The sequence below is a fragment of the Thiothrix eikelboomii genome (genome assembly GCF_900167255.1).
Taxonomy (GTDB): Bacteria; Pseudomonadota; Gammaproteobacteria; order Thiotrichales; family Thiotrichaceae; genus Thiolinea; species Thiolinea eikelboomii.
Genome location: NZ_FUYB01000013.1, coordinates 1 through 57,671 on the forward strand (window position 1 = coordinate 1; position 57,671 = coordinate 57,671).

The 57,671-nt window shown below is 45.4% G+C and carries 52 protein-coding genes (1 of these 52 running past the window's edge); 26 read left to right on the forward strand and 26 right to left on the reverse strand.

The window, feature by feature from the left end; genetic code table 11:
• From B5D50_RS12545 to B5D50_RS12580, 8 genes are all read left to right on the forward strand, one after another.
• On the forward strand, window positions 1-414 hold a 414-nt coding region (locus B5D50_RS12545; RefSeq protein ID WP_143594355.1), incomplete at its 5' end, for an RNA-guided endonuclease InsQ/TnpB family protein.
• A gap of 141 nt (window positions 415-555) precedes the next feature.
• Window positions 556-1,578 (forward strand): GlxA family transcriptional regulator, encoded by a 1,023-nt coding sequence (locus B5D50_RS12550; RefSeq protein WP_078922985.1) that lies wholly within the window; start codon window positions 556-558, stop codon window positions 1,576-1,578.
• Window positions 1,568-2,725 carry an MFS transporter gene (locus B5D50_RS12555; RefSeq protein WP_078922986.1) on the forward strand — a complete coding sequence of 386 codons (1,158 nt, stop codon included), beginning with the start codon at window positions 1,568-1,570 and terminating at the stop codon, window positions 2,723-2,725. Before B5D50_RS12550 ends, B5D50_RS12555 begins: the two co-directional genes overlap by 11 nt.
• A 219-nt stretch (window positions 2,726-2,944) precedes the next feature.
• Window positions 2,945-3,598 (forward strand): TetR/AcrR family transcriptional regulator, encoded by a 654-nt coding sequence (locus tag B5D50_RS12560; protein ID WP_078922987.1) that lies wholly within the window; start codon window positions 2,945-2,947, stop codon window positions 3,596-3,598.
• The gene (locus B5D50_RS12565) at window positions 3,595-5,109 is read left to right on the forward strand and encodes an efflux RND transporter periplasmic adaptor subunit (RefSeq protein WP_078922988.1); all 1,515 of its coding nucleotides are present in this window, start codon (window positions 3,595-3,597) and stop codon (window positions 5,107-5,109) included. Before B5D50_RS12560 ends, B5D50_RS12565 begins: the two co-directional genes overlap by 4 nt.
• Before the next feature lie 14 nt (window positions 5,110-5,123).
• Complete coding sequence (locus tag B5D50_RS12570) at window positions 5,124-8,294, forward strand: efflux RND transporter permease subunit (protein ID WP_078922989.1); 3,171 nt, start codon at window positions 5,124-5,126, stop codon at window positions 8,292-8,294.
• Between the two features lie 68 nt (window positions 8,295-8,362).
• Window positions 8,363-8,884, forward strand: a complete 522-nt coding sequence (locus B5D50_RS12575) for an SCP2 sterol-binding domain-containing protein (protein ID WP_234975874.1) — start codon at window positions 8,363-8,365, stop codon at window positions 8,882-8,884.
• 111 nt (window positions 8,885-8,995) lie between these two features.
• Window positions 8,996-10,585, forward strand: coding sequence for a peptide chain release factor 3 (locus B5D50_RS12580; protein ID WP_078922990.1), 1,590 nt, complete (start codon window positions 8,996-8,998; stop codon window positions 10,583-10,585).
• 212 nt (window positions 10,586-10,797) lie between these two features.
• Here B5D50_RS12580 and B5D50_RS12585 read toward each other — a convergent pair whose 3' ends face one another.
• Window positions 10,798-13,683: an SUMF1/EgtB/PvdO family nonheme iron enzyme gene (locus tag B5D50_RS12585; RefSeq protein ID WP_078922991.1), complete on the reverse strand. Its 2,886-nt coding sequence runs from the start codon at window positions 13,681-13,683 to the stop codon at window positions 10,798-10,800.
• A gap of 190 nt (window positions 13,684-13,873) precedes the next feature.
• On the opposite strand from B5D50_RS12585, the gene B5D50_RS12590 reads away from it, so the two are divergent.
• The gene (locus B5D50_RS12590; RefSeq protein WP_159448634.1) at window positions 13,874-14,857 is read left to right on the forward strand and encodes an SH3 domain-containing protein; all 984 of its coding nucleotides are present in this window, start codon (window positions 13,874-13,876) and stop codon (window positions 14,855-14,857) included.
• 75 nt (window positions 14,858-14,932) lie between these two features.
• On the opposite strand, the gene sodC is transcribed toward B5D50_RS12590, so the two are convergent.
• The 3 genes from sodC to B5D50_RS12605 all read right to left on the reverse strand — a co-directional run bounded on the left by sodC (window position 14,933) and on the right by B5D50_RS12605 (window position 18,003).
• The gene (sodC, locus tag B5D50_RS12595; RefSeq protein WP_078922993.1) at window positions 14,933-15,457 is read right to left on the reverse strand and encodes a superoxide dismutase family protein; all 525 of its coding nucleotides are present in this window, start codon (window positions 15,455-15,457) and stop codon (window positions 14,933-14,935) included.
• Between the two features lie 105 nt (window positions 15,458-15,562).
• Window positions 15,563-17,272, reverse strand: a complete 1,710-nt coding sequence (locus tag B5D50_RS12600; protein ID WP_078922994.1) for an NADPH-dependent assimilatory sulfite reductase hemoprotein subunit — start codon at window positions 17,270-17,272, stop codon at window positions 15,563-15,565.
• Entirely contained in the window at window positions 17,272-18,003 is a 732-nt protein-coding gene (locus tag B5D50_RS12605) for a phosphoadenylyl-sulfate reductase (protein ID WP_078922995.1), read from the reverse strand. Before B5D50_RS12605 ends, B5D50_RS12600 begins: the two co-directional genes overlap by 1 nt.
• Window positions 18,004-18,140: 137 nt before the next feature.
• Here B5D50_RS12605 and B5D50_RS12610 point away from each other — a divergent pair, with 137 nt between their 5' ends.
• Window positions 18,141-18,872 carry a helix-turn-helix domain-containing protein gene (locus B5D50_RS12610; RefSeq protein WP_078922996.1) on the forward strand — a complete coding sequence of 244 codons (732 nt, stop codon included), beginning with the start codon at window positions 18,141-18,143 and terminating at the stop codon, window positions 18,870-18,872.
• 54 nt (window positions 18,873-18,926) lie between these two features.
• On the opposite strand, the gene B5D50_RS12615 is transcribed toward B5D50_RS12610, so the two are convergent.
• A complete protein-coding gene (locus B5D50_RS12615; RefSeq protein WP_078922997.1) occupies window positions 18,927-19,595 on the reverse strand; it encodes a glutathione S-transferase family protein in 669 nt (222 codons plus the stop codon).
• A gap of 108 nt (window positions 19,596-19,703) precedes the next feature.
• On the opposite strand from B5D50_RS12615, the gene B5D50_RS12620 reads away from it, so the two are divergent.
• A complete protein-coding gene (locus B5D50_RS12620) occupies window positions 19,704-20,246 on the forward strand; it encodes a DUF924 family protein (RefSeq protein ID WP_078922998.1) in 543 nt (180 codons plus the stop codon).
• 23 nt (window positions 20,247-20,269) lie between these two features.
• Here B5D50_RS12620 and B5D50_RS12625 read toward each other — a convergent pair whose 3' ends face one another.
• The 3 genes from B5D50_RS12625 to B5D50_RS12635 form a co-directional block, all read right to left on the reverse strand.
• Window positions 20,270-20,791, reverse strand: coding sequence for a disulfide bond formation protein B (locus B5D50_RS12625; protein WP_078922999.1), 522 nt, complete (start codon window positions 20,789-20,791; stop codon window positions 20,270-20,272).
• A gap of 87 nt (window positions 20,792-20,878) precedes the next feature.
• The gene (locus B5D50_RS12630; protein ID WP_078923000.1) at window positions 20,879-21,574 is read right to left on the reverse strand and encodes a response regulator; all 696 of its coding nucleotides are present in this window, start codon (window positions 21,572-21,574) and stop codon (window positions 20,879-20,881) included.
• Between the two features lie 2 nt (window positions 21,575-21,576).
• A complete protein-coding gene (locus B5D50_RS12635; protein WP_078923001.1) occupies window positions 21,577-23,019 on the reverse strand; it encodes an ATP-binding protein in 1,443 nt (480 codons plus the stop codon).
• A gap of 172 nt (window positions 23,020-23,191) precedes the next feature.
• Here B5D50_RS12635 and B5D50_RS12640 point away from each other — a divergent pair, with 172 nt between their 5' ends.
• Window positions 23,192-23,752 (forward strand): HPP family protein, encoded by a 561-nt coding sequence (locus tag B5D50_RS12640; RefSeq protein ID WP_078923002.1) that lies wholly within the window; start codon window positions 23,192-23,194, stop codon window positions 23,750-23,752.
• 52 nt (window positions 23,753-23,804) lie between these two features.
• On the opposite strand, the gene B5D50_RS12645 is transcribed toward B5D50_RS12640, so the two are convergent.
• The gene (locus B5D50_RS12645; RefSeq protein WP_078923003.1) at window positions 23,805-24,233 is read right to left on the reverse strand and encodes a PIN domain-containing protein; all 429 of its coding nucleotides are present in this window, start codon (window positions 24,231-24,233) and stop codon (window positions 23,805-23,807) included.
• Window positions 24,223-24,453, reverse strand: a complete 231-nt coding sequence (locus B5D50_RS12650; protein WP_078923004.1) for a hypothetical protein — start codon at window positions 24,451-24,453, stop codon at window positions 24,223-24,225. The genes B5D50_RS12645 and B5D50_RS12650 overlap by 11 nt, the downstream gene beginning before the upstream one ends.
• A gap of 213 nt (window positions 24,454-24,666) precedes the next feature.
• Between B5D50_RS12650 and lexA the strand changes: the two genes are divergently transcribed.
• The 7 genes from lexA to B5D50_RS12685 all read left to right on the forward strand — a co-directional run bounded on the left by lexA (window position 24,667) and on the right by B5D50_RS12685 (window position 32,123).
• On the forward strand, window positions 24,667-25,281 hold the full coding sequence (gene lexA, locus B5D50_RS12655; protein WP_078923005.1) for a transcriptional repressor LexA: 615 nt from the start codon (window positions 24,667-24,669) through the stop codon (window positions 25,279-25,281).
• Between the two features lie 117 nt (window positions 25,282-25,398).
• Window positions 25,399-25,767: a hypothetical protein gene (locus B5D50_RS12660; protein WP_078923006.1), complete on the forward strand. Its 369-nt coding sequence runs from the start codon at window positions 25,399-25,401 to the stop codon at window positions 25,765-25,767.
• 80 nt (window positions 25,768-25,847) lie between these two features.
• Window positions 25,848-27,254: a hypothetical protein gene (locus B5D50_RS12665; protein WP_078923007.1), complete on the forward strand. Its 1,407-nt coding sequence runs from the start codon at window positions 25,848-25,850 to the stop codon at window positions 27,252-27,254.
• A 157-nt stretch (window positions 27,255-27,411) separates the two neighbouring features.
• Window positions 27,412-29,235, forward strand: coding sequence for a FimV/HubP family polar landmark protein (locus B5D50_RS12670; RefSeq protein ID WP_078923008.1), 1,824 nt, complete (start codon window positions 27,412-27,414; stop codon window positions 29,233-29,235).
• A gap of 15 nt (window positions 29,236-29,250) precedes the next feature.
• Window positions 29,251-29,886 (forward strand): esterase/lipase family protein, encoded by a 636-nt coding sequence (locus B5D50_RS12675; protein ID WP_078923009.1) that lies wholly within the window; start codon window positions 29,251-29,253, stop codon window positions 29,884-29,886.
• A gap of 445 nt (window positions 29,887-30,331) precedes the next feature.
• On the forward strand, window positions 30,332-31,327 hold the full coding sequence (locus B5D50_RS12680; RefSeq protein ID WP_078923010.1) for an adenosine kinase: 996 nt from the start codon (window positions 30,332-30,334) through the stop codon (window positions 31,325-31,327).
• 232 nt (window positions 31,328-31,559) lie between these two features.
• Complete coding sequence (locus B5D50_RS12685; protein WP_078923011.1) at window positions 31,560-32,123, forward strand: hypothetical protein; 564 nt, start codon at window positions 31,560-31,562, stop codon at window positions 32,121-32,123.
• Window positions 32,124-32,132: 9 nt separating this feature from the next.
• Here the strand turns inward: B5D50_RS12685 and B5D50_RS12690 are convergent, their stop codons facing one another.
• From B5D50_RS12690 to creD, 6 genes are all read right to left on the reverse strand, one after another.
• Window positions 32,133-33,020, reverse strand: coding sequence for an AEC family transporter (locus B5D50_RS12690; RefSeq protein WP_078923012.1), 888 nt, complete (start codon window positions 33,018-33,020; stop codon window positions 32,133-32,135).
• 7 nt (window positions 33,021-33,027) lie between these two features.
• Window positions 33,028-33,786, reverse strand: coding sequence for a sialate O-acetylesterase (locus B5D50_RS12695; RefSeq protein WP_078923013.1), 759 nt, complete (start codon window positions 33,784-33,786; stop codon window positions 33,028-33,030).
• 106 nt (window positions 33,787-33,892) lie between these two features.
• The gene (locus tag B5D50_RS12700; protein WP_078923014.1) at window positions 33,893-34,252 is read right to left on the reverse strand and encodes a VOC family protein; all 360 of its coding nucleotides are present in this window, start codon (window positions 34,250-34,252) and stop codon (window positions 33,893-33,895) included.
• 128 nt (window positions 34,253-34,380) lie between these two features.
• Entirely contained in the window at window positions 34,381-35,199 is an 819-nt protein-coding gene (locus B5D50_RS12705) for a hypothetical protein (protein WP_143594356.1), read from the reverse strand.
• Between the two features lie 84 nt (window positions 35,200-35,283).
• Window positions 35,284-37,122, reverse strand: a complete 1,839-nt coding sequence (locus B5D50_RS12710; protein WP_078923016.1) for a DNA cytosine methyltransferase — start codon at window positions 37,120-37,122, stop codon at window positions 35,284-35,286.
• Between the two features lie 257 nt (window positions 37,123-37,379).
• On the reverse strand, window positions 37,380-38,786 hold the full coding sequence (gene creD / locus B5D50_RS12715) for a cell envelope integrity protein CreD (protein WP_078923017.1): 1,407 nt from the start codon (window positions 38,784-38,786) through the stop codon (window positions 37,380-37,382).
• Between the two features lie 197 nt (window positions 38,787-38,983).
• Between creD and B5D50_RS12720 the strand changes: the two genes are divergently transcribed.
• From B5D50_RS12720 to B5D50_RS12735, 4 genes are all read left to right on the forward strand, one after another.
• The gene (locus B5D50_RS12720) at window positions 38,984-40,387 is read left to right on the forward strand and encodes an OmpP1/FadL family transporter (RefSeq protein WP_078923018.1); all 1,404 of its coding nucleotides are present in this window, start codon (window positions 38,984-38,986) and stop codon (window positions 40,385-40,387) included.
• Between the two features lie 11 nt (window positions 40,388-40,398).
• Window positions 40,399-42,411, forward strand: a complete 2,013-nt coding sequence (locus B5D50_RS12725; RefSeq protein WP_078923019.1) for an Ig-like domain-containing protein — start codon at window positions 40,399-40,401, stop codon at window positions 42,409-42,411.
• A gap of 167 nt (window positions 42,412-42,578) precedes the next feature.
• A complete protein-coding gene (ruvB, locus tag B5D50_RS12730; protein WP_078923020.1) occupies window positions 42,579-43,625 on the forward strand; it encodes a Holliday junction branch migration DNA helicase RuvB in 1,047 nt (348 codons plus the stop codon).
• A 14-nt stretch (window positions 43,626-43,639) separates the two neighbouring features.
• Complete coding sequence (locus B5D50_RS12735) at window positions 43,640-44,551, forward strand: CPBP family intramembrane glutamic endopeptidase (RefSeq protein WP_078923021.1); 912 nt, start codon at window positions 43,640-43,642, stop codon at window positions 44,549-44,551.
• Window positions 44,552-44,605: 54 nt separating this feature from the next.
• Here B5D50_RS12735 and B5D50_RS12740 read toward each other — a convergent pair whose 3' ends face one another.
• Complete coding sequence (locus B5D50_RS12740) at window positions 44,606-45,046, reverse strand: NfeD family protein (RefSeq protein ID WP_234975875.1); 441 nt, start codon at window positions 45,044-45,046, stop codon at window positions 44,606-44,608.
• The gene (locus tag B5D50_RS12745) at window positions 45,043-45,921 is read right to left on the reverse strand and encodes an SPFH domain-containing protein (protein WP_078923022.1); all 879 of its coding nucleotides are present in this window, start codon (window positions 45,919-45,921) and stop codon (window positions 45,043-45,045) included. The genes B5D50_RS12740 and B5D50_RS12745 overlap by 4 nt, the downstream gene beginning before the upstream one ends.
• Before the next feature lie 202 nt (window positions 45,922-46,123).
• On the opposite strand from B5D50_RS12745, the gene B5D50_RS12750 reads away from it, so the two are divergent.
• On the forward strand, window positions 46,124-47,275 hold the full coding sequence (locus B5D50_RS12750; RefSeq protein ID WP_078923023.1) for a GGDEF domain-containing protein: 1,152 nt from the start codon (window positions 46,124-46,126) through the stop codon (window positions 47,273-47,275).
• A 63-nt stretch (window positions 47,276-47,338) separates the two neighbouring features.
• On the opposite strand, the gene rimO is transcribed toward B5D50_RS12750, so the two are convergent.
• Complete coding sequence (rimO, locus tag B5D50_RS12755; RefSeq protein WP_078923024.1) at window positions 47,339-48,655, reverse strand: 30S ribosomal protein S12 methylthiotransferase RimO; 1,317 nt, start codon at window positions 48,653-48,655, stop codon at window positions 47,339-47,341.
• Window positions 48,656-49,102: 447 nt separating this feature from the next.
• Between rimO and B5D50_RS12760 the strand changes: the two genes are divergently transcribed.
• Window positions 49,103-50,017, forward strand: a complete 915-nt coding sequence (locus tag B5D50_RS12760) for a phosphoribulokinase (protein WP_078923025.1) — start codon at window positions 49,103-49,105, stop codon at window positions 50,015-50,017.
• Between the two features lie 8 nt (window positions 50,018-50,025).
• Here the strand turns inward: B5D50_RS12760 and B5D50_RS12765 are convergent, their stop codons facing one another.
• Window positions 50,026-50,544: an HIT domain-containing protein gene (locus B5D50_RS12765; protein ID WP_327193288.1), complete on the reverse strand. Its 519-nt coding sequence runs from the start codon at window positions 50,542-50,544 to the stop codon at window positions 50,026-50,028.
• Between the two features lie 144 nt (window positions 50,545-50,688).
• Between B5D50_RS12765 and B5D50_RS12770 the strand changes: the two genes are divergently transcribed.
• Window positions 50,689-51,261: a hypothetical protein gene (locus B5D50_RS12770; RefSeq protein WP_078923027.1), complete on the forward strand. Its 573-nt coding sequence runs from the start codon at window positions 50,689-50,691 to the stop codon at window positions 51,259-51,261.
• Between the two features lie 43 nt (window positions 51,262-51,304).
• On the opposite strand, the gene B5D50_RS12775 is transcribed toward B5D50_RS12770, so the two are convergent.
• From B5D50_RS12775 to B5D50_RS12800, 6 genes are all read right to left on the reverse strand, one after another.
• Window positions 51,305-52,339 carry a CDP-6-deoxy-delta-3,4-glucoseen reductase gene (locus B5D50_RS12775; protein ID WP_078923028.1) on the reverse strand — a complete coding sequence of 345 codons (1,035 nt, stop codon included), beginning with the start codon at window positions 52,337-52,339 and terminating at the stop codon, window positions 51,305-51,307.
• 127 nt (window positions 52,340-52,466) lie between these two features.
• Window positions 52,467-53,750: a TRAP transporter large permease gene (locus tag B5D50_RS12780; protein WP_078923029.1), complete on the reverse strand. Its 1,284-nt coding sequence runs from the start codon at window positions 53,748-53,750 to the stop codon at window positions 52,467-52,469.
• Complete coding sequence (locus B5D50_RS12785; protein WP_078923030.1) at window positions 53,747-54,367, reverse strand: TRAP transporter small permease; 621 nt, start codon at window positions 54,365-54,367, stop codon at window positions 53,747-53,749. The genes B5D50_RS12780 and B5D50_RS12785 overlap by 4 nt, the downstream gene beginning before the upstream one ends.
• A gap of 90 nt (window positions 54,368-54,457) precedes the next feature.
• On the reverse strand, window positions 54,458-55,465 hold the full coding sequence (locus B5D50_RS12790; RefSeq protein WP_078923031.1) for a TRAP transporter substrate-binding protein: 1,008 nt from the start codon (window positions 55,463-55,465) through the stop codon (window positions 54,458-54,460).
• A 341-nt stretch (window positions 55,466-55,806) separates the two neighbouring features.
• The gene (locus B5D50_RS12795; RefSeq protein WP_078923032.1) at window positions 55,807-57,330 is read right to left on the reverse strand and encodes a sulfatase-like hydrolase/transferase; all 1,524 of its coding nucleotides are present in this window, start codon (window positions 57,328-57,330) and stop codon (window positions 55,807-55,809) included.
• Window positions 57,331-57,400: 70 nt separating this feature from the next.
• On the reverse strand, window positions 57,401-57,671 hold the final stretch of the coding sequence (locus tag B5D50_RS12800) for a DUF1501 domain-containing protein (RefSeq protein WP_078923033.1). 869 nt of this gene lie beyond the right edge of the window; only the last 271 of its 1,140 coding nucleotides appear in the window; the start codon falls outside the window, past its right edge; its stop codon occupies window positions 57,401-57,403.

The window sequence follows — 57,671 nt, forward strand, 5'->3', positions numbered from 1 at the left end:
ATTCACGCCCAGATCAAAAACCGTAGACTGAACCATCTTCATCAATTCAGCACGCGATTAGTCAAAGAAAATGCACTCATCGTGGTAGGCAATGTCAGTAGTTCTAAGCTAGCCAAAACCAAAATGGCTAAATCTGTATTAGATGCGGGTTGGTACACCCTCAAAACACAGCTTGATTATAAATCGAAAGCGATGCAAGCCGTGTTTCTCGAAGTCAATGAATCGTACACCACCCAAACTTGCTCGTATTGTGGCTGCATAAGCTCCAATAGTCCGAAAGGTAGAGCGGGACTTGGAATAAGAGAATGGACTTGCCCTGAGTGTGGGGCTATGCATGATAGAGATGTCAATGCAGCAAAGAACATTCTCGCGGCAGGACATTGCCGCCTCGCTGGAGGAATCCCCGCTCTTTAGGGTGGGGAGGATGTCAATAATCAAATGATGGTAGTCATTATTGTCAGCGACACTTTGTCCGATTAAATAGATTTTCTGTCCTATCCGCCATTCACAGATCCGTATAATCCCCATTATTCAATAACTGATGATGCGGCACAGATGACTCAACCCCTGCTTGAAATCACCTTACTTGCTTACGATGAGGCAAATGCAGTCGATGTATTCGGTCCATTGCAAGTATTTGCTTCCGTAAATGAGCTGTTAGAGGCACAATTTAATCATCTAGCTAAGCCGCGTTATCGCACTCGCCTGATTTCCTTGCAAGCCATACCGGAAGTAAAGTTAGCCACCCAAACTCAGGTGCTATGCGATGGTGTTTTGGCAGATTTAGCGGCTTCAATTCCTGATACCTTAATCATAGTGGGTGGTACACCTGCTATCAGTCTTGCTCAAGACTCAAACCTTATTCAGTCTTTGCAAAAACTGCTGCCATCGGTACGGCGTGTCGCTTCAGTATGTAGCGGCGCATTTATTTTAGCAGCAACAGGTGTGTTAAATGGACACAGAGCCACCACCCATTGGAATCGTTATGCCGAGTTTCGTGCACGTTTTCCTGAGGTGCAGCTTGATATTGATGCGCTGTTTACCCACGACGGCAAATATTATTGTTCGGCGGGGGTTACGACAGGGATTGATCTGAGTTTGCAATTGGTTCAAGACGATTGTGGGCAGCGTCTAGCACTAGAAACAGCACGGCAGATGGTGGCGTTTTATCATCGACCGGGTGGGCAGAATCAGTTTAACTCGCCGATAACAGGATCGTGTGAGCTGCAACATCCAGCCTTGCGCAAGGCGCAAAACTATATTCATCAGCATTTAGATCAAACTTTAGAGGTGACCGCTTTAGCGGATTTAGCGGCGATGAGTGTGCGAAACTTTTCGCGTCAATTTACCGCTGAAACTGGCTTAGCCCCTTCACGTTATATTGCGCAAGTCCGGCTCAATCAAGCACGTTGGCTACTCGAAACTAGCGAGCTTGCCATTCCAAAGATTGCGCAGCGCTGCGGCTTCCAGTCCAGCGACATCCTACGCCGCAAATTCCTACAAGTTTTAAAGGTTGCGCCCGCTGATTACCGCAAACGTTTTTCTGTCTACACCAAGGAGTTAGCCGATGAATCCTAAAATCGTGATTTTAATGCTCGCACAAGCTTGCTATTGGTTTGCGGTGTTAGTGGGGATTAGCTTGTCGACCGTGATTGGTTTACAGCTTGCGCCGATTGAAAGCTTAGCGACTTTGCCCTATGCGCTGATTAGTGTGGGAGCTTTGGGGGCAACTTATCTATTGTCGATATTGATGCAACGTTCTGGGCGGCGTTTAGGTTTTCAAGTCGGTGCATTAGCGGGCGCGGTGGCAGCAGGCTTAGCCATGCTCGCCTTGTCGATGCAGAGCTTCTTGCTATTCTGCGCAGCCAGTGTATTGATGGGGATTTATCAGGCTTCTTCTGTGTATTATCGTCTCGCTGCACTGGATGAAATGCCACCGCAACAATCGGGAGTGGCGATAGCTTGGGTCTTGAGTGGGAGTTTATTAGCCGCTATTTTCGGGCCAAGTTTGGCGCAGTTTGCGAATCAATGGGTGACTGAGCCAAAATATTTAGGTGCTTATGCTTTAGTGGCGATGTTTAGCCTGCTCGCTTTCGTGCTGATCAGCGGTTTGAGCACTAAGTCTAAGCTCTCGACACCCGTGGCTAACCAAACTCCCCAAACCAGCTTTTTAAAGTTTCCCATTTATTGGCTAGGGGTCGGCAATACTGCCTTTGGGCAAGGCGTGATGATGTTGATGATGTTAGTCGCACCTTTAGCTATGCACCAACACCATTACTCGGTTGAATCCGGCATGTCGGTGATCGGTTGGCATTTGGTTGGCATGTTTCTACCCTCATTTATCAGTGGCAAACTCGTGGATAAGCTCGGTGTCTACTCAGTGTTATTAGCCGGTTTAGGTGTTTTCGCTTTCAGTGCGGTCACTTCATTGTTGGGTACTAGTGAACTCCACTACCATATCAGCCTCTTTCTCCTCGGGATGGGCTGGAATTTGATGTATGTCGCTGGAACGAATCAATACAATCGAGCTTATTCTGCTACTGAAAAAGGCCGCGCCCAAGGGATGGCGGAATTGATAATTGCACTTGCTGCGATTATCGGGGTGGTCGGTGGTGGTGTGCTGATTCAAAGCTTTAACTGGCAGCAGTTAAATACGGGCTTATTAGTGGTTTTAGCCTTAATGGGGGGGCTGAATGTTTGGATGCAAACCAAACAAGCTCGGTAAAACTCATCATCTTAAGTGGTGGCCTCCGAGTCAAAGTCTGCATTATCTAGCTCACCAAACGGTTAGCTAGTGCTTCAGGATCTGATCAGAGGCCTGTTGTTAAAGCATGTTTTAATGCGATTAGCCTTGCTAAACAATCAAGCTTGCATAGACAACTGACCAGCAGTCATTTATGCTCTTGCGGTAACTCCTTTTTGTTATCAAGCACAAGAGATTGTTATGCCTGCACGCGCTATTCACCCTGAAGATAAACTTCGCAAGCGCGAATCTATTTTGGATGCCGCTCAGTATTTATGGGTGACGCAGACTAATCGTTTAAGCAGTATGGATGCCCTCGCGCAAACGAGTGGGGTTGCTAAGGGTACTTTATATTTATATTTCCGCAGTAAAGAGGAAGTATTACTCGCCTTGCATGAGCGTGATATGGCGCAATTTTTTGAGCGGATGATGGCGCGAACGCAGCAAGCCGAGCCGATGCAAGCAGAAGATTTAGCCAAGTTAGTGATTGATGCTATTAATTCTTCACCAACTTTTTTACCCTTATCCTCGGTGTGCATGGGGCTGATGGAGCGGCATATTCCACAAGAGACCGCGATAGCCTTCAAAGAAGGGATTCATCAGCGCTTGAATGCTGCTTTGCAAGCCGTCAATCATCATTTTCCAACCCTAACCCTACTGAATATGTTGCAAGCCTATGCCTTGATCTTGGGCTTATGGCAATTACTGCAACAAAACTCGCTCGATCAAGACCTTAAGCTACCAAGTACCTACTGTGGCTATCTGATCAACGAAGAGAACTTCCTGCAAGTCCTCCATGATTCGCTACTGACTCTCTTCAAAGGTTTATTAGTATCGCCGGAGTTTACTGAATGAGATTAGTCGTCCCTGTCCTACTTATCTTGACCTTAGCGAGTTTATTGAATGCTTGCCAACAAGAAGCCGCTGAGCCTGAACCGATTCGCCCTGCTCAAATTTGGGAAGTTAAACAACAAATGGCAGAGCACCTAGATACTTATTCGGGCGAAATTCAACCAAGGCAATTAGTGGATCTTGCCTTTAGAGTTCCCGGTAAATTGCTAGGGCGGCATGTTGAGGTCGGCGATCTTGTTACTGAAGATCAAGATTTGGCACGCTTAGATGATCAAGATTCTAAATTATCAGTCAGTCAATCAGAGTCGAGCTTGCAAGCTAGCCAAATGAATTTATTAGCCGCCCGTGATAATCAAACCGCGACTCAAGGGGCCTTAACTTCAGTGCAAAATAATCTATTAGCTGCACAAGGTAGTTTAACCAGTGCAAGGGCAAATTTATCGGCAACGCGGGCGGGTTTAGAATCGGCACAAGCAGCAGTAGATTCAGCCAAAGCCACGGCAGCTTCTGCCAAAGCCGCCGTCGGGGTGGCTAAAGCAGAAATGCAAAATGCCCAAGTCGAATACCAGCGTACTGCCCAATTAGTTCAACAAGGCTTTGCAAGCCATACTTTATTAGATCGGGATAATCAACGCTTGCAAACTGCACAAGCTAATCTTAAATCTATTCAAGCCAATGCTGAAGCCGCTCAAGCACAAGTCCAAGCCGCCGTTGCTAAAGTTAAAACCACGCAAGCGCAAGTTCAAGCAGCTCAGGGTGAGGTCGAATCAGCCAGTGCCAATGTGGGTGCTTTACAAGGCCAAGTAAAAACCACGCAAGCGCAAATACAAGCTGCTCAAGCACAAGTGGGCATGGCTGAGGCGCAGGTGGGTAATACGCGCTCGCAAGTGGATTTAGTCAAAAATCAATCGGGCTACACCGTGTTAAAAAGTACCGTCGCAGGTGTTGTGACCCAAACGCATGCTGAAGTCGGGCAAGTGGTTGCCGCTGGTCAGCCTATTTTGAGTGTGGCACGGGCGGGTGAGTTTGAAGTGCATATCCGGGTCGGGGAGCAAGCGATTCAAAACCTTCAGTTGGGTACTCCAGCCGAGGTGAGCTTATGGGTCGGTAGCCGTGAGGCTTTAGCGGCTAAAGTACGGGAAATTGCTCCTGTTGCGGACGAAAATCGTACTTGGCTGGTGAAAGTCGCATTAGTTCAGCCCGAAAATCCCGAACTTAAACTCGGCATGACCGCGACGGTTGCCTTCCATCAAGCCCTCGAACAAGCAGTCGTTTGGTTACCCGCCAGTGCACTGTATCAACAAGCTCAAAAGCCTGCCGTTTGGGTCTTAGCCGCGAATAATACGGTGAGTCTTAAAGAGGTTCAGGTGGCCGGTTATTTGGATGAAGGCATGCTAGTCCAAGGTATTGAAACGGGCGTGAAAGTCATTGCGGCAGGGGTGAGTCGCTTACATACAGGCCAACAGGTCAATCCAGTTCCTTATAATGGGCAAATGCCAGCAGTTGTTAACTAGCGGTTGTTAACTCAATGAAAAAAAATTTATCACTGTGGGCGCTCACGCACCAGAATTTAGTCTTGTATTTTTTCGTTTTAACCCTCTTCTTGGGAGTCTTTGGCTATTACAAATTAGGGCAAGCCGAGGATCCACCGTTCACGTTTAAAGTCATGTTAGTGCAAGTGCAGTGGCCGGGCGCTTCTACTCAAGAAATGGGTGAGCAGGTGGTGGATCGCTTAGAAAAAGTGATTATGGAATCACCCTATATTGATTCAGTGCGCAGTTTTTATTTTCCGGGGGCAGCTAATTTACTAGTCATAGCCCGTGATGACACTGCACCTAAAAATATGCCGGATATGTTTTATCAAATCCGTAAGCGGATTAATGATGTCAGTTATACCCTGCCACAGGGCGTGCGTGGCCCTTTCTTTAATGATGATTTCGGTGAAACTTACGGGAATATTTATGCACTCACAGGCGAGGGCTATAGCTTGGCGCAATTACGAGAGGCCGCTGACCCGATTCGTAAAGAGCTGTTGCGTTTACCCAGTGTTGCCAAAGTTTTAATGATCGGAGAGCAATCCGAGCGAGTGTATATTGAATTAAGCAATACTAAAGCTGCGAATTTAGGGATGAGTTTGCAGCAATTACAAACCACGTTATCGCAGCAGAATTTACTGATTGCTGGGGGTGAATATCATACCCAACAAGACAATATTTTGATTTATCCGACTGGACGTTTTCAGACTATTGAGGATATTGCTAATACCCCCTTAAAAGTTGGCAATCAAACCGTCAAGCTTGCTGAGGTCGCTGAGATTCGACAGGGCTATCAAGATCCACCCGCTGACACTTTCCGTTATCAAGGTCAGCCGGCCTTAGGGATTGGTGTCTCGATGCGTGCAGGTGGGGATATTATTCAGTTAGGTAAAGATTTAGATGCCGCGATGCAGCGCATTCAAAACCAACTACCGATTGGTATTGATTTACATACGGTCAATAATCAACCTGCTGCTGTTAAGCGGTCAGTGAGTGAGTTTTTAAATACCGTGTTTGAAGCGGTGGTGATTGTGTTAGCGGTGAGTTTTCTAAGCCTCGGCTTGCGAGCGGGAGCAGTGGTGGCTTTGTCGATTCCTTTGGTGCTGGCAGGTGTCTTCTTCTGCATGTATTTATTCGGTATTGGTTTGCATAAGATTTCCCTTGGCTCATTGATCTTGGCCTTAGGCTTGTTGGTGGATGATGCCATTATTGCGATTGAGATGATGGCTTTGAAGCTGGAGGAAGGCTTTGATCGGGTTAAAGCGGCAAGCTTTGCCTATAGCACTACGGCTTTTCCGATGCTGACAGGGACTTTGGTGACGATTGCTGGTTTTTTACCGATTGCGACAGCGGCGTCGGCAACGGGTGAGTATACGCGCTCGATCTTTCAAGTGGTGGCGATTGCGCTGGTGTTGTCATGGTTTGCGGCGGTGATTATTGTGCCTTGGCTGGGTTATCATATTCTGAAAGCAGAGTCGCATGAAAAACATGAGGTCGCCCACCCACCTAAGCAGGGGTGGTTGTCTGCCTTAGCCGCTTTAAAACACCGTTTTGCTTTGGCCTTTGGGCGCTTTTTCAAAGGTTTAATTCGTCTTTGTGTACGCTTTCCCATCACGGTTATTCTGCTAACGCTGCTCAGTTTTGCCAGCTCAGTGTTGGCGTTTAAGCTGGTACAGCAACAATTTTTCCCTGATGCCACCCGCTTAGAATTATTAGTGGATTTAAAGCTGCCGGAAGGCTCTGCGTTGGCCGCCACTGAAGTTGAGGTCAAAAAAGTGGAAGCCTATTTGCAGACTCAAATGGAATATATTGATAATTATGTGAGTTATGTGGGTACAGGTTCGCCGCGTTTTTATTTGCCACTTGACCAACAACTCCCTAACTCCAGCTTTGCGGAATTTGTGATTACCACTAAAGATATTCCAGCCCGTGAAGCCTTACGCCTTAAGTTGATTACCTTAATGGATAGCAGTGAGTTTTCGCAATTACGTGGGCGGGTATTACGTTTAGAAAATGGCCCACCCGTAGGTTATCCGGTGCAGTTTCGGGTAACGGGCGATGATGTTTGGGTCTTGCGGGATTTAGCGGAGCAAGTCGCAGACTTTATGCGGGGTAATCCGAATTTGCGCAATGTGCATTTAGACTGGAATGAATTACGTAAATCCTTAGTTTTAAAGGTCGATGAAGATAAAGCCATTGCGGCAGGTATCACGCAGGCCGCGCTTAGCCAAGCTTTATCAGGTACTTTGCAAGGCACTAGTGTCGGTGAGTTTCGCCAGTTTGACCAAACCATTCCGATTATGCTGCGTGGCACAGAGGCCGACCGCCGTAGTATCAAGACCTTGTTGTCTTTGACTATTCCAGCGGGGAATGGGCAGTTTATTCCCTTGGGGCAAATTGCCCATTTAGAAAATAGTCAAGAAGAAAGCTTAATTTGGCATCGCAATCGCACGCCGACCATTACGATTCGAGGTGATATTTATTCCAAAGTACAGGCAGCAACGGTCACGAGTGAAGTTTTGGGTCGGATGGGGAATTTCACCGAGACTTTGCCACTTGGCTATCGTTTTGAAGTGGGGGGTGCTGTGGAGGAAAGTGCCAAAGGGGCTGCTTCTATTCAAGCGGGGCTGCCTTTCTTTATTGTGGTCGTGTTAACGGTATTAATGTTGCAATTGCAAAGCTTTCAACGAGTGATTATGGTGGTGCTCACTGCCCCCTTTGGGCTAATTGGCGTAGCGGGCTTTTTACTGCTTTTCAATAAGCCGTTTGGCTTTGTCGCTATGCTTGGCACAATTGCTTTATCCGGCATGATTATGCGCAACTCGGTGATTCTCGTTGATCAAATTGATCGGAATATTGAGCAAGGCATGATTCCTCAAGAGGCTGTAGTCGAGGCTGCTGTGCGTCGTTTTCGCCCCATTATGCTGACAGCGTTGGCGGCTATTTTGGCGATGATTCCTTTATCGGAAAGTGTATTTTTTGGACCAATGGCCGTGGCGATTATGGGCGGGCTATTGGTTGCAACCTTGCTGACTTTATTATTCTTGCCAGCCGTTTATACACTTTGGTTTAAATTGACCCGAGGCAAGCAGGCATTTGAGGCCTTGCCTGTGATGGTTGATAACCCCAGTTCTCATAGCCTTCCCCTACCATTAGGGCAATAATTATTAAAAAAAGAATATGTTAGAGTGAACTGCGCTGAGCGCATTAACTTTGAGAGGAGTGAGGAATTGTGAAGAAAATCATCTTATTAGCAGGTATAGCCCTGTTGGCAAATACCGCTGCCTATGCAGGGGATTTTATGGATGCTGCTTGGGCTAAACAGGCCTGTGCTGCGTGGAATGCGGATAGTACTTTAGCAAAAGGCTTAATGGATACCGACGGCTATTCATGGGCAAAAAATAATAATGGTCGTGGTTACAAATTGATTCAAATCTACCGGACTGATTGCGGTGAAGCTAGCAAAATACAGTTAAATATTACTGTAGAGGGTGATCAAGCTAAATGCAGTTATGGTGGTAAACCCGATGGTAAAGCGATGGATTTTGCCGTGGACTACTTAATGCATGCGACGGATGAAGACTGGACTTGCATGGGGAAAGGTGAGTTTGGTTGTGGCGCGATGGGAGCGATGGTTTCGGGTAAGTTGAAATTTAAAGGTCCAAAAATGGAGGCCATGAAGGTGATGTCTCCCTTTGAAAGCTTCCTAAAGCTAACAGGTAAAGTGGCTGGCAATAAAACCGCCTGTAAGTGACTCACTGCCACGAGTTGATTTGTTTTGCACTTCACCTTGGAAGTGAAGTGCGACTATAATGCCTTTCCGCTATACTCCTCCTCTTTCAACCGCTTAGCACGACTCAAGATCATGACTGACCGCCTACAAGAAACCGCTCGCCGCCGTACTTTTGCGATTATTTCGCATCCTGATGCGGGTAAAACTACCATGACTGAAAAGGTACTCTTATTCGGGGGGGCGATTCAGTTAGCAGGGACAATTAAAGGGCGCAAAGCAGGTCGACATGCCACTTCTGACTGGATGACGATGGAAAAGGAACGGGGGATTTCGGTCACGTCTTCGGTCATGCAGTTCCCGTATCAGGGGCATATTGTCAATCTACTCGATACCCCCGGTCACGAAGACTTCTCGGAAGATACTTATCGAGTACTGACAGCGGTAGATTCGGCCTTGATGGTGATTGACGTGGCCAAAGGGGTGGAAGAGCGCACGATTAATTTGATGGAAGTCTGCCGTCTACGCGATACGCCGATTATGACCTTCATTAATAAACTCGACCGTGAAGGCAAAGAGCCGATTGAGTTATTAGATGAAGTTGAGACCGTTCTAAAAATTAAATGCGCGCCGATTACTTGGCCGATTGGCATGGGCAAGCGTTTAAAAGGCATTTATCATCTGTATCAAGACAAGGTGATTTTATATAAACCGGATACTGAACGTCGCCAAGAATACGAAGAAATTCAAGGTATTAATAATCCAGAGCTCGATGAAAAACTGGGTACTCAAGCGCAAGAGTTACGCGACGAAATCGAATTGGTACAAGGTGCGAGTCACGAATTTGATTTACAAGATTATTTAGATGGCAAACTCACGCCCGTTTATTTTGGTACGGCTTTAAATAGCTTTGGGATTCGGGAGTTATTGGATGATTTTGTGGCGCATGCCCCCGCGCCACAAGCACGCCCGACTACAACCCGCAAAGTGGATGCGGCTGAAGACAATTTCACGGGTTTTGTGTTTAAGATTCAGGCGAATATGGATCCACAACACCGTGACCGGATTGCTTTCTTGCGCGTCTGCTCAGGCAAGTTTGAAAAAGGCATGAAAGCTAAGCATGTGCGGATTGGTAAGGATGTAAAAATCCCCGATGCGCTCACTTTCATGGCCTCGGATCGTGAGCATGTCGAAGATGCTTACCCCGGCGATATTATCGGCATTCATAATCACGGTAGTATTCGTATCGGTGATACCTTCACCCAAGGCGAAAACCTGCAATTCACGGGTATCCCGAACTTCGCGCCTGAACTCTTCCGCCGTGCTCAGCTCAAAGACCCGCTGAAAATGAAGCAACTGCAGAAAGGTTTAGCGGAGCTGTGCGAAGAAGGCGCGACTCAATTATTCAAGCCACTCATGAATAATGATCTGATTTTAGGCGCAGTGGGTGTGTTGCAATTCGATGTCGTCATGCAGCGCTTGAAAGATGAATACAAAGTCGAAGCGATTTTTGAAGCGGTGAATGTGAGTACCGCGCGCTGGGTTAGCTCAGAGAATGAGAAAAAATTTGAAGAGTTTAAGACCAAAGCCGCCCAAAACTTGGCTTATGATCATGCGGGTGAATTGGTGTATATCGCGCCCACGCGAGTGAATTTGCAAATGGCGCAGGAAAAATGGCCGGAGATTAAATTCAATTCGACGCGGGAACATGGAGTGGCGGGTTAGATAACTGCGCCCTGTAGTTTTCATAAGCAACCCCTCCTAACCTCCCCTTGTCAGGGGAGGGACAAGAACTAGCCGCATGCTTTCACTCCTCCCCTGACAAGGGGAGGCTGGGAGGGGTTACTAAAAACAAAATTTTCGCCGCCGCTACGCGGCGGATACGCTTGCCCTGCGGGCAAGCTAGCCAGCAGAAAACAGCATTCAGAAGACAGAAATCAGCAAGCAGCAGCCAGGGAGAAGGCACACACTCGAAACCCCAGGTCGTAGAGCCGAAGAGTCGGAAGAGCCCCGAAACGAACCGCACAACGCAGATTCTCAGAGGTAATGTGCCAAGAACCACCGCGCCACACACGCCAATCTCCCGATAAATCCGGCTCAGTCATGTTCGATAGGTTATACTTATTTAAACACCACTCCCAAACATTACCCGCCATATCCATCGCCCCAGAAAGCGCTTGCTCTTGCGGATAAATGCCTACAGCGGAGGTTTCAACTAAACTATACTCACCATTGCAGTACTCAGACTTAAACTCGTTTCCCCAAGGATACTCGTGCCCCTCCGTACCGCGTGCTGCTTTTTCCCATTGCTGCTCAGTGGGCAAGCTAATCGTTAAGCCCGTTTTGGCAGACAGCCAACGGCAAAAAGCAAGCGCTTCATACCAATCGACTTGCTCCATTGGGCGATTACTCTCTTGCCAACTAGATTGCTGAGCTGTCTTAGGCTGGTTCAAACCTTGCCACCAGCGTGGATCAGCATAACCCTCCGCTGCTTGCACAAAGGCTCGAAATTGAGCATTGGTGATGAGGTAACGGCTGATTTTAAAACTTGGTAAGTTCGAGCGCTCCCCAGCTTGATAAATAAACTCTCCCGCTGAAATCTCTAGCCAATCAATTTCGGGTAAACCTTGCGCATCTAAGCCAATGCCGAAGCGTTGATCCCAAGCAAAGCGGCCTAGCAAAGTGCTGAATGCGTGGCGTTCATGGGGATTAGGGTAGTTTTCAAGATCCGTGATAGCCACTTGCCAGTTAGCACGGAAGGGGGCAAATAAAGCTGGGTCTAAACTATTAAACTGCTCGGCGATTTCATAGGCTAGCAGCGGTTGAGCTGGAACTAGCCACTCTAACAAAGCTTGTGGCTCTGCTTCATATTCTGCCGCCAGCTTAGCCGCCTCCTCCCAACCATTGGGTTGCCACCATTGATCAGGTGGCCAGAGTTCAGCAGCAGTAAAACCTTGTTCGCGGCGATCCTTGAAACCTTGTGCCGTGAAAAACTCCTGCAAGAGTTGATGCGAGAAACGCACACTGTCACGAGTCAACTCCAATAAACTCGCGGCGGCGGCAAATTCTAAATCGGCGGCTGGCATCGTTTGCACAGCTTCATGGCGAGCCAGCACAGTACGGGCTTCTTGGGCTGCTCCACTGCGACTTTGTAACTGCCAAGCCAATTGTTTTAGTGCAGTAAGCAAAACCATGCGCTCTGGCACATAAGCACGGCTGCTAGCCTTTTCTGCTGATTCACGTTTGAGCAACACTTCTACAAAACGCCCAAACAGTTCAATTCGGCTTTGGGGTAGCTCTTGATAACGGGCATATAAAGTGGTGATTAAAAACAGCAGGTAAGGATTGGCCGCGAGTTTCAGCAAACTGCGCGGATCAGCTAATTGGGCTTGCCTCGCATAATTATTCCACGAGTACTTTAGTTCATCAGGCCAATCATCTGGAATTTTGCGCAACTGCCAAAAAGCTTGCCATTGATCGGTTTTACCCTGTTGTTGCCAGTCTTGCCAACAGGCTTGCACCTTTTCACCCCCTGCTAATTGCCAAAATAATCGTTCAGCTAGCTTCGTTGCAAAACGCTGCGGTTGTTGCTCCGCAAAATAATGGAAGTAATTCTGCAGAAATCGCCAGATACGCGGTGGGTCAAGTGGCTCAATCGTCAGCCGATCCAAATCTTGCTCTAAAGCATCCACATAGTCGCGGTGTCGACAGGTCAGGAGCAAGCGCTTAAAGGCTGGCTGATTCAGACGAGTAACTTGATTCACGAAGGCGCGAACTTGCGGCAGTTTGTGGGCGCGTTGATCAAAGGGTAGTTCGTTCAAAGCATCCAGCAAGGGCAGCACGCGCCCTGCTTGGCACAGTTGCGTAAAATGACTGGCGAGGCTGCCCATTTGCTCCAAGACAAAAGAGGCTAAGCTTTGCTCGGCATCCGTCCAGCGATTCAGCGGAATAATCACGGGTAAAGGCTCAGTCGGATTTGCCAGTGTTTTGCGAGCTTGCTCGGTGGCAATCCGCCACAGGGAAAAAGTTTTCCCTGTCCCCGGTTCACCTAAAAGTACCAAGCGCTGATATTTGGCAAAAGCCGCGAGCAGATCATCTTGCTGCTCACTGGGGCTAGGGCAATCCCGTACTGCATGGCTAGGCCGATAAGCCTCAAAGAGTAAACTGGCAGACATTAAACATTCGGGCGGAATCAAGGAGCGATCTGGCTGGAACTGACCTGAGAGCGTGGTATAAGTTTTATCCGCAAACCGCAGTTGGCTTTGTTGCAGCAGGCTTTGCAAATACGCACTTTCAATACTTAAACTGGGTAGGAAAGATGGATGAGTTTTTTCTGGAAGCTGTACCACTTGCCCAACAGGCGGTGGTGTAACTTTCGGTTGACCCGTGAGCAGTCGGTATAAATCTTGATAGTCGGTGTCCAGTTTATAAGCGCTATAGGCTTGCAATTCTAAGGGGAGATGCTCAAAGCAGCCTTGGGGAGGTAGCACGGGAATAAACTTAGTATTACGGTAATAATGATTATACAAAGTCTGGGAGATAATCACGCCCTCAAAATTAACTCCACGCCCGCCTTCCGTATCTTCACCATTAAAGCGCTGCAGATACCGTGGTGTACAAACCAACAGCACAAAATCAGCTTGCTCAACTTCAGTTTTCATCCACCGCAACCAACCCTGCACCGGAAAACTGGGTATATATTGATCAATCCAGCTTTCTACTCCACCATTCCGCAAGCGATTCGCTAAACCCAAGACTAACTCTCGATGGGCTTCACTATCGTGGCTATAACTAATAAACACTCGCGGCGGTTTGTGCATCATTCCCAGCGACACCTTTTGAAAACTCTTAGGGATTAATAGCAGAATTATTGACTGAATAAAATGCTTTCATTGGTTAGTGATGTCTAAAAATGGTCGGATACAGGATCAATAAATAGCTGACTACAATCCAAGCAGATCCTTGCAGTCTATGTTAATAATAAGGTTTCGAATCATCAGCGAGGAAATCTCCATGCAAGTTATTTTCAAAGCATTAACGATGTTTGGGCTGTGCTTAGCAGTACAAGCCACGCCAAGCTATGCAGCAACGAATACAACCTATCAAGCACCCAAAATTATTGCGGGTGCAGGGGTGCGGGTACGTGCTAATCCCAAACTGACAGCCACTGAAGTGGGTAAGCTAGCCTTTGGTACGGTGGTCGTCACTCAACAGCGCTCGCCCACCCAAGAGACAGTGGGGGCAAAAAAAGATTATTGGTATAGCGTGAATACGCCGTTAAAGGGTTGGGTGTTTGGTGGGCTGTTGCAAGATTATGATGCAAAAAATCCAGATAAAGCCGCCGTGCAACTCATTCGCAGCAAGTTGGGTAAGCCTGAAAAAGTCCTAGAAACGGGAGTCTTGAATTTTAATGAAGCGCTCGAGGTCAGCCAATTCGCCCAATCTGCGGCGACTAAAGCTAAATCTATTGAGGCAGCAGGAGAGCTTAAACTCGCTTATCTACAAGCGGTGCAGCAGGGGTTGTATGCTATCAATCCCGAGCAGGATCAAAAACCACCCTATTCCACTTGGGTTAAATCCTTAGGTAGCCAAGTGTTTTATCATGAACTCGCGGGTGGGTATTATGTTGATTCGCGTACATTTTGGAAGCTCGCGGATCAATACAAAGCAGCTTCAGTGGGTGATGTGATTGCTTGGCAAGCCGCGCATGCAGCCTTAGGGGGAGAATGCGAGGGTTTTGTAGAATGTATGTCTTATCGTGGGCAAATCACCGCAGGCGAATACCTCAAGCGTTACCCTAAGGGGCGCTACGTAATCCCGATGCTCGAAGAGCTAAATGAAGATTTGGCTTATATGGCTAAAGAAGCCCCAAATCAGCGCGCTAATGTGAAAGAAATCGACTTTGCGCGTTGGGATAAAATCCTCGCTCCAGTTAGCAAAAGCCCAACTTTAGATAAAACTAAGCAATACCTGAAACAAATCAAAGCTTATCAGTAAACATCTCAACACGACCGCCCCCGCTCCTCCTCAGTCAGGAAGAACGGGGAGTCGCTATATCGAGCTAAGCTAAAACTACTTAATCACACCACAAGCCATGCGTGCACCGCCACCGCCTAAGGGTGCGGGATGATCGGAATGATTATCGCCGCCTGCATGAATCATTAAAGCACGCCCGCTTAAATCAGCCATTTTCAAACGCGGTGCTAAGACCGGATTAGTGGCTTTACCTTCGGTATCCACATACAAAGCAGGCAAATCCCCTAAATGACCTTCACCCCAAGGCAAATCATGTTTACCGGTTTTTGCCGGATCATAATGCCCGCCTGCACCTAAAGCAGCGGTCATTTTACCATCTTTTTCTTTCGGCTCGCAGCTTGGGTTTTCATGTAAATGAAACCCATGTAAACCCGCTGGCAAGCCTGCTAAATTAGGCGTGAAGACTAAACCATAAGCTGTTTCACTGATCACAACTTGCCCAAGTTCGCCACCACTGCCTTTGTCATCGACTGCCTGCAAACTGACGCTGAGCTCAGCGGCTTGAGCCGCGCTGCAGACTAAGCAAGCTGCGACTAAAGATAATTGGAATAAAGCTTTCACTCAAATGCTCCTCGTTCATCAAAGCTTCTATGTAGTGAACAAATGCTCAAGTGTCAAATTATCAAATTATCACCTTATCAAATTATCAAATTATCAAAACGATGTTTAACTCGTTAATACGGTGCGTTGCACGAAATCACCAAAGCTTTCTTGCTGGCGGCGCGTTTGAGCATAAGCGGCAAATAAACCGTCTAAGGTGCTGAGGATGGCAGCCTCATCCTGATTTTCACGATATAAGGTATTTAAGCGATCACCATTAAAGCTGGCACCTAGGTACAAATTATAGCGCCCCGGTGATTTACCAATTAAACCGATTTCAGCTAAAACCGAGCGCCCACAACCATTCGGACAACCTGTCATGCGGATTTTGATCTCAGCTTGGCGTAAACCATAGCGATCTAGCGAGGCTTCAAGTTTAGTAATTAACTCCGGCAAATAGCGTTCAGCTTCTGCCATGGCTTGGGGGCAAGTATTCAAAGCCACACAGGCAATCGAGTGACGGCGTAAGCCAGACAGATGGCTAGCATCAGGGTTATAACCGGATTGCTTTAAGAGCTGCTCGACGGTGGCTTTATGCTCGGGTTTGATATTTACCAAAACCAGATTCTGATTACCCGTCATGCGGAAGCTACATAAATTCGCCTGTGCAATAGCGACTAAAGCGCTTTTTAAGGACTGAGCAGCGGTATCGACGACACGCCCATATTCCAAGCGCAAGCCTAAATGCCATAAGCCATTGGTGGTTTCGCTCCAACCCAAACGGTCGCCCGTCGTGATGAATTCAAAAGGACGCACAGCGGCTAATTCAAACCCTAAGCGCGTGTTCAGCTCTTGCTTAAACCAAGTCAAACCGTATTGATCTAGCGTGTATTTAAAGCGCGAAAGCTTGCGATCTTGCCGATTGCCAAAATCACGTTGGATACCCACGATGTGATAGCAAACCGCCAAGACTTGTTCGGGCGTGCAAAAGCCAATCACTGACGCTAAGCGTGCATAAGTATCTTCACGCCCGAAGGTCATCCCTAAACCGCCCCCGACAGCGACATTAAAGCCTTGCAATTTGCCATGTTCAGCAATAGCAATCAGGCCAATATCATTCGCATACACATCCATATCATTATAAGGTGGGATGGTAATGGCAATTTTGAACTTACGTGGCAGATAATGTTTACCATACAACGGCTCGACTTCTTCGGTTTCACCGCCCGCGACTAAACGTTTACCGGCTGGTTCATCTAACCAAATCTCATGATAAGCCCGCGAGCGCGGGAGCAAATGCTCGCTGATCTTTTGCGCCCACGGGAAAATCTCTGCATGCAAGGGCGACAAGCTCGGATCAGGCGTACACATCACATTCCGGTTGACATCGCCACAACCCGAAATACTATCCAAGGCAGCAGCCTGCATGGCTTGAATGGTTTTCTTTATCTCAAACTTGATGATGCCATGAAACTGCAAGGCTTGACGGGTCGTAATCCGTAGGGTGTGATTACCATAGGTATCGCTAATCGCATCCATCTTCAGCCATTGTTCAGCGCTTAATTCGCCCCCCGGTACGCGCAAGCGAATCATGAAAGAATGCGCAGGCTCGAGTTTTTTCTCTTGGCGTTGCACGCGCAGATCACGATCATCTTGCTGATAAAAACCGTGAAATTTTACCAATTGTACATTGGCTTCACTGACGGCTGCGGTGAGGGGATTTTGAAAATCTTCCGCCAAATTACCGCGCAAATAATCGCTCCGATCTTTGATCTGTTCAACCGCTGAGCCATTCGGCGCAATAACATTCCACTCTTTAGGGATCGGTGCAGTCATTAGGCAGCACTCCTTAATTGGCTAGTACCATCATGTAGGCCACATTCTTGGTTATAGCTTTCCCACCACCACCGTCCGGCACGTTCATCCTCACCCACGGCGATGGCTCGGGTACAAGGTGCACAGCCAATGCTCGGAAAATGTTGATCATGCAGTGGGTTATACGGCACTTGATGGGCTTTTACATAGGCCCATAGGTCTTTGGTTTTCCAATGCAATAATGGATTAAATTTTACCAAGCCCCTCTGAGTATCCCACTCGAAGAATTTCATATTTGCACGAAAATCCGACTGTGCAGCCCTTACCCCTGTTACCCAAACGGCTGCCCCCGCCAAGGCACGATTCAAGGGTTCAATCTTGCGCAGATAGCAACAGGTTTTACGCTGCTCAACCGATTCGTAAAAGGCATTCACGCCATTAACACTCACATACTGCTCGATGGCTTGAGTTTGTGGGTACATGACACGAATAGGCTGGCCATAATGTTCTACTGTTTCAGCAAGGGTATTGTAAGTTTCCTTAAAATGACGCCCTGTATCTAAAGTGAAGACATCAACATCGAGTTGATGACGGAAAATCGCATCCGTCAGCACCTGATCTTCTAAGCCAAGGCTGGTCGAAAAGGCAATCCGTCCACTGAAGTGATCACGCAAGGCTAATAAAGCCTCTTCCAAAGCTAAGTCTGTATAGGCAGACTCGAGTGCGTATAATTGTTCTTCATGTTGTGTCATGATTTTGCTTCTAGCTATTACTCACTAATCGAATGCGAGCAGTATCGGTGAGATTAAACATCTAAAAAAGTGATATATTTCGATATTTATATCTCTTAAATCGCTTAAAATTTAAAACCACTAAAGGCTAAAGCAAGATGGCACAAACCAGTGATTTAATTGACATACTTAAGAAGCTATTGAAGCGGCATAATAAAACTTATGCAGAGGTTGCTGCTTGCTTGGCTCTGTCTGAAGCGAGTGTGAAACGCTTATTTTCCGAGCAAAATCTGTCTCTGCAGCGTCTTGATCGTATTTGCGCCTTAATGGATTTGGAAATTTCTGACCTCGTGCGTGAAATGCGGGCGGAGCAAGCGCATGCGATCAGTGAGCTGAGTCAGGCACAGGAAAAAGAAATCGCGGATGATTTAAGTCTGATGATGATTACAGTTTGCATACTCAACCGTTGGAGCTTGCAAGATATTCTGCAGCATTATCAATTCACTGAGCCTCAATGTATTCGCTATCTGGCGCATTTAGATCGCTTACGGATTATTGAGCTGCAACCCGGTAATCGCATTAAACTGCTCACCGCCCCTAATTTTAAATGGCGCGAAAATGGCCCAATCATGAATTTATTTCGTGCCAAGATTGAAAGTGAGTATTTCCGCACTCACTTCAGCAAGCGCAGTGAAAAGCTAATTGTCATGAATGGCATGCTCAGTGATACTTCTAATCAACTCTTTCAGCGCAAAATGGCACAGCTTGCCAAAGAGTTTGATGCGCTGAGCAAAGATGATTCCAGCCTAGCGATTGGCGAACGCAAAGGCTCAACCCTCTTGATTGGCCTGCGTGATTGGGATTATGAACACTTGTTTCGGCAGAAGTGAGTCGCCACGTTAAATCCAATCGAGTGCTTGGAGGTGGAGAAAAAGATCAATCCCTTAAAGATTATTCACCAAATAGCCATCTGATTTTTTCAAAAACAGCATAAAGACTTCTTCAAAATTGCTGACGACGGAGTTCTGTACGGATGCTTTCGCTAACAAAGCTTGGCTCCAAGTGCTGATCCGAGGATGGGTGTTAAAGTTTAAGTTAAAGGCCTGTTCTAAAAGGTTTAAGCGTACAAACAACGGCGCAAAAGCGACATCAACCAGTGCAAAAATTTCCCCATTAAAAAAGGGCAGCTCGGTACTTAAGGCAGCTGCAACCCGTTCAAGCCCTGCTTGTAGTTCTTTATGGGCTGTTTCAAAGCCAGCTTGCTCTTTTGCAGTGACCATTTGATATTGTTTACCAAACAGCTCTGAAGCCATTTCCATCCATGCCCGTTGGCGTGCTTTGGCTAAAGGATCAGCGGGATGTAACTGTGGGGCATAGACTTCATCTAAATACTCCAAAATCACGGCTGATTCAAAGACCGGCGTACCATTCACCACTAATACAGGCACTTTGCCAAGTGGGGAAATGCTCTTAAACCAGTCTGGCTGCTCTTCGCCGGGTATTAAATACTCAGTCTCATAAGCAACCTGCTTTTCTTGTAAAGCAATCGCTGCGCGTTGGGCAAAAGGACAAACTTTAAAACTGACGAGTTGCAGCCTATTAGCATGAGACATATCTAAAACTCCTAAAAAAGGGGAGAGATCCGATTGAAAACCAGCTTATTATAGAGCGGCGGCTCGCCTGTCTATAATGCCCTTATCAAAAAAATTTTGGAGTTACCTATGCAAAGTACGGATATTTTAAATTTTTGGTATACGCCCCCGATGCCTGAGCATTGGTTTAATTCGACCCCCGCGCTTGATCAAGAAATTCGTGAGCGTTTTGCCAATACTTGGCAGCAAGCTCAAGCAGGTGATTTGAATACATGGCAACAGACTGCTGAAGGCTGTTTGGCGCTTTGTATTGTCTTAGATCAGTTTCCTTTAAATATGTACCGTGGGCAGGCCTTGAGTTTTTCGACCGAGCAGCAAGCGGTTGCAGTCACTCAATATGCAGTGGCACAAGGTTTTGATCAACAACTACCACCAGAACGAGTGATGTTTTTATATATGCCACTGATGCATAGCGAGCATTTAGCTGATCAAGATGAGTCAGTGCGTCTATTTGCAGCAGCTGGTTTAGTCGAGAATGCCCGCTTTGCTGAGCATCATCGCTCGATTGTGCAGCGCTTTGGACGTTTCCCACATCGGAATGCAGCTTTAGGGCGAACCAGTACTCCCGCTGAGCTAGAGTACTTGAATTCAAAAGAAGCTTTTAAAGGTTAAAGCACGAACTTGAAATTTTAAGCTTAAAGCCGATGATCAGGGTAACGCAAACTACTCACCAACATCAGTAGCATCAAGACAAACAGTGTCACGGAGATAGCCATTAAGGTTTGAGCCATTGATAACACTTGCGGAATGACCCACGGGGTATAACCGCAAGAGGTCAGTGGCTCGAAGACACTCGGTAGCCATTGATGCAAAGGTAAGAAGCTAGGGTAATGAGGGTTCATTGAACAAGCACCGGTCACAAAGCCCATTTCAGTACCCAAAGTTTGATAGGCACGCTCCACAAAACCCGCTGAAAATAGCAGAACGAGCAGATTGGCTATCAGCAAACCGAGGCGATGTTTCCGCAAAAACAAACCTGCGATAGCGGCGATTAAAATTCCAAGAATCCAAGCACGAATATGTACACAGAGTACGCAGGGATCATAATAAAAAACATATTGATAGACTAAAGCTGCGGCCTCAAGTGCAAAGCAAAGGATGATCAAGCTCAGCCAAAATCCAGCAGAACGGTTCCAGCGTGCAAGTTTTTCTAGCATTTAAATACAGTCCTTGGTCGTTTTTGTTAGCAAACATACAGCTTTACCCGTTTTTTGCCAGTGTTGTTTTCGTTGTTTAGTTTAGTTTTAATTGTCGATGCCGGTTGGATCAAACTTATAACCAATTCCATATACCGAACGAATCACCTCGGTTTCTGGCAAAGCGGCCTCAAGTTTACGGCGTAGGTTTTTAATATGACTATCGACCGCTCGATCCGTGACAATGCGATGGTCATTATACAAATGATCCAGCAGATGATTGCGTGAATAAACTTTACCGGGATTGTTAACAAATTGCTGTAAGAGTCGAAACTCGACCGGAGTGAGGACTAACGCTTGGCCATTGATCCGTGCCTCCATCCGCTCTGGGTCAATCTCAATCCCCGTTTCTACCATGAGTTCACGAGCAGGGGTCGCAACCCGCCGCAGAATATTTTTTACCCGCACCACTAATTCACGGGGGCTATACGGTTTGCAAACATAATCATCCGCACCTAATTCTAGGCCAACTAAGCGATCAATTTCATCGACTTTGGCGGTCGCCATAATGATGGGTGTCTCGGTGAACTGACGTAGCTCACGAAAGATTTGCAAGCCATCTTTGCCGGGCAGCATTAAATCGAGAATGATTAAGTCCGGTGTTTGCTCGCGTACCCAAGCCGCTACCTCTAAACCATTGGCTAGCCACCCAACCTGAAAACCCGATTGCTGCAAATATTCGCGGAGGACTTCAGCTAGTTTGGGTTCATCTTCGACAATCAGAATGTTTTTTTGCTTATCCATGCTTAACTCTTAAGATCGGCAAGAGGAAATTCAAGATACACCGCCAAGCCCCCTAAAGGTGAGTGCTGTGCATAAATCTGCCCCCCTAAACCTTCGACAATATTCTTGCAAATCGACAAACCTAAACCCGAACCCCCTAAAGCCCGACTGCGTGATTTATCCACTCTGAATAAGCGATCAAATAAACGGGGTAAGGCAGCATCAGGGACACCCGGTGCACTATCTTGTACGACGAGTATGGCTTGATTAGCTTTGCGCTGACTCCTCACCACGACTCGCCCGGGTGAATCAGTATAACGATAGCTATTTTCGAGTAAATTGCTAAACACTTGGCGCAGGCTTTTATAATCTGCTTGGATCATTAAAGGCTGAGCTAATAATTGTGCTTCTAAATGCAAACCTTTGCTGGCTAAACGACTACTATTCGTTTGCACCCAATCACTCAATAGCTCATTCACATCCAGCAGTTCTAGCTCTGAGGGGTCGGTATCACCGGCATCTGATAAAGATAGTTGATGTAAATCATCCACCAATTTACTCAGTGATAAGACTTCTGCATGCAAGGAGCGAATGCGTTCAGGTGTGGGGTTACGAATCCCATCTTGAATCGCTTCGATCTCGCTGCGCAAGACAGCTAAAGGGGTACGTAATTCATGCGAAATATCAGCTATCCATTGTGCGCGCAGCTCTTGATGGCGTTGCAAGGATTCGGCCAGTTGATTGAAGCGCTGCGCTAAATCCCCTAATTCATCGCTGGAGCTGACAGGAATTTGTGTGCTGTAATGACCTGCACTTAAGGTTTTTGCACCTTGCATTAAACGCTTGATGGGGCGCACAAATTGGCGAGCAGCAATCAAGGCAATCAGCAGTGACAAACCCACAGCAAATAAAGCAATAAGATAAGCATTATGGGCTTGTTGTTGGCGAAAAGTTTCAGCGATTTGGTCATTTATCAATGGGCGTTGAATGACTTGCAACCAACCCACGATTTGTTGATCGACACTGATCGCTAAATTAGTCACCTTATCTTCACGCCGCAAGCTGGGTAGGCCAATAATCACTGCTCCATTTCCATCCAGCAACCGCAAGCGTCCGGCAAGACTTTGATTAGGGGGAGGAGCGGGATTATTGAGCGGGCGGTTGCGTCCTCGATGTTCATCACCTAAATGCTCAGGGCGGCGTGCTAACCGACCCTCACCAATCTCAGCCAATAACAAAGACCAATTGCGCCGCTCTAAGCGCAAACTATCCCAACTCTGCTGTGTTGCCCAAGTCTCTTCCAAGCGCTCGACTAAGCGTTGTGCACGCTCTAAATCATAACGATATTGATAATCTGCGAACCCCGTGCGAAAGCTCCAATTCATGAAAAACATCATAAAAAGGATTACCACAAAAGCCGTGGTAAGGATGGTGATGAGTAGTTTAGCAAAGATCGTCATTTTCATGCGCTGATCATAATGGTTAAATGCGTAGGAACCATGGAGTTAAGCACGCTTAGTTATTAAAATTTATCGGTATTTATCTGCCAACGCTCAGCAGTGTTTTCGTTTTTCTATTACCTTTAGCTAGTATCAAGCCCCTGAGGAAGCGTTAAAATGACCTGAAAAAGGGATTTCTATGCTATTAGCCAAACTGAAGCTCTACCTAAGTAAAATGCAAGGTGGGGGTAATAACTCACCGCATCCGATTCATTGGCGCAATGCTTTATGTTCGTGGATGGGGGGCTTTTTAGGGATCGCATTAGTGGGTTGGATGGATAGTCTAACCAGCCTGACGACACAAGATCATCTGTTGTTAATTGGCTCATTTGGTGCAACTGCGGTGCTTTTATACGGTTCGCCCAGTGCGCCTTTTGCTCAACCACGTTATGTGATTGGCGGCCATGTGATTTGTGCCTTAGTTGGTGTAAGTTTTTATAAGTTGATGCCTGACCCTTTATGGCTTAGTTCCGCCTTGACGGTTTCTACAGCGATTGTCTTGATGTATCTGACACGCACGACTCATCCACCCGGTGGCGGTACGGCTTTGATTGCTGTAGCAGGGAGTGAGCGGGTACATGAATTGGGTTATTGGTTTGTGGTTGAGCCGATTCTCTTAGGAGTTTTGCTACTATTGATCGTTGCCTTAGTGGTTAATAATCTTTCACCGTTGCGCCGTTATCCTAACTATTGGTTTTAAGCTATCGCGATAACTCGTTATAACCAAACGAAGCGAGTGGCTCACTCTAGTATTATTCGCTGGCCTTAAATGGATTCTGAATCAGCAAGGCTTCAAGCTGTCTACCATTTTGCAGATCTTCACTAAATAAGATTTGGCAATGAGCGTGTAGGGCTGCCTCTACAATTAAGCTATCCCAAAATGAAAAGGCTAGGCTCTGCTGACGTTTCATGGCAGCAGCAATAATCATTTTATCGACTTGTACTAATGGATACTCAGCGAAAGCATTCACAATGTCTGCGACTTCCTCAATGGGTAGTACTTGCTTCCCCATTTTACTCAAAGTGACGTATAGCTCTTGCAATACTTGGGTACTTAAAACTAATTGACCATCGCTACCAAACTCACGGATCAAACGCTTAGCGATTATCTGTTTGTCTGGCTGCGCTTGATCAAATGCATAGACCAATATGTTGGTATCGAAGAAGGCCTTAACGCTCATAGAGTTGTTCTCTTGTCCATTGTTCCCCAGCACTGCTAAAGGTAGATTCTTCAGCTTTTTGCAAAATATGCTTTGTGGTTTGCTGATAACGTTGGTCGCTGTTAATAAACTCTTTAATGAAGCTGCGGATAATAGCGTTCAATGACCTACCTTGTTGAATAGCGAGAATACGTGCTTGCTTGAGATCCTCTTCATCAAGCGTAATCGTAAAATTAGTCATCCATTACCTCGTGAACTCGTGTAACACGAGAATAGTTTAACAAAGTCATTAAAGCAAAGAAAGTTTGCAGTCTTAGGCTGTCTAAAACCACCACTCATCGGAAAAAACGAACAAAAAACGAATAAAGCCCAAGAATTTTTGATTGGCAAAGTTCGTCTATAGTTCGTATATTTAGTTCGTGTTTGGTTCGGTTTACTAAGGGATGGATGGGAAATGTCAAAATTAACACGCAGGCAGCAGGAGATTTTACAAACGATACGCTCGCTGTTCGAGATGAACGGTTATGCCCCCACACTTGATCAAATTGGTCATCAAGCTGGCTTGAATACCCGCAGCACGGTTCACCAACATGTACAAAGCTTGATTAGCCTGGGTTATTTAGACGAGGCCGCTGAAGGTAAGCGCGCTTATAGTATTCCAAGTCATTGGGCTAAACCAACAACACCATCGTTTCCGCGTGGCTTACAACTCTTAGGGAAAATCGCAGCAGGTAAACCTATCGAAGCCTTAGATAAAAATGAAATTAGCCCCAATGAGTTATTTTTAGGTCCTAATCGCTATGCCCTTAAAGTTCAAGGCGAATCAATGCGTGATATTGGTGTGATGGATGGTGATTATGTGGTGATTCAACATGCAGAAACAGCCAGTAATAATGACATTGTTGTCGCCTATGTGGATGGGGATGGTGCGACTTTAAAGCGTATCTTTTATTTATCGGATGGTCGGGTTGAATTACACCCTGAAAATAGTCAGATGCAACCGATGATTTATCCAGCTAGTTGTGTACAGGTACAAGGAAAAATGGTTGGTTTATTCCGTAGTTACTAATCGGCTCAACTGAGTTTAATTGAATGCCCTGATCGCTAGGCCAACCTCTAGCGATCTTATAGGCAGCGTATACCGCTGCCTTTTTTTTAAATTATATCAATAAACAGGAGTTTCAATATGGCGATTAATCAGAATTTAAAATCATCGACTCAGTTAAAATCAAGGGTCAATACGTCTAGCCCTGATCTGGTAATTGAATCAACGAGGTCTAATGCCGATGAAATTAACAGTTCATTAGACCTAGCAGAAGCTTGGGGAGTGATTCGTTGGGTTTTAGTGGCCTGGGCGATCGGTATTTGGCTGCTGTTGGTCGTGCTCCCCGGGATGGATAAAATTATTAATGCGACCACAGCCATGCTGCATTTACCCACTATCTTTATTGGCTTAGGTTTAATTGGGGCAATATTGGCAGCCTATAATATGCGCTCTGATAAGCATTTATTGTGGTTTTTGGCTGTCTTGCTATTACTGGCAGGTTGGATGTAAGTGAAGGGTGCGAAGAAAGCGGCAACTCTCTCCGCACCTGACCCTGTGTCATTTGGGAAGATTCGACAGGAGTGATAATTATGACTGATTCAAAGACAAAAACCAAATTTGATCGACCAGCGTTTATTGTACGTAGCAAATCACTAAAAGATTTATTACGTGATTTACGCAAAGCAGAGTTATGGTTATTTATAGCAGCCATAGCTGCCTTTTTAGCCTCAGCATTTTTCGTAGTAAAATATTTTGTGGGTGGGGATATGACCCCCGAAACTTGGAGTTCAGAGCAATGGATGAATGCCCTGTTAGGTTTAGGGATCACTGCGGTGATTACTGCTGCCCAAGCTTTTTTGTATGCATCTGGCTATAAGGGGCCTGCTGCAATTATCGCAACCTTTATTGTGGTTTTCTTTGGTTTATTCTCAGAAATTTCACAGTCAATGGAGCGAGAGGATGCGACAGTACGCCATCGCTCTGAGAATTCAGCGGTCTTCCAAGCGGCGGTGGGTAGTATTAATAGTTTAGCGAATAGTGCTTCTAGTATTTCGAATGAGCAACGTGCTTTGGCAGATACTCGTGCTCAATTAGCTTATTGGCAAGATTTAAAAGTCCAGAAAAATGCTCGGCATGAAGCTGTTAAATATTCACATCGAAGTTTAGATCGAAAAATTGCTGATTATGAGCGCAAATTAGCTTCTTACCATCATCAAGTCAGTCTGCAAGATCAAACACGTTCCAGTTTATTAGGCAGTGCGATTAATCAGGCTAAACAATTGGAGTATGATGAAGATAAACATTATGCAATGATTCGGTTAATCAAAGATTTTTTAGGTGTGACAGGTATTTGGGCTTCATTCTTCTTTTCAGTAATTATTATCGGTACTTTTGAGTATGCCTTTCATTTTGTAGGTGTTTATGTAGCAGATCACCGTGCGGCACTGTTATTAATGGGGCGTGATTCACAAGGTAAGTTAATCAATGCACCTGCAGAGATTCCCTTAGTGGCACAACAGGCCGGTCGCGGGGTGATTCCTAAAGATCATGCCAATCAATTGCGTGATGAATATTTAGCTTGGGTTTCACCCGATCGTGGTGAGCGCACGAATACGACCTTGCCCACGGAAAACTCACAAAAACTAGAGGAGCTGGCGGTTGAAGAAAATAAGGTGGCTGACATGACCCAAAAGCGCTTTTTCAAGATTATCTACACAGATGTTCGTAATCGTATTTTGAATGGTGAAGTGAAGCCTACCGTTCGACCCGTAACTGAGGCGGTCAGTACGATGATTCGTGAAAAGGGTGAACGGATGGGGATTAAAGCTGCATTGATGGGTAAGCCCGAGCGTCAAGCCATTGCTGAGGCGATTTTGCGCACCCTCGAGCAAGAAACCGTCGTCGAGTTGAATGCGGAAGGAGGGGTGGGTAAACCCAAATATGTGTTGGCACCCAAATATGCCGAAGCAATGCAGCTGAATAAGGTCGCTTTTTAGTTTTTCCAGACCCCTAATCCATCAGAACCTGCTGAGGCCTTGCAGGTTCTGACCGGAATTCCCTAGAGTTTATCCATTCTCAGGCTGCATTCCTGTCTGGAATCAGCTATAAACCAATGATACAAAATAGCTAAATGAAAATGGACTTGCTGTGTTTATGTTAAAGCCTATCTTACCGATAATGCTCTTGGGGCTGGCATTATCAATGCCTGTCGAAGCTACCCGTTCTTATGGTCCGGTCAAAGATCAGGATACGCTGTGGAGTATTGCTACTCAGCTTCGACCTGATCAGGGCGCGACGGTACAACAAACCATGCTCGCACTTTATTATAAAAACCCGCAAGCTTTTGCTAGTAATAATATCAATTCATTGATGAAGGGCGCAGTACTGAAAGCCCCAAACTCAGCCGAAGCACGTCGTTACCAACGTTTAGGGGCTTTACGTGAAGCGCGTAAGCATAATGTCTATTGGACTCGGGGTGCTCAATTACCTTATACCGTTCCGCCCCCTGTACCCAAAATAAAAGAACGAGCCAACCCGAAGCGTTCAAAAGTAGTGACGGTTAAAGCCAGTGTAAGTGAGGCATCGCCATCGAGGTCGACAGCGAGGTCAACTGAACGGCGCATTACTCGCTTGCAGGCGCAATTGCAAAGCGTTGAAAGTAAAAACCAACGCCTTGCCGCCGAGCTGCAGGCCTTACAAGCTAAACAGACTCAGAGTAAATCTAGCCCACAGTTAGATGCACAAGTTAAAAAGCTCAAGCTAGAATTACAAGAGCTGACGAGTGTTTTGGGTCAGAAAGATAATCATATCAAAACGCTGCAAGCTTCTTTGAAAAATGCCAGTGAAACCATTAAATCCCAGCATGCGGACAATATGCGTTTGTATGACAAACTGAAGGAGGTCAGCCCTAGTAGTCTACCGGCTAGCCCTAGTTCAGAGGGTAAATCAGAGCTAAAGCTTACCACGGTCGAGGCTTCGACAGCTGCTGTCGCCAGCAAGAACCAGGGCAGTAAAGATACGCCACCTAAATCAGTCTGGGCCGATCAACAAACGACACCAAACAAGCAAGCTAGCACAACACCTACTGAATCAACACCCACTGAATCAGCATCCACTGAATCAGCATCCACTGAATCAGCATCCACTGAATCAGCATCCACTGAATCAGCATCTACTAAATCAACACCTACTGAATCAACACCTACTGAATCAACACCTACTGAATCAACACCTACTGAATCAACACCTACTGAATCAGTACCGAGTAAGGTGAATAATACGAGTGATCCTAAAGCGCTGAATAGTCCTGAACCCCAAACTAACCCGCCTACCGCAGCCCCTAGTGCGAGTGAAGCGAGTCAAACTAGCCCTGAATCATCAACCTTAGCGGCAGCAGTGCCAAATACGGTTACTACCGCTATTCCTAGTAGTAGTCCTACCGCTACTGCCTCTAATACTGATGACAAGGCGACGCAACCTACGGCAGGCAAAACAGGCTCTGAGGCAACTGATCAAGGTGTTGATAAAAATACCGATCAAGATAAAAGCACTTCCCCCGAGGCTGTAGCTGCTTCAACAGCTTCTGAAATTAAAGCGCCTAGCGGTGCTCAAGCCGTGGCTCAACTTACCCCCACTAATGAGGTAAAAACCTCGGGTTCAGTACCTGTTTCGCAAATGTTGGCTCAACCCCACTCAGTATCCACACCCGCTGGGGATAAGGTGAATTCCAGCTCTGCCCCCTTGCGCGGAGTTTCTCCCTTGGCTTTAGCGATAGCGTTGATTTCCTTGCTGTTTATTCTGGCTTTAGTCTGGCGTGCTTTCTTGCAGCATCGTGAAATGCGCCAGTTAGAACAGGAAGAGGCGCGGATGGCCGAACGGATGCGTAAGCGCTTAGAAGAAAATCAAGCTGCAATGGCAACGAATCTGGTTGAGCGGAAGGAGACGGACTTAGCATCTAATACCGAAATAAAATTCTAACCTGCCCTGAGTATCATGACTGAGAAAATTCTTTTGCTACACGGTCTTTGGTTGCATCCTTTGGCGATGCGTTGGATGCAACAGCAATTTAGTGCAGCCGGTTATGAAACGATTGCACCGGTCTATCATTCGATTAGCAATAATTCGGCGAAGAACGTCACCCTTATTTATGAAGCGGTGCAGCAGTTAGTGCTGCCCGTCGAACGCTTGCATATAGTTGCGCACAGTCTCGGGGGGATTTTGGCCTTACAGATGTTGAGTTGCCATCCCGAGTTGCCGCCCGGATCTTTAATCACCCTAGGAACACCCGTGAAAGGGAGTTTGATTGCACAGCGTTTAGCTAAATATCGTTTGTTTCGCCCACTGATAGGCCATAGTTTTGAGCAAGGTTTAGACGGTCAAGGTTTACCTAAAGTCTTAGCGCGTCAGTGGGGGATGCTAGCAGGGAATAAGCCAATTGGTGTCGGGCGGTTATTGGGTGGGATTGCAGATGTTAATGATGGTGTTGTCGCTTTAGCCGAAACTTATCACCCCGCTCAAACCGAACATCGGATCTTGCCGCTTTCACATAGCAGCATGCTATTTTCTGGCCTTGTGGTACAAGAGTGCCTGAGCTTTATTCAAAGAGGTCGATTTTCAGCCATTAACTGATCCAAGCTCATGGATAAATTGTCAAGCAAACTGTCAAGTATTTTTTGCTGTGGATAAGTTCAAAGCTTGCGCCTTGTGGTCAAGTATTTTTTGAACCACTACCTATAGTAGCTTGGCGTAAAACCTAGATTCAATGGGATTTTTGGCGGGTTTTTGCCGATAAACGGTAGTTTTAGGGGGGTAAACCGTTATTTATCGGCGATTTTGTTAAGCTCGCTCCACTTTTTATTTAAAAAATATTTGACGGATGATAAGAGTCTTGTGCATAAGCCTGTGGATAACTCTGTCGATAACTGCCTAGCTAATGAAGTGTTTAAGCGGTGTTTTGAGCTAGGCTAAGCAAGGATTTGCTTCTAAAATCAATTGATCCGTCCTCATCTCTAGAAAATTGTTGATGAATACGGTACAAGTGCCTCCCATCTTTTTTAGCTTTTAAAGTACACCTATGAAATACGATGTATATGGTATTGGCAACGCGCTAGTGGATAAAGAGTTCGAAGTGACGGATGATTTTTTAGCCGCAGAAGGCATTGAAAAAGGCTTAATGACCTTAATTGATGAAGAGCGCCACAATCATTTATTAGCGAGCTTAAAACAAAACAAGGGCTTAAAAAAACGGGCCGGCGGTGGCTCAGCAGCAAATAGTATTGTCGCAATCAGCCAGTTTGGTGGAAAAACCTTTTATGCCTGCAAAGTAGCCAATGATGAGTTTGGTGAGTTTTACATGCATGATTTGCATGCAGCGGGAGTTGATACTCGTTTAGATCAAGTGCGTTGCATCTCGCAAGGGAAAACCGGTAAATGCATGGTCATGGTGACACCCGATGCCGAGCGCACGATGAATACTTATTTAGGGATTACCAGCGATTTTTCAGCCGCCGAATTGCATTATGAAGAATTAAAGCAATCTAATTATTTATATGTCGAAGGCTATTTAGTCACTTCAGATACCTCGCGTGCGGCTGTGTTAGCAGCACGGGAAGTCGCCAAACAGCATGGGGTCAAAATGGCGATGACTTTCTCTGATCCTTCAATGGCGACCTATTTCAAAGCAGGTTTAGTGGAAATGCTAGGCGAAGGGGTGGATCTATTGTTTTGTAATCAAGACGAAGCATTCGCATTTACAGGCCAGACGCATTTAAACGATGCGATTCGAGTACTCAAACCTTTGGCACGCAAGCTCGTAGTTACCCTTGGTAGCGAAGGGGCTTTAGTAGTGAATCCTGATCATGAGGTCAAAATTGCGGCACAGCAAGTCACGCCTGTCGACACTAATGGGGCAGGTGATATGTTTGCAGGCGCATTTCTCTATGGGCTTACCCAAGGTTTTAATGATGAGCAAGCGGGTGCTTTAGCAAGTAAAGCCGCCGCCCGCATCATTCAAGTGTATGGTGCACGCTTAGATAAACAAATCCATCAAGAACTATTAGCCGCCGTTTAATTAGCTTCACTAGCGCTGCATGCTTAAATAGGCAGCGCTTTAATTTCCTCCACTGCCGATAAAATCCTAAAGTACTGATAAATCTATAAACAATTCGACAAATATTACTAATTTTATCGGGCATACCTTTGCACTTGTCCTTCCCGTGCTCCGCTTTCACTCGCAAATCGAAGATGATAAATCCTTAAGAAAAACATTTCGGGATTTTAATTGGGGTAAAGGGAAAGACCAAATGTTAACGCCAATTCAACACGGGCAGATACACACTAACCATATCAGTGGTATTGAGCCAGTACTGCCAAATCAGTACGATCAACGCAATTTACGTCGCCACACAGAACGCTTTGTCAACTTCGCCTTGCCCAAAGCGTTATATCAACAAATGGCACGTTTAGTCGGAAATTTTCTACAACAAATGGTCGGGCGCGAGGAAGACCTAGCACATAAAAGCAACGGCAAACCTGAACTGGCGACGCATCGCTTTTATAAACCGATCAGTACGGCAGGGCAGCCTAAAGAAGTGCGTGGGATTGCTGATCGGATGCCCCGCCTAGTCGACCCAGAAAATCCTTTTCCTGAAAAGGATCTTATTTTCTTGGGCGAAGCTAAAGAGTATCCCTCAGCAGTGATTGCAATTCAGTATAATGACCAAATCAAACCGGTCTGTTATGAAGGGAATCAAGTCGTGGCGCGCCATCTGCATTTAGATAGCACACAAAGCTCTATTCGGGGGCAACTTGTTCTTGCTGATGGTGAGCGTCTACCAGTGACGATTCGCGTGCTGACTGCTGTTTAGATACATGGATTAAAGTTTTAGGGCAAACCAAAGGGTAGCCGGAATAATAATCAAGCTACCCAAGTTGCCGAGCATGACAATTGATGCCACCCGCACGGGCTCTTGTTGGTATTGTTCAGCCACTAATACATTTAAGACTGCAGGTGGCAAAGCGGCAAATACCAATAAAACGCCGGTTTCTATCGGAGTTAAATCTAAAAACGGTAATAAAGCTAAAGCACAGATTAAACCTGCTGCTGGGCCAGCGATTGCACCGAATACGCCAATTTTCCAATCCTTTAAACTCACGTCAAGCAGACGAACGCCTAAGGAAAAAAGCAGTAAGGGAATTGAAACCTGCCCTAATAATTTCAAGGTATTGGCAAGCGGTGCAGGCAAAGTAACGTGTAAAGAACTCAAGATTAAACCCGCAATCGCTGCAATAATCATCGGCATTTTCAATAATTTTAAGGGATTAGTCTTATGATCAAGCAGATAGAGGCCGAGAGTAAAGTGCAACAGCATTTCAATAATAAATAGCACCACAGCCGCTTGGAGCAAATCTTCACCAAAAGCGAATAAAATCAGTGGGATACCCATATTGCCAGAATTATTAAACATCATCGGTGGCAAGAAGGTTTTGAGATTGATTTTTAAGGCTAAGGCAATCGGTAAGAGTAATAGGCCAGAGCCTAACACGACCGCAACCCCACCTACTGCCAAACCCCAATAGCCACTAAAATCAAAGGGCTTATCCATTAAAGCCCAGAAGACTAAGAAGGGGGCGAAAATTTCCATATTTAGCTTATTCACCACTGACATATCAGGGCGAAAACGCCAGCCATAGTAAGTACCTAAACCAGCACAAGCAAACACTGGAAATATAATACCAATAATTCGAAAAATAGCTTCTAGCATAGAGGCTTTAGCGCACAGCTAATTGATTACGTTTACGGGCTTGGTCAATATAAGCTTTAGCGAAACGCTTACCCAGCTCTAGTTGACCGTGTGCATTATAGTGAACATGGTCATACATTTTGCCTAAGCCGTCCGTAGAGACCAAAATAGTGTTCTGGGTAGCTTGTTGAGCTTGACGTTGGCTGGCTTGAACTTGGGCAACTTTTGAGAAGGCTAAATCCTCTGGGTTAATTTGTCCGAGAATAAATAAGCTATTGGGGGAAGCTAAATCATTACGCAGTGCTTGAATAAAACGGTTCAAACGCCCGCCATACTGACCCGCTAAATCGGCACTGCGCGCATCACTTTCACCTTGCATCCAAACAATAGCATCAATTTTTTTGTCATGATCTTTAGGCAAAGAAAAGCCTACTTGGCGTAATAAGCCTTGGTATAAAGCTTGACCAGGCAACCAGCGCTCAATCGTGCTACCCGTCGCAGCTTGCTTAATAATAATATGGGTATCATTCGGAAACGCCCGCGCTACTTCATGTGCAAAGCCAATTTCAGGGCCAAAATAGGCAAATTGCGCCAAGCCTTTTTCACGACCTTGATAATAGAATTTAACATTTGACGGTGTTTGGCGGTAGCTAGCGGGTAGCTCAGCGATTTTGCCTTTGCCCATCATGTTTGATTGCCCCGCCAACAAATAAATCCGATCCTCTGCATGGGCAAGACCGGCTAGGCCAAGTAGTACCACGGAAACTAGCATCCCTGTTAAACGCATTACCCGTTCCTCAAGCGAAAAGGAACAATATAATTGTGCTAAGCCTAACTGTACATGAAAAAAATCTCAATCAAGGCTCATTGTATTGGATACAGGGTATAGTTGGTTATGCGCCTTCTTCGGACCAGACCGCGAGTTCATTGCCGCTAGGTTCAGCAAAATGAAAACGACGGCCACCCGGAAAGCTAAATATCGGTTTAACAACCTTGCCGCCTGCTTCGATAACTTTGGCAAGTGTGCTCTCAAGATTATGGCTGAAGAAAATCAATAATCCTGCACCATTGATTGTGTTGGAACATAGATCAGCCTTGAAGAAACCACCATCGAGACCCTGCCCAGAGAACGCGGTGTATTCGGGGCCATAGTCTATAAACGACCAACCGAATGCCTTTTCAAAAAACGCCTTCGTGGACTGCAAATCCGCAGATGGGAACTCAACGTAATTTAGCTTTTCATGTTCGTTCATGGGGCTATCTCTGATTTAAGCGCATAACTAGAATTATACAGCCCTCCATTAATAATTCATCCCATATCATCTAGAAAAATTTAGTAGTTATGCGATTCCCAAAGCCTGCATTTGGCGGTGCGCAGCCTCTATTGAATAGCCAACTTATTCCAAATATCACGATGCTCGTGTTTGATGGCTTTGTCTTCAACAAGCAATTCCACATACTTTGGAAATACAAGGCTCGGGTCTGATAGTAACCTTAAATAGTATTTAAGGCTTGGAACCAAGCCATTAACAATCAACTGACAGTTGTACATTGCTTTGATTTTTGAAATTAAATGACTTAGTTCATTATCAGGCTCACAATTTTGATGTGTAGTGAGAATGTAATAGCGATTTACAGACTTATCCATAATTTTCTCGGCCGCACTGTGGATAATTCTATTGCTGATAGCAATATTGTGTTTTACCTCGATTGCTTCAAAAACTTCTCCACTGTTTTCTTCAATTATTTCAATATCTCCAATAGCACCAGTTTGAGAGTCTGCTGCTGAGTGTGCTTCAAGAGGTTTTAGTTTCATCCCCTTGTAACGACTCATTTGCTCAATAAGTACGCTATAAACAGCATAGAGTGCAAGTACAGGTAAACGAGATGCTCCTTTAGACGCCTTGTACTCATAGAAGAAGTGATTTCTGAAAAGACTAATAATAAGCTGAATATCTTTAGTCTTTGGAATCGACAGGGTTATCTTTTTAGACTCAAGTAGGATCATCTGATAATGTAAAAGACACGCTAATGCAACTGCCGCAGACTCGCCATCTTCTTCAACATAGTTAAACGTTTTTAAGAATGGCTCTTTGATGTCACCAATATTTTCATCATAGTTAAGCATATAAGGCTTGGGGCGTTCAAATGTTCTAGTTTGCCAGCCAGATTTAGCTCCTTCAAAATTATTTGCATTCAACCAAGGGTAAAAGTGTTGTTCAGCACATCAATAATTTTCGCTTGAATATCTTGGCCTGCTTCTTGGATTTGGCGCGCCATAAAATTATCCTCTACTGATATTTAAATTATGCTCTGTTAATATTTGAGGTTTTACTGAGAAATTCATCTGTTTTCCGAATGGCAGTGTAAATGGATAAGAAACCATATATACATCTTTGGGGATTGCAATATTGGTCTCGTGGCAGCGAATATCAAATCGGTAAGATCGTAGTAAATTCACTAATTGAATAAAGTTAGCTATGCCAAATCTAAAACCAAATAATTGAGTGAGGTGCTCTCTAGGAAAGTATCTAGAGCAGTTTTCAAAATTAGATACATGTTTTGAAAATAGTGCAATAGGCTCTTCTGATTTTATAATAAAGTTTTTTATTCTAAAAACTGGATGTGGCTCTGTGAAATGGCCATAAAGTTCAAACAATGAATGAAAGTTGCTAGACTTAATAACCCAGTCATCTATTGCGTTCCACATTGTTTGGATCGTGTGTTCAGATTCACCATAAGCAGTAACATCAAGAACTGCTGACGGTCGGCTATTGGCACTAAGTTGTTCTTCAGTATCAAATATTTCCAAAAATGCCTTAGCAAATAATTTTTTACTTGTATCAGATTTTATCTTTATTTTCGCAATAGTACCCTCAATTACGACCTCAACATTGGGTTTACCAGATAATGAGTTTGGAGCAACTACACTACTATAATTGTTAAGCCTAAAGGATGATGTCTCACTATTTTGTGCTTTTGCTACTATCGCATGTGTTTCTCTTGTTTTAGTGGCTTTTTTTCCTTTGCGGCTATCAAAAGATAAGACAAAATCTTTTTGCAGAAGCTCCAAGTCTACTGTTTTTTCAAAGATCTGTTTTGCAATAGCTAATGCCATTATATAAGAAAGTTTTGGGCTAACTGAGTTACCAATTTGTTTAATTTTATCACTACGCTCTCCAACAAATTGATAGCTATCTGGAAAGCCTTGAAGACGCATATATTCCTTTACTGTAAAGCACCGATTCTCCCAATGGAATGGCCCAGTGTATTTTCCCGGACTAGCAATTAAAGTCTTAATCGGAAGGTTTGGGCTTGCTTTGTATAAAAAATCAGAGAATCGAGAGCGATACGCAAAAACAGGGTTTGGATACCCCCTTTTTGCAGTAAAGAATAAATAGTTTTCACCAGGTGGAACGAGTGGCAAAAGATGTGCATATTTACCATTATTTAAGATAAGAGCTTCTTTGTCTTCATCTTCAGCAATGCCCTCTAAAGCTTTACCTGAAGTGATGTGTGGCTGACTACTTACCGAGTCTGGTCCAAACAAGGGTCTAGGGAATAAAAACTCATGGGTGAGATTATGTCCAACCATAATCATTCTTTCCCGTTGTTGTGGAGCGCCGTAATCGAGTGCATCAAGAATTCTATAGCTAATGCTATATCCAAGATCCCTGAATGCATTAACGATGGCTAACCAGTCTTGGCCTTGGTTTGTACCAAGAATACCTCTAACATTTTCAAAGAGAAAAGCTTTCGGTTTGACATGGCCAATAATTCCGCAATATGCTTCAAACAAAGTCCCACGGTCATCCAATCTACCTGCAGCACCACCAGCCCTTCTTCCTGATGCTGAAAAGGATTGACAGGGAGGTCCACCAATGATCAGATCAACCTCTTTTGGTAAGGTTTGTAGATCAATCTTTCTAATATCTGCTCGTTCAACAATGGTTGCTTTAGAAAGCATTTCACCTAAATTAGCTTTCAATGTTTCACACGAGAGATCATCAATATCTGTGGCATAAACCACATCATAGCCAGCTAAATCAAAACCTAAATCAAGCCCACCCGCTCCAGTAAAAAGGCTGATGACTCGGATTCCTTTACCTACTCTGTCTTGCATTGTCTTACCTACATGACTTCGATCAAAACAGTTTACCCTGTTTGGAGAGAGAAATATCAAGCTAATAGTTCATCGTGTCTCTCTGACACAAATTCCCGATATGCGCCAGCCTCGCACCGAGTAGTATGAACCCAAAGCCAGCCTAAGCGATATGGGGCCTAGCTCCACTGAATATTAACCCTAAGCCGAATACCTAGATAAAACAGGTTATGCTTAGCCCATTAGGCCAGCATAACCTCGATCTAGCTAAAATCCATCTAAGCGCTGGGTAGTGTGTCTGACTCAGGTTCAGGGCGATTCAGCTTAGCTTGCGGTAAAGCATTGGCGGTTAAGGCATACCAATCTAAATGGCGGGTCGCTAACATTAAGGCCGCTAACACAGCAAAAATCAACAAACTGCCCATTAATAAAGCATTATCCTCAGCTTGAAGAATCACATAGAGCACGGTATATAAACTCAGTAAACCACTGCCTAACAACAAACCTAATTGACGACTATGGAGAATAGCTCCGAAATAGAGAGTCAATAAGCCCGTGCTTGCGAGGGCAGCGATTAAATACGCCCAGCCGAAATCAATATGTTCAGAGAGTGAAATCAGTAGTAAATAAAATACGGTTAAGGCTAAGCCGACTAAGAAGTATTGAATCGGATGAATACGCAGTTGCTTTAATAGCTCAAACATAATCAATACAACGAAGGTGAGCAAAATAAATAAGACAGCATATTTAATACTGCGTTCAGATTGCTGATAAACATCGACTGGTTGTAATAAGTCAAAACCCACTGAACGATTTAAGAGCGCATCACATTGATTGGCACTGCATTGCTCTAAAGCCGCACTCACATTATAAGAGAAGGAGGATGCCCGCCAATGAGCCGTGAAGCCTTGATCATTAATGGTGCGCTCTTCTGGCAATAACTCACCAGTGAATTTAGGATGTGCCCAATCGGCTACTAAGCCTAGCTCGGAGTTTTCTGCCAATAGAGCAAAATTCATCGAACTCATACCGCGTAATTTTAGGTCAAAATTAAATTTAAAGATCTGTGCGGTGACTGTACTGAATTCAGGCAGTTTAGCATGCATACCTGCTGTCGCATTCGGTAGGTTTGTACCGGGGTTAAAGGCCAAGTTTTGCTGATTCCAAATCAAGTTAGGCGGTGCTGCAATTCCGCGTTGGTCTCGTACTAATACCGATAGATAAGGGCTATACAATTGTAGTTGATCATTTTTATGTTCATTGAGCAAATCGACCAAGGCTTGAGTTTCAAAACTCCCGGAGACTTGTAAGCTACTATTATAAATCGGGACTGCATAAATGCCCCGCGAGCGAGTTTCACTGTCTAGGGCGCTTTGTATGTCCAATTGTTTGGGAATCATGATCAACCGCTTGTCAATCTTCTGTGCTTTGACCACTTCGCGGCTCGTACCGTCTTTTTCGGTAATAGTTTCTTTCAGATTGACCGTGAGGGTATAGGGAATCACTAAGACTGGGCCGGCGAGAGTTTGTGAACCCGGCCAACTTTGCTCAATGCTGCTATAAGCTTCCGAGCGCCAACTTGCGCGCTCACTTACTAAGCCCATCAAAGAGGCCTGTGGAATAAACAAGAGAATAATGAGGATAAAAATAATGAACAATTTTAAAGCTAAGCGATAGTTTTGCATGATCTGACTCCTTCTACATTGCCCACCATGCTAAGGAATGTCCATGCAAAATTAGGGTAAAAGGATTTGGAATTTGTGCGCAAACATTTGCAAATCCCGTGCAGTGTAAGGTTTGTCGTTGTTTTACAACGGAGGCTTTCTCTTCACTGGCTTTTTCTGATACTTTTGTACACTAGCCATTTGGAGGAGAAATAACAATGACTAAGCTACCCGCTAGATCAATTCTAGCTATTTCTATTACCTTAGCCTTAAGTTCCACAGTACAAGCTGCCGGTTTTGCCTTAATTGAGAACTCAGCCTCAGGGATGGGCAATGCTTTTGCAGGTGCAGCTGCCGTGGCAGAAGATGCGTCCACAACTTGGTTTAATCCAGCGGGCATGGCTGAGCTGGGCGATGGCTCTCACTTGAGCACGGCCGGCCATGTGATTGTTCCGCAAGCAAAATTCACTGATAAAGGCTCTTGGGTCAATCCTGCTCTAACCGGAGGTAATATTGATCAAGCTCAAGCCGCGTTAACGGGTAAAAATGATGATGGTGGCAAACCCGCCTTCGTTCCCAACTCTTACGCCGTGAAACGTCTGAATGAAAAGATGACAGTTGGTGTAGGTATCAATGCACCTTTTGGCTTAGAAACCAACTATGATGATGATTGGATTGGACGCTATAACGCACTCGATTCAGCCATGCAAACCATCAATATCAATCCTTCGGTAGCCTATGAAATCAATGAGCAATTGACGTTCGGGGGCGGGGTTAGCCTGCAATATATTACGGTTGAATTAGGCAGTGCTATTGATTCGGCGGCGGCTTGTCGGAGTATTGCAGGGGCGGCCAATAGTGGTGATTTATTGTTAAGTTGCTTAAGGGCTATGCCGACGCTATCGAATCAAGCTACCGATAGTAAGGTCGTGATCAGCGGTGATGATGTTTCTTTTAGTTATAATTTAGGTGCGATGTATAAACCGACCCCCCAAACTAAAATCGGGGTAAGTTATCGGGCAGCGACCAATCATGAGTTGGAAGGTAAAGCCGATTATACTGTAAATGCAGCTTTGCAGCCGATACTCACGGCGACGGGTGTGACACGATTTAATGATGTCGATGTAAAAGCGGAGGCGAATTTACCGGATAGTTTATCCTTGTCCGTAGCACATAAAGTCAATGATAAACTCGAATTGCTCGGTGATGTTACCCAAACAGGTTGGAGTAGCTTTGAGCGCTTGCGGGTAACTGATAAAAATACCGGAGCCATCGTCACCAATGTGGATGAAAAATGGGAGGATGTCACCCGTTTCTCCGTGGGTGCAAATTATCAATACAATGATCGGGTGAAATTACGCGGTGGCTTAGCCATTGATAAAACTCCTGTTCCCAATGCTCATTTGCTAACACCCCGCACGCCCGATACCGATCGTACTTGGTTAGCGGTTGGTGCGAATTACAAATTGAATAAAACCTCAAGCCTTGATGTGGGCTATGCGCACTTATTCATGGATCAAACACCTATTGATAATACGAGCGAAGACAATGGCTATGCGATCCGTGGTGTGTACGATAGCAGCGTTGACATTATCAGTGCTCAATTCAATATGTCATTTTAAGGGGCTTAACCATGATGAAACCGACAACCATCGCTTTATGTTTAGCTGTAGCCTTAGGTTTACCAGCCTACACGGTGCAGGCGTATGATTTTGATGCTAGTGAAACGGATGCTCAAAACAACTATAGCCCTGCTTTAGCACCGTTGTTTGATCCGGCGAATGGCATTATTCCAAGTACTAATGATTTACTCTTTCGTGGCAGCACGGATGGTACTTTAAATATTCCGACCACTAATTTGCCTGCGGCTCAATTGCCTTTGTATGAAGCCCTTAATTCGTTAGATGGCTTTGGTTTGACAGCACCGATTACAGCTAATTTTAGCAATGTGATGGATGCTAGTTCAGTCAAAATCGGCAGTAGTGTCTATGTGTATGCGGTTAAAAAAGATGCTAGCACGGGGGCGGTACTCAGTATTGAATCTGAGTTGACGGCAGCCGAGGTGTTTGCCACCACTACCGCTGATGGTAAGACTTTAGTATTGTTACCACTTAAGCCTTTAAAAGAAAGTACCAGCTATATGGTGGTACTGACGAATAGCATTAAAGATAAAGCGGGTAAAACCGCCTCCAGCTCTTCGACTTATTTGTTAGCTAAAGCCACGCAATCCTTAGCTAATACACCGTATGCTGCTTTAGAGTCTTTGCGTCAATTAATTGGGACACAAGAAGCGGCTGCCGTGGGTAAAGGGGTTGCGAAAGCCCGCATTATTTTAAGCTGGACGTTTACGACTCAATCGGTTAGCCCGGTTTTGCAAGCCGTGACGGCCCAAGCTAAGGCGGGCAAGATGATCATGTCACCGGCTTTAGGTACGACGCAAACCTTTTCTACGGCTTTACGTGGTAAAGCGAATGTGCATGCAGGCACCTTAACAGTACCTTATTACTTAAATGCTAAAGCACCGTTAACTAGTTATTGGCAAGGGGCGGGAGCGAGTCATCTAACCCGCTTTAACCCAACACCTAAAGTGAAAAGTAAGCAGACGATTCCCGTCTTAATGACTGTACCGAATGCGAACTCTTTAGCAGGAGCTACTCCACCTGCGACGGGTTGGCCTGTGATTATCTTCCAGCACGGCATTACCCGTAGTCGCCTTGATATGCTCGCGATTGCTGATAGCCTCGCGGATGCGGGTTTTGTAGTGGTCGCAATTGATCTACCTTTGCATGGTATTACGGATACGACCAATCCACTTAAGGCCGATTTAAACCCAATTTCTAGTCAAGATGTAGAGCGTACTTTCAATTTAGACCTCCGCAACAATAGTACGGGTGCAGGTGGAGCTGATGGCTTGATTGATAGCTCTGGTTCTTATTTTATTAATCTCACCAGCCTCCGCACTTCCCGCGATAATATCCGCCAAGGTATGTCCGACTTGATGGTATTGCGCAAAAGTTTAGCGGGTTTGCAGGCAGCTAGCCCGATTCCTTTAGATACTGCGAAACTGGGTTTTGTGGGTATTTCTTTAGGTGCGATGACCGGTATCGGCTATCTTAGCCAAGAGGCAACCAGCACGCCCGCGAGTTTAGCCGTCCCTGGTGGTGGTATTGCGCGTTTATTAGATGGTTCGGAAACTTTTGGTCCAGCTATTCAACAGGGCTTGGCAGCGAGTGGCATTGTCAAAGGAACAGCCGCTTATGATACTTTTATGGGCGTTGCTCAGTGGGTGAGTGATCCTGCTGATCCCATTGTTTTAGGCAAACAAGCGGCCGATAAACATCCGATCCACATGATGGAAGTGGTGGGGCAAAATGGCGTAGGTAGCGATAAGGTGATTCCAAATCGGGTAACGGGAGCGCCTTTGTCGGGTACTGAGCCATTAATTAGTATCATGGGCTTAAAATCCATTACCCAAACAGGTACACCCGATGGTGTGGTGCGCTTTACTGAAGGGGTTCATGGTTCGTTATTAACTCCAGATAGTTCCTTAGCCGCTACCACTGAAATGCAGTCTTCCACGGCGGTCTTCCAAGTCAAACGTGGCACGACGATTCCTGTGTTTAATCCTGCAGTAGTTCAGCAATAAGCTGAGTTATTCTTAGCTGATTTAGCCCTGTTGCAAATAGTAACAGGGCTAGAACAGGCTAATTCCAAGGCGCTAATCCCACTAATATCTGGATGAATCTCTGGATGTGTTTTCGAGCTGCTTTTGTTATGGTGTAGTGCTAATAGGCTGGTTGGAATAGTAAAAAAATGCCCGAAACAGATCGTATGATTTCACCCATCGGTTCGCGTGAAGAAGAGTTTGTCGATGAACATATTCGTCCGCGTCGTCTAAAAGATTATATTGGTCAGCCGGTTGTGCGTGAGCAAATGGAGATTTTCATTGGTGCGGCTCGTGCACGTGGTGATGCTTTAGATCATACCTTGATTTTTGGTCCGCCCGGCCTTGGTAAAACCACGCTGTCTAATATTATTGCTCAGGAAATGGGCGCAAACTTGCGGCAAACTTCTGGGCCAGTTTTAGAAAAAGCGGGTGATTTAGCAGCACTGTTGACTAATCTTGAGCCACATGATGTCTTATTTATTGATGAAATCCATCGGTTAAGCCCAATGGTCGAGGAGATTCTCTATCCTGCAATGGAGGATTTTCAGCTGGATATTATGATCGGTGAAGGTCCCGCAGCACGCTCTATTAAACTCGATTTACCCCCCTTTACTTTAGTGGGGGCGACCACTCGCGCCGGTCTATTAACCTCTCCGCTACGAGATCGCTTTGGTATTGTGCAGCGTTTAGAGTTTTATAGTGTTGAAGACCTTGCTTATATCGTCAATCGGGCGGCCGGTATTTTAGGTGTACCGATGGAAGCTGGAGGGGCACATGAAATTGCTAAACGCTCACGGGGTACGCCACGGATTGCGAACCGTTTGCTGCGCCGAGTCAGAGATTATGCTCAAGTCAAAGCGAATGGTCGGGTCAGCCCAGAAATTGCTGATCGTGCCTTGGATATGCTGAACGTAGATGACAAGGGGTTAGACCATATGGATCGCCGCTTACTATTAGCCTTGCTTGAAAAGTTTGATGGTGGCCCGGTCGGTGTGGATAGCTTAGCGGCGGCTATTGGTGAGGAGCGCGGTACGATTGAGGATGTCCTAGAGCCTTATCTGATTCAACAAGGTTTTTTAATGCGCACTCCACGGGGGCGTGTCGCTACGCGACATACGTGGCAGTATTTTGGTATGGTTATGCCAGCAGCTATCCAAGAACAAACGAGCCTCGATCTTTTTAACGACCACTAAGCAAAGGACTGTGCATGCGCGTCAATCCCCTTGATGAAGTTCGTTCGACTTGGGTCGTCGGTTTATTTGTGGTCGTTTTCTATTTTATTATTGGTTCAGGTTATGCTTTCCTGCAGCAAGTTCAAGCGAATCAGAATCTGTTTAGTCAGGGTGAGCTATTTATCTTAGAGAGTTTATTATTCAATCTACTCTATCTGTTATTAGCGGTCTTGCTGTGGTGGGTTACCTTTAAGCAGCGTGATGAGCTCACGGAGCTACTGCTTAATCCTCCCGCTCCTGCAGAGCTGCCTGAGTATCTTTGGCTTGCCGTGGGGATGATTATCTCATCCATTGGCTTAACTTATCTGATGTACTATCCCTTATCCTTGGTTGCCCCTGAACTGGTGCAGCGTTGGTTGTTGGATGTGCCACCTTTATTGTATTGGGATGAGCAAGGGTCTTATTGGTTAGGTAATTTATTAGTGGTGATCAGTGCGGTCATTTTTGCGCCTATCGTGGAAGAGTTTATTTTTCGGGGTTATTTGCTCAATCGTTGGAGTTTGAAACTCGGTGCTCTGCCAGCAGTTATTTTATCATCAGGTCTGTTCGCGTTTTTGCACAACGATATTTTGGGAGCTTTTGTATTCGGCGTGGTGCTGTGTTTGCTGTATATGAAAACGCGCTCTTTAGTGGGGCCTATTCTTGTACATATTGTAAATAATCTGATTGCCGTTAGCCTTGAATGGATGGATTTAAAATGGTGGAGTGGTTTCACTCCCATGACTCTGCAAGATTTTTATGATCAAGCAGGTTGGGGGATTTTTGGCTTACTGGTGGGTGTACCTTGGTTATGGCGGTATGCATATCAACATTTTAAGCCCTTACCTCAATTGCTAAAAGCGCATGAGCAGGGTGGGCAGACACCGAATAGTGTTTCGATGGGTTAGATGCAGGGGTTGAGCACTTAGGCTTTAATCGGCAGACAACCATTAAGAAGCGAATCACACCGCCTCTACCAAGAGAATAATCCCTTCTACGCCGACTATTTTCACTCGCGTACCCGCAGGTAAATCCGTACCTCTTACCCGCCAAGTAGTATCACCAATCCGTATTGAACCACTGCCTTGGACGATGGGTTCATTCAAAACATACTGTTTCCCGATTTGACTGAGTAGACGGTTATTTAATTCAGGCTCAGGGGGCGGAGGATCACGAAACCAAGGTGATTGACGCCAAGCCAATAAGCTTAATAAAGAACTTGCACCGAATAGCAACAATTGCCAAGCGAGTGCTAAATCAGGTACCAGCCATAAGATAAGTCCTGTGAGGGCTGCCCCAAAGCCGAACCACATTAAAATGGCGCCAGGTGCGAAAATCTCCAGTGTAAATAAGACTGCTGCCAAAATCAGCCAATACCAGAATTCGAGGTTGATCATGCTCATCGCTTCTCCTGCATGACTTTCCACAACTCATTAATACTGCCAATCGACCCCATTAAACCGCTAGTATCCAAGGGCATGAATACTGTTTTTTGCTGAGGCGAGTCGGCGAATTTACCGAGTGCTTCGACATATTTTTGAGCAACAAAATAATTAAGTGCTTGCACATCACCTTGGGAAACCGCTTCGGACACCAGTTGAGTGGCTTTAGCCTCAGCTAAGGCTTCGCGCTCCCGTGCTTCGGCACGTAAAAAAGCGGCAGATTTAGCCCCTTCTGCTTCAAGAATTTGTGATTGCTTTTTACCTTCAGCCTCCGTGATCTGAGCACGTTTTTGACGCTCAGCCGTCATTTGTAGATTCATCGCCCGCACCAGTTCGGCGGGTGGCTCAATATCTTTAATTTCAACCCGCAACACCTTGACCCCCCAAGCATTGGTGGCTTCATCGACAATAATTAAGACTCGTGCTCCAATTTCATCACGCTTACTGAGTAAATGATCTAATTCCATTGACCCGCAAACAGAGCGTAGATTAGTCATGGTGAGATTTAAAATAGCATTTTCTAAATGAGCCACTTCATACGAAGCTTTAGCAGGATCAAAGACTTGATAGAAAACGACGCCATCAATGCTGACATTGGCATTATCTGCCGTAATGACTTGCTGAGGTAGAATATCCAGCACTTGTTCCATCATATTGACCTTGCGACCCACACGATAAAAAATCGGAATAATCAAACCTAAACCGGGCTGTAGGGTATACACATAACGCCCAAAACGTTCTACTGTGTAAGCAAAGCCTTGTGGCACCATCTTGACGCCCATGAAAAAGAGCATGATGATTAAAATGATCAGAGCCACTGCAAAGTATAAGAACATGCTTCCCTCCTTACTGTCTTGTTTTTATATGATGTAATTTTATGGTTAGACTATACCATTTAATATCCAATAAACCATTAACCTTGTAACTTACTGTGGTGATGTTAATGCAGTTTATCGGAAAAGTTTTAAATTCGGCATAAAAACAGAAATGTTTCTGCTATAAGTCAAAGCTTGCTAAGTGCAACAGGGATCAGGAGATATGGGCAAATATAAGCTCTCGACGGATAGTTTTCTTGTCTTGCCGACAGCTGTTATGCATGAGCAACTCGTTTGTTTAGCCAGCTATGGGGCGATTTTATTCTGGCTACATACGTTAGCTGCTTTATTTTTGGGTATACTCATTTGGGTGCATTCATCCACTAATACGCTGGTTTTATTGGTCTGGTTAGTCGGAATCGCCCTATTGGCCGCGAGTTGCTGGTGGAGTAGTAGCCATTTCCAAATGGACAAAGTGTCTGAAGAAGTTTTATATGCGCGTGTGCAGCGTTATGTCTTACTGAGTACCTTGCTACATGCACTCTGGGGGGCTTCAGGGATTTTATTATTTGTCCATCAACTAGAGGTCGTAGCGGTGCACACGGCCGTATTATTACTAATTAGCTTGGCGGCTTTACCGACGTTACTGTTATCGTGGCCGATTGCTTCCGTGCAGATGATCGCGGTGATCCTACCGATGGCGGTAATGCTGTTATGGTTGGATGATCCTATTTTTCGGCTATTAGGTTTAGTGTTGCTGACAGCGGCGATTATGGTGGTGCTGGCAAGTCGCCCGCTTGCGCAATTAATGGATAATTTTCAACTCGCTCAGCGCAAACTGTTAGAGCAGATGAATACTGATCCAGTCACTCAACTCGCCAATCGTCGTCAATTCGAGCAGCATTTTAAACTAGAATGGCGGCGCTCGGCGCGTACTCGTGAACCGTTAGCTTTATTAGTGCTAGGGATTGATCAACTGACTGACCTTGATTTGAGCGAGCAATGTCTGATTGCTCTAGCCCGTTATTTAAAAGCGGTGGTGCACCGTGCCGGTGATTTAGTCGCACGTTATGATGATCGACGCTTTATCGTGCTCTCACCCACTACCTCGACTGATGAAGTTGCTCGATTAGCAGAAAAATTCCGGCATGAAATCGAACGCAAACAACTGACCTGTGCGAGTTTAGCGGGTTTAACCGTTAGTATCGGTGCTGCTAGTTGCCAACCGCAATCGAGCCATCACCAAGCAATGGCAGAGGATGATGTGCATGATGTTGCTTATCCAGCACTACTCCTAAAAGCGGCCGAGCAAGCTTTACAAACAGCTCAGGAGCAAGGCGGTAATTGCATCGTAATCGGGGCAGTGAGCATTTAAGTTAGAGGGACTAGCGCCCTCTGGTGCGGGTCAGGTCGGTGGTATTGCAGGCGTTAACCCGCTTTAAACAAGTTCACCCCATAAATCATGCTCATCCGCATGGGTGATCATGACTTTAACGAATTCACCGACAGGTAATTCTTCGCCTTCAATAATGACCTGTCCATCAATCTCGGGCGCATCACGATAACTGCGCCCGATACTAAGATCCTCGCCCACTTCGTCGATGAGTATTTCTAGGGTTTTCCCCATTAAACTACTGAGTTTATTGGCGCTGATTTCTGCTTGCAGCTCCATAAACCGTTCAAGGCGTTCTTCTTTGACTTCTTCGGGGACGGGATTCGCGAGTTGATTCGCAGGTGCACCTTCTACGGGGGAATAAGCAAAAGCCCCTACCCGATCTAATTGAGCCTCCTCAAGGAAATCGAGTAGGGTTTCAAATTCTTCTTCAGTTTCGCCGGGGAAGCCCACAATAAACGTACTACGGACGGCTATTTCAGGACAGAGTTCGCGCCATTGACTCAGCCGCTCTAAGACTTTTTCTGCATGGGCAGGGCGACGCATGTCTTTGAGAATTTTGGGGCTAGCGTGTTGAAAGGGAATATCTAAATAGGGCAGGATTTTGCCCTCAGCCATTAAGGGTAATAACTTATCTACATGCGGATAGGGGTAGACATAATGCAAACGTACCCATACTCCTAATTCACCTAAGGCCTCGGCTAATTGCTGGCTATGCGTTTTGAGTGGCCGACCTTTCCAAAAGCCCGTGCGGTATTTGGTATCAATGCCATAGGCGCTGGTATCTTGGGAAATGACGAGTAGTTCTTTCACGCCAGCATTCACCAAATTCTCGGCTTCTTGCATCACATCCCCAATCGGGCGTGAGACTAAATCCCCCCGTAGATGCGGAATAATACAGAAAGAGCAACGATGGTTGCAGCCTTCGGAAATTTTCAAATAAGCATAATGGCGTGGTGTTAAGCGAATACCCTGAGGAGGAACTAAATCAGTATAGGGGTCATGCAAAGGCGGTAAATGCTCGTGAACTGAATGCATCACTGCTTCATAAGCATGTGCGCCCGTCACAGCGAGTACATTGGGATAAGCGCTGAGGACTTTTTCTGAGTCTGCACCTAAACAACCGGTTACAATCACCCGTCCATTTTCATCCAAAGCCTCACCAATAGCATCCAAAGACTCCTGAATCGCAGAATCAATAAAGCCACAGGTATTCACCACTACCAAGTCAGCCTGATTGTAAGTTGGGCTAATCGCATAACCCTCAGCACGTAACTGTGTCAAAATACGTTCAGAGTCTACCAGTGCTTTCGGACAACCGAGACTGACAAAACCGACTCGAGGGGGCGTGGAGTGTTTCATACCAAAATACCGCAAAGATGCTTAGCCAAAAGGAGGCTATCATAGCTGATTCACGGCAGGGATGCGCTAGAATCGTGGTTTAAATCCAGTGGTTCGCCTAAGTCTGGTTTAGGTTTTGCTTAAAGCGTTGGCTAAGTTATTAACAGCCATAAGTAAATTTTATTCATTGTCAATTAAGTTAAATAGAAATTTAATTTGGTAATTTTAATTTATTTTTCATGGAGTTAATCATGAAATGACAATCAGCTCAGCCGTTTTCCTGCTAGGGCTATAAAAAATCATCAACTGACTTATCCACAGCTTAGCCGATTCATAACTGTTAAGCTGTTAAGCGGGCTTGAGGTATATCTCTAGATGATGGGCTTGCCCTACCCAAAGACATATACAGATCAGCCTGAAGCTTTGGCTAGAATGAGTGACGATACTTTGATTAAGTAAGAGGTGGATATGTCTAAATTGCATCCGGTCATTGCGATGACTGGCTCGTCAGGAGCAGGGACGACTTTTGTAAAACGTACCTTTGAAGGCATATTTCGCCGCGAGCAGATTAAAGCAGCGATTATCGAAGGGGATAGTTTCCATAGTGTAACGCGCAATCAGTTTAAGCAGCGCTCTAAAGAAGAGCCAAACTTTAGTCATTTCGGTCCGGGCGCGAATGATTTTCATGCCTTAGAAGCTCTGTTCAAGGCTTATGGTGAAAGTGGTTCGGGTAAAAAACGCTATTACCTGCATAATGACCAAGAAGCACAGGAGCACACCGAGCGTTTAGCTGCAAAAGGTATCACGACGACAGCAGGCTCAGGTGAGTTTACCCCTTGGGAAGAACTTGAAGCAGATACTGATATTCTCTTTTACGAAGGCTTACACGGCCTTGTGCTGGATACTAGCGCCACACAAAAGTATGGCGGCTATAATGTAGCTCAGTATGTCGATTTAGGAATCGGTGTTGTGCCAAGTGTGAATCTAGAGTGGATTCAAAAGATTCATCGTGATCATGCTGAGCGTGGTTATAGCGCAGAAGCGACGGTGGATACGATTTTACGCCGGATGCCCGATTATATTAATCACATCACTCCACAGTTTTCTCGCACAGATATTAATTTTCAGCGTGTACCCACCGTGGATACCTCGAATCCTTTCATTGCGCGTGATATTCCCACACAAGATGAAAGCTTGGTGGTCATCCGTTTCCGTGATCCAAAAAAATTTAATACCGATTTCCCGTATTTATTAGCAATGATTCACGATTCGTTTATGTCTCGGCGAAATAGTATTGTTGTACCGGGAGGGAAGATGACCTTAGCGATGGAGCTAATTTTAAATCCCATTATCCATGATATGTTGGAAGCGCGCTCTCAATAAGCACGGCTTTAAGCTGGACTAGGACTATTAAGCTCCAGCCCTAAAGCCTGACGCATAGTCTGAATCAGCTGTTCAGCAGCAGCTGGAGTATAAGCGTCGGGTTTAAATTTACCCCAAACAGGTGTCGGCCACGCTGCATCTGTTTTAAACCTTGCAATATGATGAATATGCAATTGCGGCACAAGATTGCCTAAAGCTGCAATATTCAGCTTATCGGCCTGAAATAATTGCATCAGTTGCCGACTTAATAAATCCGACTCTTCCCAAACTTGGGCGCGCTCTGTGTTTGTCAACTGATAGATTTCACTAATCTTCGCCCGCTGTGGCACTAAGATAAACCAAGGGTAACGGCTTTCATTCATCAGCAATACTTGGCATAAATTCAAATTGCCGACTACTAAGGTATCTGCAGCCAGTTGAGGGTGGAGGGTGAAGCTGAGTGAGGTCATCGTAGCTTTATTTAAGGGTAGGTGATCAAATTTTCCAAGTAATAGCTTGAATAGCTTGAGTATCGCATAGTCGTACACTCTTGCCAAATCTACGCGGCCTTCAAAAGAAGGACCAACATTCACTTCTATCGGTGATGATTTATCTGTATAGTCGATGGTTAATTATTTGATTTATTGAAATAATTTGGATGCTAGCGATTTCTAACCTTGAGGTTGATACTTATGCGGTCTTGGTTAAAAACACTTGGTTTTGCAATGGCTGTTGGGGTAATGCTGAGTGCGAGTATCAGTCAAGCGCAGGGAGAACTAACAGGGACTAAAACCCTGAGTGCGAAGTTTGCCGATGGCTCTGCAGTGGTGTTGGGGACGATTGATTTCACGCCTACTGAGCAGGGCGCGGCCAATTTCAAACTGAATTTGCGGACTGAGCAACTCTCAGATCATTTCCTTTCGATGCGCGAGTTTAAGTGTATCGAGGCATCACAAGAATTAACTTGTTACGTTCCTTATCCCTATCCGCATCCGGCAACCATTAGCCCCAATGATTTTGTATGGCTTGAGCACAGCTTATTGTTTTTCTTTAAAGCCCCTCGCGACTTCGGTGCTAAGCTTTGGAATGGCCTGTATTTTGAGTTTCAACAATCAGGTACGATGCTGATTGGTACGCCTAAAGCAGTGGACTTGAATTTGATTGCTGCCCCTCCGGCTGATCCTCTGCAAGCGCCGTTTGAAAAAGAGCTGCGCCATGAAATTCCAGCAGACTCCCGTTGGCTTAGGAGTCTGGTGCTTGAGTAGTACGAGTTAAGCGCAGCGTGCTGAGCTTAAGCTTAAGCTTGAATCAGCTGCTTTGTTGAAGGGCTTTTAGCGTATCTGGGCTGTAATCGAAGGAGTCTGAATACAAATGCTCCGTGCGCAAACCGTGTGCTAAGAAGGCTTCTCGGCCAGCCAAAATCATCGGTGGTGGGCCACTCATGTAGACTTGATAAGCGCTTAAATCAGGAAAGTCAGCCACGACTGCCGCATGCACCCAACCGGTGCGGCCTTGCCAATGATCGTCTGGTTTTGGCTCAGATAGCACAGGGATATAGTGGAACTGTGGATAACGCTGCATCCAATCCTTGGGCAAATAATCCATGTATAAATCTACCTTGCTACGTACACCCCAATACAAATAAACCGCTTGGTCAAAACCTTTTAGTTTTAAATATTCCAGCATACTTTTGAGCGGTGCAAAGCCGGTACCCCCACCCACTAAAATGATCGGTTGTGTCAGCTCACGAAGATAAAAGCTCCCTAACGGTCCTTGCATGCGCAAGAGCGCTTTTTCCTTCATCTCATTAAATACATGGGAGGTGAAATGCCCATTCGGTACATGGCGAATATGCAATTCAATCAAGGCCTCTCCGGTCGGTGCATTCGCGATCGAGAAACTGCGGCGTTTACCATCCCGTAAGAGCAGGTCGATATATTGCCCAGCCATAAAACGTAAACGTTCATTAGCAGGGAGTTTTAGGGTCATCTCGATGACATCGGTATTGAGTTTACGCAGCCGTTCGACCCGTACTGGTAAGGTTTTAACTTCGATTTCTGGCAATTCGCCCACTTGTGGGCAGTCGATTTCTAAATCCGATAGCGCAATGGCTTGGCAAAGTAGCGCCCGACCTTGTTCTAGATCATAGGGTGAGAGGGCTAAAGGTTCGCCTTGCGGGTAGTCAACAGCCCCTTGATTAATCGTGACCATGCAAGAACCACAAGAGCCACTGCGGCAACTATAAGGCAAGGCAATGCCTTGTCTTAGCCCAGCATCCAGCAAATTTTCTTGTTCTTCGACGCTAAACAGATGCCCACTGGGTTGGACGGTGACCTTAAACATTAGGCAAGCTTCCTCTAGCAAAGTTAGAAAGCCTAGTTTAGCGATTGCAAAGGAATTAGGGAAAGTTTAGTGAGATTTAAAAAGGGCATCTAAAAGATGGATGATAGATGCCCTGACGGGAGATGATTTACATAACGCCTAAGAGCTTAGGGAACCATAAGCTGATAGCAGGTACATAGGTCACTAATACTAAGAAGATCAACATCGTTAATAACCAAGGCCAAACAGCCACAGTTAGCTCAGTAATGCCCATTTTAGTAATGCCTGAGGCCACATAGAGATTCAAACCTACAGGCGGATGACACATGCCTACCTCCATATTCACCACCATGATGATGCCAAAATGAATGGGATCAATACCTAGTTTCATGGCCATCGGGAAAAGAATGGGCGCAAAAATTAACACGATACTGGATGGCTCCATAAAGTTGCCTGCTACCAGTAATAAGATATTCACCGCTAAGAGGAAGACAATAGCGTTCAAACCTTGGGCCAGCATCCAGTCAGCCATTGACTGAGGGATCTGTTCATTGGTGAGAATGAATGAGAACATCACCGCATTAGTGATAATGTATAAGAGCATGGCAGACATACTTGCCGAGTTGAGTAAAACCCTTGGTACATCTTTTAAGCCCATGTCTTTATAGACAAATACAGCAACGATAAAAGCATAAACGGCACTCATTGCGGCCGCTTCAGTCGGGGTAAAAATACCTGTGTAGATCCCACCCATGACAACTACAATCAGCAATAAACCCCAGATCGAATCTCTGAAAGCTTTCCAGCGAGTTTCCAGATTAGCTTTAGGCTGACGTGGATAATCAAATTTCTTAGCACGATACCAAGTTGTAAAGCCCAAGAAGCCTGCCAACATTAAGCCCGGAACAACCCCAGCCATAAAGAGTGCACCCACTGAACTATTCGTAGCGACCGCATACATCACCATGACGATAGAGGGTGGAATCAAAATGCCTAAAGCGCCTGAGGTCGTAATAACGCCCGCACCAAAGTTTTTAGGGAAGCCCGCTTTGAGCATAGCTGGCAGTAGAATCGAACCGATAGCAACTACGGTAGCAGGGCTAGAACCAGAAACAGCCGCGAATAAAGCACAAGCTAACACCCCGGCTAAACCTAAGCCACCATACCAATGCCCGACCATTGAGGAGGCAAAGTTAATCATCCGCCTCGCAACCCCCCCATGTGTCAGGAAATTACCCGCCAAAATGAAGAAGGGAATAGCCATGATTTCAAACTTTTCGATCCCCGTGAAAAGCTTTAAGGCGACCGCTTCAATCGGCACTTCCGTCATGGTAAACAAGAAAGTGAGTACCGTGAGGCCTAAGGCAATCGAAATCGGCATGCCGGTGAGCATGAGGATGAGTAATAAACCAAAAATAACTAATGCACTCATGATTTTTGCCCCATTGCTGATTCATCCAGCTCATCATTTAAGCCATCGACATGACCATGATCATGATGTGGCATCTCACCAGTACGTAAATAAGTGACTAAAACTTGAATGAAGCGGAAGCACATCAATGACGAGCCAAGAGGAACAGCTAGATAGACAATCCAAGTAGGCCATTCGAGGTCGGGTGTGGTCGGTCCTTCATAGTGGTCGCCGGTTTCAAAACCAAAGCTAGATAGAAAAACATAAGCAAGCCCATTTTCCCAGACTAACATTGCACCTAAAATGGCTATAATGCCCGTAAAAAGAATACATGCCGCGAGTGCAATGATGGTGATAATGTGCCGATTGGCTGGAGATAGAAAATTAACCAATACATCGACACCAACGTGAATACCTTGGCGTACTCCGTAAGCGGCACCGAATTTAGCCATCCAGACGAACAGAATAATGCACAGCTCTTGCGCCCAACTCAGATGGATACTGAGTAAAAAATCCTGAAAAGCACCCAAAGGCCAGCCTGATACATAGCGATGCACAACAGCAACGAAAATGATCACGGTGGCGGCTGCAATCAGGAAGGTAATGAGTATTTCTTCCAGACGATCAAGCCACTTCATACACTCCTCCGCTCATGTATTGAATTCAGCCAACTAACAAAACAGCGGTCTATTGATCAAACTTCAATAGACCGCACAGTATGATGGAATTTACTTGGCTGGATCAAACCCAGTGGCAGTATAGATTGAGGTAATTAAGTCTTTACCAATGCGCTCAGACATTTCGGTGTGAACCGGTGCTAAAGCTTTTTGCATAGCTTTAGTTTCATCCTCAGTGGGCATGTAAACTTCAGTTTTGCCACTGGCTTTAACGGCTTCGAGCGCCTTATCGTTTTCTTCTTTAGCGATTTGGTTAGCATAATCTGTCGATTCTTTCATCGCTTCTTCTAAAGACTTGCGCACATCTTCAGGCAACTTATCCCAAAACGCTTTGTTCGCAATTACGGCATAGCCTAAATACCCATGATTAGTGACAGAGGCATTTTTTTGCACTTCATGCATTTTTTGCGTGAGTAAATTGGATGGTGGATTTTCAGTACCATCCACTACCCCAGTTTGTAGGGCTTGATAGGTTTCAGAGAAGGGTAAAACTTGTGGGTTGGCTCCTAAAGCACGCATTTCGGCTTCTAAAACTTTAGAAGACTGAATCCGCATTTTTAAGCCCTTGAAGTCGTCTGGGGTTTTCAGTGGCTTATTTGCACTCATAATCTTAAAGCCATTATCCCAATAAGCTAGGCCTTTAACGCCTTTAGCTTCTAACTTAGTCAGCAAGCCCATGCCAACTTCGCCTTGAGTAACTTTGTGTAGGTCTTCATAGTTACGGAAAATATAAGGCAGGTCGAAAGCTTCAAATTCTTTCACGCCTAAAGGCCCAAATTTGGCTAAAGAAGGGGCTAGCATTTGCACAGCACCCATCTGCAGCGCTTCCATTTCTTCTTTATCTTTGTAGAGTGTGCTATTGGCGAAAACCTCGACTTTAACAGCACCTTTAGTTTTTTCTTCAGCTAATTGCTTGAATTTCTCAGCGGCTTTGCCTTTTGGGGTGTCAGGGGCAACCACATGGCTGAATTTGATAGTAATCGGATCCGCTGCATAGGCGTATAAACTAGACAAACCTAAGACAACCGCTGTTGTTAAAGTAAACAGTGTTTTTTTCATCTCTCGCTCCAATCAGTCAATGTATAAACGAGAGTGCTATTGGAAGATTCATGCCAATCTAAGCTGGTTTTAGATTATTTTTTAATATCAATTAAAACAAATACTTATCTTGATGTGCTTAGGTCGATTCAAAGCTGATTTGGCGATTTCCCACCGATTGAGTCTTGCAAGCTTGGCGAAGATCCGCCATAAAAAATATAGCCCCGTTGGTGCGGGGCTAGGAGAAGAGGCATATACCACGGAACAAACTAGTTATTATCAGTTAGAGCGTAGTCGTGATTGAAATGCTTCGCTGATTATTTAGCTAACTGGTATTTTTTTAGCTCTAAGTGGTGGTGAGCTTAGTTTTTTGGAAAATAATAGTCATACCAATATTTATCTGCCCCAAGCAAAGCCCCTGAAGGTAAACCGGGGGTTTTCAGACTCGTTGACCAGTTACTTAATTGGGTATGCAGGGCTTGAGCGATAGCAGGATGCTGGCTTAGCACGTTAACCTGTTCATGTTGATCACTCGATAAATCAAATAAATATTCACCTTCATCAGCAGTCCGTAGGTATTTCCATTTGCCTTGACGAACAGCCGATTGCTGCATAAAACGCCAGTACAAAGCGCGATTGGGTTTTGAGCTTGGATTTTTCAAATAAGGGATCAAATTAACCCCATCCATGTCAGTGGTAGCTAAGCCCGCTAAAGCCGCCGCAGTTGTGGTGGCATCTATAGAGATAACAGGCTCATTATAAACCAAACCTTCCGGGAGGTGATTTTTCCAACGCATGATGAAGGGGACGCGGATACCGCCTTCACTGAGCATACCTTTTTCACCCACCCAAGGCTCATTTAAAGAACCATCCCAGACAGACCCCCCATTGGGTGCTGTTTGGGCTGATACAGGCAATATGTCTTTTTTAGTTAAATTCAGCGCAGCACCATTGTCTCCCATGAAAATAATCAAGGTGTCATCATCAATTCCATAACTTTCAAGTTTTTCTACAATGCGCCCCACTCCTGCATCGACAGCGGCGAGCATCGCCAAAGCATAGCGGCGGCGTTCAGGCATAGAGCCGGGAAAGAGATCCAAGTATTTTTGAGTTGCTTCGAGCGGGACATGGGGGGCGTAATAAGGAATATACATAAAGAAAGGGTCTGCTTTATGCCGATCAATAAAGGTGGTGGCGGCTTCGCTGATGACATCTACCCGAAAGCGGTTATCTTGGATCGTGCGCGGTGAGATGGTTTGCCCGGCTAAATTAAAATTGGCACGATAGTTATTGTGATAGCCAACGAAATTATCCTGAAAGCCTCGACTTTCTGGATAATATTTAAGCTTTTCCGCAAACGGTATATTGCTTTCATTAAAGGGAACCGAAGAGCCGGGTGCATAAACTTCGTTATACCAACGCTCGGATGCGCCATTGATGTCTAGATGCCATTTGCCCATGATTCCAGTTTTGTAACCGACTGCGGTCAGTTTTTCAGCTAGGGTGGCTTGACTCAGCGGCAAGGGTGAATAGTTATTGTCTTCTACTCCAAATTTCTGTTGATAACGACCCGTGATTAAAGCCGCCCGTGAAGGGGTGCATTGTGGTGCGGTGACATAACCCGCCGTCATACGCACGCCAGTTTTAGCCAGTTGATCTAAATGTGGTGTTTTAACATCACCCCGCACGCCTTGAACACCTAAGTCAGCATAACCATGATCATCGGTAAAGATGAAAATAATATTCGGTAGCTCACTTGTGCGTACCACAGTTTGATCAGTAGTACTTGAGCCATCGCCACAACTACTTAAAAATAAGGCTGTCAGGCTAATGGCTAAACTGTGCACTAAGCGCAAACGAGTTTGAATAGAAAAATCTGTAGGCATGAAAAAGCTCTATAACAGTCAAAAGTCAAGAATGGCTTGCAGTATAGAGCAGGAGCAGCCTGTTTTTAAATTAAATTAATGCCAGTTGGCCTGTGAGTTTTTCACCTAAATTCCACCAGTTATTGCGAATAACAGAATAAATATCACGAAAATCAGTCGTATAAACCAAATCACCTCGTTCATCTAAATCGGTCAATGAAGGATATTCACCATATAAACCGCCTTTGACTTTACCACCCATGACTAATTGCACCGAGGCAGCTCCATGATCAATGCCTTTATTGGCATTTTCTTTTAAGCGCCGCCCAAATTCTGAGTAGGTCATGATGATCACCTCATCC

Excerpts from the sequence above, each read along its gene's own strand:
- B5D50_RS12550 (WP_078922985.1), top strand. The coding sequence starts at position 556 with ATGACTCAACCCCTGCTTGAAATCACCTTACTTGCTTACGATGAGGCA.
- B5D50_RS12555 (WP_078922986.1), top strand. The coding sequence starts at position 1,568 with ATGAATCCTAAAATCGTGATTTTAATGCTCGCACAAGCTTGCTATTGG.
- B5D50_RS12560 (WP_078922987.1), top strand. The coding sequence starts at position 2,945 with ATGCCTGCACGCGCTATTCACCCTGAAGATAAACTTCGCAAGCGCGAA.
- B5D50_RS12565 (WP_078922988.1), top strand. The coding sequence starts at position 3,595 with ATGAGATTAGTCGTCCCTGTCCTACTTATCTTGACCTTAGCGAGTTTA.
- B5D50_RS12570 (WP_078922989.1), top strand. The coding sequence starts at position 5,124 with ATGAAAAAAAATTTATCACTGTGGGCGCTCACGCACCAGAATTTAGTC.
- B5D50_RS12580 (WP_078922990.1), top strand. The coding sequence starts at position 8,996 with ATGACTGACCGCCTACAAGAAACCGCTCGCCGCCGTACTTTTGCGATT.
- B5D50_RS12585 (WP_078922991.1), bottom strand. The coding sequence starts at position 13,683 with ATGATGCACAAACCGCCGCGAGTGTTTATTAGTTATAGCCACGATAGT.
- B5D50_RS12590 (WP_159448634.1), top strand. The coding sequence starts at position 13,874 with ATGCAAGTTATTTTCAAAGCATTAACGATGTTTGGGCTGTGCTTAGCA.
- B5D50_RS12600 (WP_078922994.1), bottom strand. The coding sequence starts at position 17,272 with ATGACTGCACCGATCCCTAAAGAGTGGAATGTTATTGCGCCGAATGGC.
- B5D50_RS12605 (WP_078922995.1), bottom strand. The coding sequence starts at position 18,003 with ATGACACAACATGAAGAACAATTATACGCACTCGAGTCTGCCTATACA.
- B5D50_RS12610 (WP_078922996.1), top strand. The coding sequence starts at position 18,141 with ATGGCACAAACCAGTGATTTAATTGACATACTTAAGAAGCTATTGAAG.
- B5D50_RS12615 (WP_078922997.1), bottom strand. The coding sequence starts at position 19,595 with ATGTCTCATGCTAATAGGCTGCAACTCGTCAGTTTTAAAGTTTGTCCT.
- B5D50_RS12620 (WP_078922998.1), top strand. The coding sequence starts at position 19,704 with ATGCAAAGTACGGATATTTTAAATTTTTGGTATACGCCCCCGATGCCT.
- B5D50_RS12625 (WP_078922999.1), bottom strand. The coding sequence starts at position 20,791 with ATGCTAGAAAAACTTGCACGCTGGAACCGTTCTGCTGGATTTTGGCTG.
- B5D50_RS12630 (WP_078923000.1), bottom strand. The coding sequence starts at position 21,574 with ATGGATAAGCAAAAAAACATTCTGATTGTCGAAGATGAACCCAAACTA.
- B5D50_RS12635 (WP_078923001.1), bottom strand. The coding sequence starts at position 23,019 with ATGAAAATGACGATCTTTGCTAAACTACTCATCACCATCCTTACCACG.
- B5D50_RS12640 (WP_078923002.1), top strand. The coding sequence starts at position 23,192 with ATGCTATTAGCCAAACTGAAGCTCTACCTAAGTAAAATGCAAGGTGGG.
- B5D50_RS12645 (WP_078923003.1), bottom strand. The coding sequence starts at position 24,233 with ATGAGCGTTAAGGCCTTCTTCGATACCAACATATTGGTCTATGCATTT.
- B5D50_RS12650 (WP_078923004.1), bottom strand. The coding sequence starts at position 24,453 with ATGACTAATTTTACGATTACGCTTGATGAAGAGGATCTCAAGCAAGCA.
- lexA (WP_078923005.1), top strand. The coding sequence starts at position 24,667 with ATGTCAAAATTAACACGCAGGCAGCAGGAGATTTTACAAACGATACGC.
- B5D50_RS12660 (WP_078923006.1), top strand. The coding sequence starts at position 25,399 with ATGGCGATTAATCAGAATTTAAAATCATCGACTCAGTTAAAATCAAGG.
- B5D50_RS12665 (WP_078923007.1), top strand. The coding sequence starts at position 25,848 with ATGACTGATTCAAAGACAAAAACCAAATTTGATCGACCAGCGTTTATT.
- B5D50_RS12670 (WP_078923008.1), top strand. The coding sequence starts at position 27,412 with ATGTTAAAGCCTATCTTACCGATAATGCTCTTGGGGCTGGCATTATCA.
- B5D50_RS12675 (WP_078923009.1), top strand. The coding sequence starts at position 29,251 with ATGACTGAGAAAATTCTTTTGCTACACGGTCTTTGGTTGCATCCTTTG.
- B5D50_RS12680 (WP_078923010.1), top strand. The coding sequence starts at position 30,332 with ATGAAATACGATGTATATGGTATTGGCAACGCGCTAGTGGATAAAGAG.
- B5D50_RS12685 (WP_078923011.1), top strand. The coding sequence starts at position 31,560 with ATGTTAACGCCAATTCAACACGGGCAGATACACACTAACCATATCAGT.
- B5D50_RS12690 (WP_078923012.1), bottom strand. The coding sequence starts at position 33,020 with ATGCTAGAAGCTATTTTTCGAATTATTGGTATTATATTTCCAGTGTTT.
- B5D50_RS12695 (WP_078923013.1), bottom strand. The coding sequence starts at position 33,786 with ATGCGTTTAACAGGGATGCTAGTTTCCGTGGTACTACTTGGCCTAGCC.
- B5D50_RS12700 (WP_078923014.1), bottom strand. The coding sequence starts at position 34,252 with ATGAACGAACATGAAAAGCTAAATTACGTTGAGTTCCCATCTGCGGAT.
- B5D50_RS12710 (WP_078923016.1), bottom strand. The coding sequence starts at position 37,122 with ATGCAAGACAGAGTAGGTAAAGGAATCCGAGTCATCAGCCTTTTTACT.
- creD (WP_078923017.1), bottom strand. The coding sequence starts at position 38,786 with ATGCAAAACTATCGCTTAGCTTTAAAATTGTTCATTATTTTTATCCTC.
- B5D50_RS12720 (WP_078923018.1), top strand. The coding sequence starts at position 38,984 with ATGACTAAGCTACCCGCTAGATCAATTCTAGCTATTTCTATTACCTTA.
- B5D50_RS12725 (WP_078923019.1), top strand. The coding sequence starts at position 40,399 with ATGATGAAACCGACAACCATCGCTTTATGTTTAGCTGTAGCCTTAGGT.
- ruvB (WP_078923020.1), top strand. The coding sequence starts at position 42,579 with ATGCCCGAAACAGATCGTATGATTTCACCCATCGGTTCGCGTGAAGAA.
- B5D50_RS12735 (WP_078923021.1), top strand. The coding sequence starts at position 43,640 with ATGCGCGTCAATCCCCTTGATGAAGTTCGTTCGACTTGGGTCGTCGGT.
- B5D50_RS12740 (WP_234975875.1), bottom strand. The coding sequence starts at position 45,046 with ATGAGCATGATCAACCTCGAATTCTGGTATTGGCTGATTTTGGCAGCA.
- B5D50_RS12745 (WP_078923022.1), bottom strand. The coding sequence starts at position 45,921 with ATGTTCTTATACTTTGCAGTGGCTCTGATCATTTTAATCATCATGCTC.
- B5D50_RS12750 (WP_078923023.1), top strand. The coding sequence starts at position 46,124 with ATGGGCAAATATAAGCTCTCGACGGATAGTTTTCTTGTCTTGCCGACA.
- rimO (WP_078923024.1), bottom strand. The coding sequence starts at position 48,655 with ATGAAACACTCCACGCCCCCTCGAGTCGGTTTTGTCAGTCTCGGTTGT.
- B5D50_RS12760 (WP_078923025.1), top strand. The coding sequence starts at position 49,103 with ATGTCTAAATTGCATCCGGTCATTGCGATGACTGGCTCGTCAGGAGCA.
- B5D50_RS12770 (WP_078923027.1), top strand. The coding sequence starts at position 50,689 with ATGCGGTCTTGGTTAAAAACACTTGGTTTTGCAATGGCTGTTGGGGTA.
- B5D50_RS12775 (WP_078923028.1), bottom strand. The coding sequence starts at position 52,339 with ATGTTTAAGGTCACCGTCCAACCCAGTGGGCATCTGTTTAGCGTCGAA.
- B5D50_RS12780 (WP_078923029.1), bottom strand. The coding sequence starts at position 53,750 with ATGAGTGCATTAGTTATTTTTGGTTTATTACTCATCCTCATGCTCACC.
- B5D50_RS12785 (WP_078923030.1), bottom strand. The coding sequence starts at position 54,367 with ATGAAGTGGCTTGATCGTCTGGAAGAAATACTCATTACCTTCCTGATT.
- B5D50_RS12790 (WP_078923031.1), bottom strand. The coding sequence starts at position 55,465 with ATGAAAAAAACACTGTTTACTTTAACAACAGCGGTTGTCTTAGGTTTG.
- B5D50_RS12795 (WP_078923032.1), bottom strand. The coding sequence starts at position 57,330 with ATGCCTACAGATTTTTCTATTCAAACTCGTTTGCGCTTAGTGCACAGT.